This is a genomic window from Stenotrophomonas sp. YJH_SMC_105-26 (assembly GCF_059368915.1).
In genome coordinates this window covers 1-54,445 of sequence record NZ_JCAFSD010000002.1, presented here as the reverse complement: position 1 = coordinate 54,445, position 54,445 = coordinate 1, and the positions used below count along the sequence as shown (strand labels likewise).

Here is a 54,445-nt window from a genome sequence, read left to right as displayed (position 1 = left end):
TCACCTCCACCAGGTTGATGAACACATCCTCGCGGCGGATACCCACCGCCGCATGCAGGCCATCGGCAATGCCCAGGTACAACGCCTTCTTCTGCTCCAGCGTGCGCCCTTCGTTCCAGGTGATCTGGATGCAGATGAAGTCGTCGGTGCGATCCACGCCCAGGTAGCCGGGGTCGTGGATCAGCGTGCCGGGCGCGTGTTCCTGGAAGATCTGGAAGCGATCATTTTCCGGCACCCCCACCGCGCGCATGGCCTGGTAGATGGTTTCGCCGACGCGTTGCAGGTAGTCGGCGGATTTACCTTTGCGAAGATCGATGCGGGCGAGCGGCATGGTGGCACTCCAGAGTGGATGGGCACGGCAACGGGCTGAGACTACGCCTGCCCGGGGCGGCGGGACAGCGCAGGGATGGAACCCTCTGGCTCCATGCGTGGCATGGTCCCGCCTCGCCGCGCAGGGTGACGCGATTGCCGTGGCGGCGCCGCTCTGGAGTCGTCTCGTGCACGGTCGGCAGGGGCGGCGATGTGCGCCATCAGTGATGGGCCGCACTACTCGCAGGTGTCCGACGGCACACATCGGAAAACGTCTGGCCTGCCTAGGGCCAGTTGAGAACTTTCCTTACAGACTGATGTGATGGCCCGGCTTGAAGATCGCCGCGCCGAGGCAAGACGCCTTGGCCGGGATTGGCGTCTCGAATAAACGAACAGGCTTCAAGGACTGCGAGAGAAATCGCAGTTGAGAGAATGCACCGACTGCCCTCAATGGCGGGCGGTGCGTGGGGATCGCAAGATCCGCCAGGCGTTCTTCTCCCTTGAAGCTTGTTTGCCTTGGCACGCCAACCCGCACCGTCCGCCACCTTCACTCCAGAAGGTGGCCCTACGCCAGTGAGGGTTTCGCCATGACCAACCGAACCGCCATCCATCCCCGCCTGCACGCGCTTATCGGCGACGTCGCAGCCGACGTGCCCGAAGACCTTGCGCGTGAGATCGAATGCGCTCTAGCGGAGCGACTGCTGCCGCCTTCGCGCCCAACGTTCCTTTCCTGCCTCGATGCCATCCGCGCCGGTGATGACCAAGCCGGGCGCGCATGTACCCCGCAGACACTCAGCGCCACAGGCTTCGGCTCGCTCGACCGCTCGCTGGCCGCTTTGAATGCCGTACTGGATCTACTGCATGCCGCCGAACGTGCGCGCCTGGATGGCGATCCGCAGGATCAACTCGGTGACTTCCATCGGGACGGATTGATCGTTGCCGCACGCCAGATCGCGCGCGCTGCACAGGATGGGCTAGGCCATGCCATGGGATTCGCGGCAGGAAGACCTGGCTGATGCACGCGCAGCAAAGATGGCCCATTGCTGGAGGCCCTTTTTGTTCTGCAACATGGTAGGTGGCACAGGGATGGACGCGGCTCTTCTACCCAGCGAAGGCGGCCATTGCGGTATATGATCCACTCGGATCGGTGCACGAACGCCACGGTCATACTGCCTAGTCAAGTCATCTTGGACAGCGCTTTCGGGGAAAGAAAGGATGCATACATTCAAAAGGAACGCGGGCGATGAATCCGCCTGCGCATCAAGGGTTGGAGTTCGTCTCCGAACACTGGTTGCAGCAAGTACTTGGCTACACATTGCGCTGCCAATTGGGCTTGGCCTGCCTCCATCCGCGAACGCTGAAGGTCCGGAGACGGTTACCTACATTCATACCGACGCCCTTGGCTCCCTTGTTGCTGAGAGCGACGCCAACGGCAACGTGATAAAGCGTTATGACTACGAGCCCTATGGGACCCTGGTAGGAGGACAGGTCACCGACGGACCCGGATACACAGGGCATGTGAGCGACTCGACTACGGGCTTGAGCTACATGCAACAGCGATACATGGATCCGGAGCTGGGAGTCTTCCTCTCAGTGGACCCGGTCTCAGCGTATGACCAGCCTGTAGGCCAGTTCAATCGCTATCGGTATGCCAACGGGAATCCGTACAAATTCACTGATCCAGATGGGCGAAATCCAGCCCTGCCATTCATCTATGGCGCGATAGCGGGGGGCCTGTCCAATATTGCCATCCAGAAGCTGATGAATCCGGATAAACCAATCGATCAGACGCAGGCATTGATAGCAGCAGGGGTGGGTTCGGTCTCAGGCGGCGTGGGCGGTATCGCTGTCGCAGCCGTGGAGTCTGGAGTGATTTCTGTCGGCCGAGCCGTTGCCATTCAAGCAGCGGCGAATTTCGTCACTGGCGGCGCCGGTGCCGCCGCAGAGAGCGCCCTCAAGGGAGAGCCGATTTCCGCTGGTGGAGTGCTCACGGCAGCGACCGGAGGCGCTGTTGGTGGTCTGGCAGGTTCCGGTGTTGCAGCTGCAGCAGGCGACTTCGCGGGACCAGCCGCCAAAGGCGCTCTGAATAGGCTGAGCAGCTCCGCATCTCCCGGCGCCCCGAACATCGCCTCCACCACCGCATCAACAGGAGTCGCAATTCCTCGTCAGTCGATCACACAAGCGGGAGCATCACAGCTAGGGCAGAGCACCGCCGGAGCCGCCGTAGATGCGGCACAAAAGACGATGGAGAAGAAGAAGTGAATCCAGTACTACGTGGCTTTCTCGCATACCAAGCCGGGGGCATTCTCGTTCTTGGCGCCCTCTACTTCATTGCGATTCAATCAGGAAATCCGCATCCCTTTCGCGCATCATTCAGATTGTGGGCGGCGTATGCAGTTTTCTTTGCTGCCATATCTGCATTTGAGCTAGTAAAGCGACGACGGTATCGCAATCGGCGATGATCGGCCTCTGAAGTCGGGCTGCGCTCAACAATCGAATGAGAATCGAAAAGCGCTGAACCTAAAATCGGTCATCCAGACGTCCTCGAACTTCGACCATCGACTTGCAAGGACACGGATAGTGGAGTTCACGAAGGGTTTCGAGTACGAAAGCGTACAGGTGATAGTGGAGCGGGTAATCGAACGCAGAGACCTGCTTGACTATGTACGCACAAGCCTTTTCGCTAGGGAAAAAGTCAAAGCGGGCCAGGGTAAGCTAGTAGAGTCCCATATCCATCTGACGGCGAGTCACCGGTTACTTGGAGCCGACACGACCTCCATGCACTTACTCTGCGCATACGAAAAAGCCGGCTGAAAGCCGGCTTCTTCATAACACCTGAAAAGTCAGGTCTACTATTTGGTGGGCGGTACAGGGATCGAACCTGTGACCCTTGCCGTGTGAAGGATGGCATAGGCCCTTGCGGCACAAGGCGATCACCTAAAACCCCTTGATTTACCGTGTCATTGCGTCCCGATGGATTTGGCCGCACACTGCTTTTTGCAGGAGATTTGCAGGAGCAAGGTGATGCCGAAGGTGACGAGAGAGGCGCTGACACTGAAAACCGTAGACGCGGCGAAGGCCACAGGCAGGGCCTACCGCCTGCGTGACGCGACGGTTCCTGGCCTAGTGCTGCGCGTGTCCGCTGCGGGCGCCAAGTCGTGGGCGATGGTGTGGGGCCGTGGCCAGGAGAAGGCGTTCGCCAACTACCCCGCAACGACGCTGGAAGGAGCCCGCGAGGCCGCCCGCCGCCTCTCCGCCGAGATCGATAAGCATGGCGCCCCGCTGGCCGTGGTGACGCCCAAGAGCGAACTCACCGTGGCCGATGCCTGCCGCGACTACGTGACCGCTCTGGAGAAGGATGGGCGCAAGACCGCGTCGGATGACGCCAAGCGCCGGTTCGAGCGCTGCCTCTATGGCGACAAGCTGGGCAAGGTGCGCCTCAAGGATCTCCACCAGGATCACATCGAGGCCTGGCGCGATCGCGTGGAGAAAGGCGACCTCCCGCCGCTGCCAGTGAAGCGCGGCCGGCCACCGGTGGCGAAGCCCTTGGCGCGGTCCAGCATCAACCGCATCCGCACGACACTGGTGGCCGCCCTGAACCACGCCGTGGCCCGCCGCAAGGTATCCCCCGATCTTGCATTCGAGTGGAATGCGGTGAAGCCTCTCAAGGACGCCGGGCAGCGCCGGGGCCTGTACCTGGAGCGGGAGCAGCGCCGAGCGCTGCTGGAGGCCGCTGAGGGGCCGGTGCGCGACCTGATCGAGTGCGTGGCACTGACGGGCTGCAGGCCGGGAGACCCGTCGCTGTGCCTGCGCTCGGACTATGACGGCCGCACCGCCAGCGTGAGGTTCCGCAGCAAGGACCACGACCGCAAGATACCGCTTTCGTCCGCTGCCACTGCGCTGTTCGACCGCCTGGCCAAGGGCAAGCTACCCAAGGCGCACTTGTTCACCCAGGACGGGAAGAAGGTGTGGACGCCCACCGACTGGAGCGAGCTTGTTCGGGATGCCGCAGCGCGCGCTGGGCTACCTGCCGGCGTGACGCTCTACACGCTGCGCCACTGCTGGATCACCGACGCCATCGTGGGCGGCATGGACCTGCTGACGGTGGCGAAGCTTGCCGGCACGTCGCTGGCGATGATCGAGAAGCACTACGGCCACCTGGTGCAGGGCGCAGCGCGTGACAAGCTGGCGCAGGTGCAGTTTCTCTGAGTACCGCGATTTGAAATCGCAGATGGTCTAAATCACGCCAATCAGAGTGTTTTTACAGAGCGCAATTTTGCGCTTTGCTTGGAAATCAGCCACTTGCCTGCAAACCTCAATTTTGAGGTTTGCGGGTTACATGCGGATCGAACCTAGTCGCCCGCTGCCATAGCAGCGATTTGGTCGTAAACCGACCTCGCAGCTTCTTCCTCCGAGTCCCCCTTCTGCGCTCCTTCAGAAGCAGCTGCATAGAGTTGCTCGAGCAAATCGGGACGCGCCAGAGAACTCATGACCGCCATCATCGTTGCTGTCGCACGCTCGTCCTCGCCGCCGGCGGCTGACTCATTCGCAATGCGAAGTAGCTTCGCGTAGAACCTGAGGAAATAACGCTCGCTGGGTGTCTGGAGCGCATCTGGCATGAAGAACGCCCGCCCCGAGGGGCTGGCCAGCAGCATAGCGGCCACTTCCTCTGCGTCTTCTGGCTCCTTCTCCACCAGCGGATTCCCATTTGATAGGTGATCCCGCATCACGCCGACCACACCGTCCAACAGCTTTGTGGCAGGTGCTCCCTCTACTTGATAGCTGCGCAGTTGCTGCTCAATCAGGTACTCCGCTGCCTGGCTCAGTGACGTGCGGCGGTCTCGCGCCACCACTTCTAAGCCAAACAGCAGGCCCGGCCTAAGCGTCAGGTTGATGCGCTGCAGCTTTTCACCCGGCGCGCGCGGCGGACGCCCACCCTTGTTCTTGGTCGTTGACATGGCCTATCCCGGTGTGTCTAACTACATTCAGTGGGTTTGTGAGCATTAAACCCACTGAACCCATTCATCTAGAGCCCAACTATGTCACAGGATGCAACGAAACCCAAACTCGCCTACCCCATCGAAGAGGCGTTCGAGCAGATAGGGGTGTCGCGGACCAGGGGATATCAGCTCATCAACAGCGGGCATCTCCGCACGTACAAGGACGGCAAGCGGCGCCTGTGCAGCCACTCGGCGCTGGTGGAATGCCAGCAGGCCATGGAGAAGGCATCTCAAGGGGGAAAGCCGGATGCCCCTCGCCCCTGAAATGAAAACGGCCCACCCGGTTGCAGCCGGAGTGAGCCGTGAAAGCCACGTCCGAACCGACCAAGGAACGAACTGACCATGACGCCCATCGTACACCAACCACCCGTGCTCGCAATCGGGCAAACCCCTGACGCGCATTCAGACTTTTCCGACACCGCGCGCTGGGCCACCGTCGCACTGATCGACAGCCAGAACGCACCTAGCTACCTCCCCGGCGACGTGCTGGTGATCGACCTGACGGTAAAGCAGTACCGCGGTGATGCCCTGTATGCCGTTGAGATCGACGGCGAGGCGCTGATTCGCTACGTGCAGGCGCGCCCTGCCGGCCTGTACGTCTACGCGCTGTCGGGCATCTACGAGGGCCACACAATCCAGCGCGCTGCACTGCGGGTGCTGGGCCTTGTCACCTACGCCAGCAAGCTGCGGAGGGTCGGATGAGCCGCCGATTCGAAGTGATCCCTATTGCCTGCGACTGCTGCGGCAAGCCACTGCTGCCGGTGTTCGGCACGTTCCATAGGGTGGAGCGGGAGTTCGGCTGGGCCTCCCTCCCCTACGTGTTGTGCGGCGACTGCGCCCTGCAGCACCGGGGCAACCCGACCGAGGCGCGTGTGCATGAGTGGATCCAGCGCCGCGCAGATCGTGCTGGTGCTGATTGGGGCCGCAGTGTCGGTCAGCTGTTGCAGAGTGCCGCTCGCGTGGTGGCCGCACGGGAGCGCATGCGATGAGTCGTGACCTATTCCACTCGCTGAGGCGCGCCCGCTTCGACCTGCAGGACATGCCGGGTGCTGGTGAGGCGACAGATGCCGCGGTGCGCATCGTGCGCCAGTACCGCGACGCTGTGACCGTTGATGTGATCTACCGCTCGCAGGTGGGCCCCTGCATTCCGTTCACACCGCTGCCTAAGCAGTACCAGGGCAAGAAGGTGCGGATCGTTATCGAGGATGAAGGCAATGAATGAAGCCAAGTTCAACCACCGGCAAGGCGTTCGCTTTTACTCCTGGGAGACGGCGCACCCTGCATACCGCCTCCTCGATCCGACTGCCCGCGCGCTGCTGATCGAACTGCGCGCGCTGGAATCGCTCACCGGAAGCGCCCTGGTATCCCTCAGCGTCAGAGACGCTCGCAAGCGCCTGAACGTCACTCAGCGCCCCGTGGAGCGGGCATTCAGAGCGCTGCTGCTGCATGGATGGATCGAAGAGACGAAGACGGAGCCAGGGCAACGGCGCGTCGTGCTTCTCAAGAGTCCGGTGAACGCCTCTATAGAAACCGTAGGGGAGGCAGATGAGTGAGCGAGAAGCCCGCAAAGAGGCCAAGCGGCGCGCGCGGGCGACGGGGCGCAGCAGCAGCGTCTATGTCCCGGTGGCGCCTCACGTCCGCCTGTATTCCTGGGAAATGGCTTCGCCGGCTTACCAGACGATGGACATTTGCGCCCGGCAACTGCTCATCGAGCTACGCGCTCTGTATCGCCCCGTGTCTGGCAATGAGGTGTTCCTCAGCATCCGCGAGGCGCGGCGGCGCTTGGGCGGTATCGGCCAAGCCAAGGTGCAGTCGGCCTTCGCAGCCTTGGAGGAACGCGGCTGGATCGAGGAAGTGAAACCAGGCGGATTCAATCAGAAGACTGGGACCGGAAGGGCGCGCTCCTTCCGGCTCACCAACATAGGGCCAGATGGCAGCGATGCGGACGGGAAGAGGACCTACATGCGCTGGCGGCCCTGCGATGAAGAGGCACAGAAAAACACGGTACTCGTGGCGAGTACGCCAAGTGCCAAAAACGAGTACGGTCATGGGCAAGCGTAACGTTTATTTAACCAAACCATACTCAAGGCAAGTTCGGTCGAGCCTCATTTCCGGGGAAATCCGTACTCAAGGCGAGTGCACAGATAACTACTACCAGGCGGTGTGTTGTTTCGCGCACACCGCGCCCCTGCCGTTAACGCTCCGAGCGTTACCTGCACTGCACGGGGTGCACCACCTGCACCCCATGCGCCCGCTGCACCCGCTGCACCCGATGCACCCGATGCACCCGATGCACCCGATGCACCCGATGCGCCAGGTTCCAAAGGGTCGCATTTCAAATCACACCCTTTCTGCACCGATGCACCACGTTCACCAGTGCAGCAGGTTCACCACCACCGTACGCGACCAGCCGGGACCGCATGGAACGGAGGGGCGGTCGAAAGTCTGAGGCATCTCGGACGTAGACCGACCGTCCCCCTTTCTTCGCGCATCCACAGTTGGCCGGACGACCCCAAAGGAGGGACCATTGAAGCCGAATAGCCTACGGGCACAAGGCCTGAACGCACTCATTGCCACGATGGATGGGCGCGCAGATTCGACTGCAGCGCTGCTACGTCAGCAGGCAGAGAGTCACGGAATGTGGATCAGTGCTGATGGGCGCATTGGCGAGGCAGACTTGGCCGCGCTGATCGGCATCGCTCCTGGAACGCTGGCGAACAAGCGCAGGGAAGGCACGGCACCGGAGAGCTACGCACTCGGCGGCGGCAAGCACAAAATCACCTATCGCCTGATCGATGCCGCGCGCTGGCTTGAGGCGCACAGGAAGTAAATCGGGCAACGCAACTCCACGCAACCCCACGATAACTGATGGTTGCGGCTGAGCATGAAATGGACACTGGACTCCTACACAGGAGCCCAGCATGACCAAGCCAACCAAGATCGCACGCGGCATTCAGGCCGTACGCGCAGAGGGCGAGCCGACCGACGTGGCCGGCATCGTCGCCAAGCTCAATGAGGCCTTTGCCCAGTTCAAGGCCAAGCACACAGCCGACGTGGCCGCCGTGCGCCAGCAGGTGGACGAGAACACCACCGCACTGGCAGCGTGGCAGATGAACGGCGGCGGCCCGACTGACGCGCCCTCGGCGGACCTGGACGGCGGCGGCATCAAGGTGCTGCGCACTCCCGCAGAATTCCGGGCGTACTACGCCAGTCGCCGCGACGACGCTGACAAGCCGCGCGCTGCCGAAACCACGTTGACCGACTTCATGCGCGGCGTTGCCGGCATGAGCAGCACCGAGGCCGTGATGGCTTCGCTCGCCGTCGGCACCGACAGCGCAGGCGGCTACGCAGTCCCGGACGTGGTGATGCCGGGCATCCTGTCCGCGCTGGTCCCGGCGTCCTCGCTGCTGCAGGCGGGCGCGGGCATCGTGCCGATGGACTACGGCGCCAAGTCGGTTTCCACCGCAGCGATCGACACCCTGCCCACCGCCACCTGGCGCAATGAACTGGGCAACATCGGCGAGAGCGAGCCGACCCTGCGCTCTGTCCAGTCCACCCCGCGCAGCCTGGCGTGCATCGTGCGCGTGTCGCGTGAGCTGCTGGCCGATGGCTCTGACGTGGATCGCGCGCTGCGCCAGGTGATCGCACAGGCGTTTGCCAAGGAGCTGGACCGCGTTGGCCTGCTGGGTTCGGGCGCGGCGCCGGAGCCGCGTGGCCTGCGCAACACCACGGGCATCAACACCGTATCGCTGGGCGCCAATGGCGCAGCCCTGGACAGCTACCGCCCGTTGCTTAAGGCATACGGCTCGATCATCGACGTGAACGCACCGGCCCCGACTGCCGCGATCATGGCCACCCGCACGCTGATGGACTTCGAGGGCCTGACCGACACCACCGGCCAGCCTCTGCAGCGCCCGCGCCTGATCGATGACATGTCGTTCGTGCCGACCAGCCAGATCCCGGTTGATGGCGACCTGGGCACCGCCACCGACGCTAGCGAAATCTTCGTGGGCAACTTCAGCGGCCTGTACTTCCTGATGCGTGAGGCGCTGTCCATCCAGCTGCTGCGCGAGGCGTACGCCAAGACGGGCGAGATCGGCTTCCTGTGCCACGTCCGCGCTGATGTGGTCATCAACTACCCGCAGCAGTTCACCGTGATCACCGGCGTGCGGCCGGCTGCGGACTGAGCGCGGGATGGCCTGTTTGGTCACAGGCCTGGACCAGCCGGCGGTGTCCGCAACAACACCGGCAGGACGCGGTGGAACTCTTAGCCCACTGAGCGTCCCGAGCAGGCCCGGCAACGGGCCTTCTTCGTTCACGGCACTGCGTACGGAGGGGGAGTCGAAAGTATGGATCGGATCGGAACCTAGACCGGCTGTCCCCGCACGCGCGGAAAAAAATCCCTCCCAGAAACGCAATTCAGCAAATGGCGTAATCAGCAAATGGCCGGAATCCGTTGCAGCGCAAGGCTTTTGGCCGCAGCCTCGCCCCAACCATCGAGAAATGATCCATGACTGCCGTCGATCTGATACACCGGGCAGACACCCACCATCAGGCTAAGCCCATGTCCACATCGCCCATTTCCCCTGCACTCCTGGCTGCCGCCGCTTCCTTCGGGGAAGCAAGTCAGCCCCTGCGCAACTTGTTGGTCAACCACTTGGTGGAGACCAGTCCCGAGGCTGTCGAACGGATGGCCGAAGCCTCGCTCGCGGGCCACCGCCTGATGCTCGCGACCGACGCCGACACGCCGGATCCCCAAGTGCGCCTGCTCGTGGTCGATTCAGAGCAGCGCGTCACGCAGATCGCCGCAATCGGCCTATTTCCCCCATCCGACCTGAGGAACTGACGATGACCGAGCGTCTACGCACAATCCGCCTGTACGGCCGCCTCGGCGCCCGGTTCGGGCGCAAGTTCCAGCTGGCAGTGAACAGTCCCGCCGAGGCCATCTTCGCGCTCAGCATCCTGCTTCCCGGCTTTCGGCAGTTCCTGACCGGCTGCAAGGACCAGGGCATCGAGTTTGCGGTGTTCATTGGCAAGCAGAACCTGTCCAAGGAACAGCTGAAGGACCCACCAGGTGCGGACGATATCCGCATCGCGCCAGTGCTGGTCGGCTCCAAGCGCGGCGGCGTGCTGCAGACCATCGTCGGCGTGGCCCTGATCGTGGTGGCAGGGATCGCCGGCGGCCCGGGCGCAGCCGCTGGCGTTGCCAAGTTCTGGGGTGCCGTTGGCGCGGCCGGCTGGAGCCTGGCCATCGGCGGTGTGGCGCAAATGCTATCGCCCCAGCCGCGCGGGCTGGGAGCGAAGGAGAGCGCCGAGAACGCGCCGAATTACAGCATGAACGGGCCCGTGAACGTGCAGGCCCAGGGCAACCCCGTGCCCGTCGCCTACGGTGGCCACGACACGAAGGGGATGGTGGTGGGGTCGGTGGTGATCAGCGGCGGCATCTACGCAGAGGACCAGCAGTGATAACGGTCGCCTAGGCCGCCGAGCTAGGTTGGCCGCGGCTATGTGCGGCAGGTAACGCTCCCAGCAATGCTGAACGCGGCCCGTTTGCATTGGAGGCAGGACATGCCACACTCGCCCAGAGGCCCAGCCGATCGAATCCCTCGGAGATCCGAGTGCCACGGACGTGGATACGGGAAACCGTTAGATCGCTCGGCCTTTTTTTTATGTGCGACGCTCACCCATCCGAAGCGTCCAGATGCCCATATGCGGCGACCAATTGTTGGCGATCTGCAACGACTCCAAATTGGCCCGCCTGGCAACATGCTCTGCCACAGCGCGCTTGTGCGGAGATGCAGTTGGCACCAAATGCATACGGTTCTGATGGAAGCCAACAGCACCAGTCAGAAGGTCGGACAGCTGAAGTAGTCGGCAGGTGCGTGAGTCTCTGTAAATCACGGTGCGAACGTGAGGAGATCGATCAGCGAGGTCTCGCCTTAGCGCGTTGTTCAACACTGCCCGGAGATCTTCCAGGTCGTATCTGAGCGTCGTGCGCTGATCTAGAACGACGTGCACGTCTTCATCAGGCAACGCGTACTGAGCGATGCGCTTTACAAGAAGGGTATACAAACACTTATAGAAGCAAACGTCTCTATCACCGCCGTGATACCCCCGGACGTCCAGCTGATGCTGATCGATCACCATCGACTGAAACCAACGGCCGGCCGCAAGTTCCTGATCAGTGGTTCCATCAAAATACTGATCAGCGATGGCGAGCTCGCGCGCTCGCTTTGCCCTGGTGATACCGCTCCACTTCACTTCATCTGACAGGCCGCTAGCCGCGACCGTAGCTTCAATAGCCGCGCGCAGATCACCGATCTGCTGCCCGCAAAGAAACAGCGCTCCATGGATGAGGTAACGGTTCCTACCATCCGCGCAGCTTTCGTCTACGTACACAGCTAGCATTGCCAGACCCAAACTGAGGTTGGCCGGATGATAGTACTGCCGGAGTAACGTCGGCCATAGACAAGCCTGTGGATATCTTTCCCGCCACGAGGCGCCCATGGGAGCGAGCCCGAGACTACGTCAACGCGATCGCCAGGTGACGGGCCTGATCGACCGGATGAAGGTGGGCGACCTGGACAAGGGTGGCGTCGGCATGGGCGAGCTGGCCGACACCATCGAGGCGTTGTCGGATAACTTCGCGCGCGCTGTGTTCGACCTGGTGATGGACAACAAGGCGCAGGCCGCGACCACGGCGGCGATGCAGCAGAGCAATGCTCTGCTCGCGCAGGTGGTGGATCGGTTGGACCGAATGGAGGCCGTCACGACGCAGGGCGTACGTACCACCAGCAGCAGTGCTCTAAGGGCTGCGCTCGATGCTCGATGAAATCAGTTCGTAGCGTCCCCGCCGCGGCGTGCCGGGCGGGGACAATCGCCTTTTTACGATTCGGCGTGCACAAGAAGAGCCAATGCAAAGCTCCGAACCTGAGGCTCATACTTCGTATCGAACCACTCGCACCGTGCCTCACCGCTATTGATCCATGCAATGGTCATGGGGAGGCCGCCACTCTTCAGCTTTACAACGTCACCAGCTTTGAAATCCATGTCTAATCCCTGTTCTGGTTGATGCCCAAGCGGGCTGTAGGAACTTGGAGCCAGACAGATGCAAAAGCAAGATGGCGAGCGCAGTCCAGAGCGCAATCTTGCGCTTTGTAGGAGCGGTGCAGGAGAACAAAAAACCGGCTTTCGCCGGTTTTCTTGTAACACACTGATTTTAAATGGTGGGCGGTACAGGGATCGAACCTGTGACCCTTGCCGTGTGAAGGCAATGCTCTACCGCTGAGCTAACCGCCCGGTGTGTTGCTGAGCCGCTCATTATAGGGGCTTTTCAGAGGCCGTCAACAGTTTTTCACAGTCGTGTTCACGGCGCTTCGGGGCACGCAGCCGGGCATGGCCCGGCGCTACCGGAATCACATCGTATGGGTCGGTTTGTCCGAACCGGTCAGCCCGGCCAGCAGGGTCTCGATCTTGTGGCGCACGCCCTCCCCTTCGGCACCGTCGGCCAGCTGCACCCCGATGCCGGCGGTGCGGTTGCCCTGCGCGCCGGCCGGGGTCACCCAGATCACCTTGCCGGCCACCGGCAGGCGCTCGCTGGAATCGGGCAGCGTCAGCAGCAGGAACACCTCGTCGCCCAGGAAGTAGCGCTTGGGCGTGGGCACGAAGATGCCGCCATTCTTCACGAACGGCATGTACGCGCTGTACAGCGCGGCTTTGTCCTTCACAGCCAGGGACAGGATGCCCTGGCGGGCGTTGCTGGCACTCATCGATTTCCCCTTGCGGCAGGCCGCTCGTTCACCTTGTTCCAGGCCAGCAGCAACTCGACCACCGCAAGGTCTGCACGCACCGTGGTGCGCAGCAGGTCGCGGGTGCGGTTGGCCGCATCGAACCAGGCTGCAAGCTTGTGCAATCGCTCCGGCGTGGTCAAGGCATCGGTACTGGCCTGGGCCAGCGCCAGATCGGCAGCGAAGCGCAGGCGCAGCGCCGCGTTGTCATCACCGCACCACTTCTGCGCCAGCTCCACCGCGCCGGTCTTGCCGGCGGCCAGCTGTTCCAGATCTCGACCAACTTCGCGGCGCAGGCTCAGGCCGTCTTCGCGCAGCCAGTTGTCGGCCTGGCCGGGATGGCCGCGGGCGGCCTCCAGCGCTTCGCGCGCCGATGCTTCACTGTGGCCCAGCTGCTGCAGCCAGGCCAGTGCTTCGTGCTGCGGCGGCAGCTTGAATTCCAGTCGCTGGCAACGGCTGCGGATGGTCTGCGGCAGGCGTGCCGGGTCGCTGCTGATCAGCCAAAGGTAGCGGCCGGGCTGCGGCTCCTCCAGCGTCTTCAGCAGCGCGTTGGCGGCCGAACGGTTGATCGCATCGGCCGGATCGACGATCACCACCTGCGCCACGCCGTACTGCGGGGTCAGCGCCAGCTTGTCGGTGATCTCGCGCACCTGCTCGATGACGATCTCGGTACGCAGCTTGTCGCCGCTCTTGTTCGGAATGAAGCTGACCAGCTGCAGGTCCGGATGGGTGCCGGCGGCGATCAGCTGGCGCGTACGCGTGGCGTGCGTTGCATCACCCTGCGCCAGCACGTGGTCGGCCAGCGCCAGCGCCACCTCGCGCTTGCCCAGCCCGGCCGGGCCGCAGATCAGCAGGCCATGACCGAGGCGACCGGCGTCGAGCGCAGCCACGGTCTGGTCGAACGCGCGCTGCTGCCACGGCGAAAACGTGCTCATGCGCCCTCCCCGTCCTGCAGCCAACGCTCGACACGTGCGACCACATCGGCGGCCACGCGTTCCTGCACCTGGCCGGCGTCGATCAGCGCGAAGCGCTGCGGGTCCTGCTGTGCGCGGCTGCGGAACACGGCGCGCACGCGCTGGAAGAAATCGTCCTGCTCGCTCTCGATGCGGTCCGGCCACAGGTCACGGCCGTTGGCGCGTGCGCGGCCGACGGCCACGTCCACATCCAGCAGCAGGGTCAGCCCTGGCAGCAGGCCGACCGCGCGGCGCTCCAGGTCGGCAATCCACTGCGGGTCAAGCCCGCGGCCACCGCCTTGGTAGGCGTAGCTGGAATCGGTGAAGCGGTCGCTCAGCACGTAGGCACCGCGCTGCAGCGCCGGCCGGATCACCTGGCGCACATGCTGGGCGCGTGCGGCGAACACCAGCAGCAGCTCGGCTTCGGCGCTGAGCGGTTCGGCAGCGATCTCGGCATCGGGCTTCAGCACCAGGCCGCGGATGCGCTCGGCCAGCGGCGTACCGCCCGGCTCGCGGGTCAGTACCACCTCGTGGCCGTGGCGGCGCAGGCAGTCACGGATGGCATTGATGGCGGTGGTCTTGCCTGCGCCCTCGCCGCCTTCCAGGCTGACGAAACGCGGGTGGCGAAGCAGCGCGGGACTCATTGCGCCGGGGTCTCCTGGGTACGTTGCTGGCGCAGCTGCTGCAGGTAGCGGGCTACGGCGGCGTTGTGCTGGTCCAGGCTGGGCGAGAACACGTGCGCGCCGCTGCCGTCGCCCACGGCGACGAAGTACAGCGCATCACCGGCGGCCGGCTGCGCCGCGGCCATCAGCGCGTCGCGACTGGGCATGGCGATCGGGGTCGGGGTCAGGCCCGCACGGGTATAGGTGTTGTACGGCGTATCGGTGGTCAGGTCGCGGCGGCGGATGTTGCCGTCATACGCGGCACCGATGCCGTAGATCACGGTCGGGTCGGTCTGCAGGCGCATGCCGATCTTCAGGCGGCGCATGAACACGCCGGCGATCTGCGGGCGCTCGCTGGCCAGCGCGGTTTCCTTCTCGATGATCGACGCCAGCGTCAGCAGTTCGTAGGGCGTGTTGATCGGCAGGTCCGGCGCGCGGCTTTCCCAGGCTTCGTCCAGCGCCTTTTCCATTGCGGCGTGGGCGCGCTTGAGCACGTCCAGATCACTGTCGCCGCGCTGGTAAACGTAGGTCTCCGGCAGAAAGCGGCCTTCCGGGTGCTGGCCACCGAAGCCGAGGCGCTGCATCAACGCGGCGTCATCCAGGTTGTCGGTGGTGTGCAGCAGCGGCTCGGCGCGCTTGAGTGCGGCACGCAGCTGGCGGATGTTCCAGCCCTCGACAATCGTGACGCGGTGCTGCAGCACCTTGCCGGCGCGCATGCGAAGCAGCAGCTCGCGCGGGGTCAGCTCACCACTGAGCGCGTACTCGCCCACCTTCAGCTTGCCGGCCGCATCGAGCTGGCGCGCCAGCAGTTGCCACTGGGTGTCCTGGCCCTCGTCCACGCCGGCATCGCGCAGCTTGCGCAGCACGCTGTTCATGCCATCGCCGCTGGCGATGACCACGCTCTCGGCGGTCGGGGTGATCGGGGCGTCGGCGAACCGGGTCTGCTGGTAGAAGAACCACGCGCCCGCGCCGGCCACGACGGCAGCCAGCACCACCACCAGCGTTACCACGAACAGACACCCGCGCTTGGCTCCCGCCATGGACTACCTCTGAACTCGATTCCGTCGTGCAGGATACCGTGCCGGTGGATTGGGGTCATGACCGGGGTGGCGCCTGCATGCCGGCCAACGGTCGATCAGTAGATCCACGCCATGCGTGGATGAACGCCCGGCGGCATGACTGCGGGGGTCAGAGCCCTCGCGCGGTGCGCAAGGGATCCGACCCCGACCGGATCAGCCCTGCTGGCCGAGCGCGCGCAGCAGGCCGCGGGCCTTGGCGCGGGTCTCGTCCAGTTCCTTGTCCGGGTCCGAATCGACCACGATGCCGGCGCCGGTGCGGAAGCTGACCTGGTGGCCATCCACTTCGGCGGTGCGGATCAGGATGTTCAGGTCCAGGTCGCCATCGCGGTTCAGCCAGCCGAACGCGCCGGTGTAGGCGCCGCGCGGCACCTGCTCCAGCTCGCTGATGATCTGCATGCAGCGCACCTTGGGGCAGCCGGTGATGGTGCCACCGGGGAACGTGGCGGCGATCACCTCGCCGGGGGTGACCTCCGGGCGCAGGTGGCCGCTGACGTTGCTGACGATGTGGTGCACGTGCGCGTAGCTCTCCACGGTCATCAGCTCGTCGACCACCACGGTACCGGGCATGCAGATGCGGCCCAGGTCGTTGCGCTCCAGGTCGATCAGCATCACGTGCTCGGCGCGCTCCTTGGGGTGGCCGACCAGCTCCTGGATGCGTGCGGCATCATCGTCCCCCTCGAAGCGCGGACGCGTGCCGGCAATCGGACGGGTCTGCGCGTGGCCGGCATGCACCGACACCAGCCGCTCCGGCGAGGAACTGACCACATGGCGGCCGTGCGCGCTGAACAGGCCGGCGAACGGTGCCGGGTTGGCGCGGCGCAGCTGCGCGTACAGCGCCTGCGGGCTGACCGGCGCAGCGAACTGCGCGCTCCAGCGCCGCGACAGGTTCACCTGGAACACGTCGCCGGCACGCAGGTACTCGATCACCCGGCGCACGCCGTCGGTGAAGCGCTGCGGCGCATCCTCGCCCACCGCCTGCGGCGGCTGCCAGCCCTGCCCGGCCTCGGGCAGCGCGGCCGAGGCCAGTGCCACCAGCGCATCCAGCAACGCCTGCTCGCCGGCCTCGGCGATGACGAAGCTGGCGCCGTTGTGATGGTCATGCAGCACCGCGGCCGGGCAGCGCAGCGCCAGCGCGGTCGGGCGGCCGTCCTCGCGCGCACGCGCCGGCAGCACCGGTTCGATCTGGCTGGCCACTTCGTAGTCCAGCATCAGCGCCCAGCCGCCGCGGAACGGCAGGCTGTGGCTGCCGTCATGCAGCAGGCGTTCGCGCTGCCAGGCACGGTCCAGCACCTGCAGGAAGCTGCCGGCGTGCACCGCGTCGTGCTGGTCGCGCACCTGGCCATCGGCATCCAGCCGCAGGCAGTCGCCCTGCGTGGCCAGCAGCAGGCTCCAGCGGCCCTGCGCGGTGCCCGAGGCAGTGGATTCCATCAGCAGCGGGAAGCGCGCCGGGTCATGCTGCTGCAGGGCCAGCAGATCGATCGGGTGCGGCAGCGGGTGGATCAGCGGTGCGTGGGTCATGGCGGCCAGTTCGGGGGTTCAGATGCACGGAAGCCGCCTTGCGGCGGCTCCGTAGAACGCGGCGTCGAGCATGGCCCGACGCTACAACTCGGTCAGACGCGCTTGAAGACCAGCGTGCCGTTGGTGCCGCCGAAGCCGAAGCCATTGGACATCACCACGTCGACCTTGGCCTGGCGCGCTTCGTTGGGCACGTAGTCCAGGTCGCAGCCTTCGCCCGGCTGCTGCAGGTTGATGGTCGGCGGGATGACGTTGTCCTGCAGTGCCATCACCGAGAAGATCGCTTCCACGCCGCCGGCAGCACCCAGCAGGTGGCCGGTCATCGACTTGGTGGAGCTGACCATCATCTTGTAGGCGTGGTCGCCGAAGGCGGTCTTCATCGCCATGGTCTCGCCCAGGTCGCCCAGCGGCGTGGAGGTACCGTGCGCGTTGAGGTAGCCCACCTGTTCCGGGCTCACGCCCGCGTCCTTCATGGCCATGGCCATGCAGCGCGCGGCGCCTTCGCCGTTCTCGCTCGGTGCGGTCATGTGGTACGCGTCGGAGCTTGCGCCGAAGCCGGCCAGTTCACAGTAGATCTTCGCGCCACGCGCCTTGGCGTGCTCGTACTCTTCCAGGATCAGGATGCCGGCGCCGTCGCCCAGCACGAAGCCGTCACGGTCCTTGTCCCATGGGCGGGAGGCCTGTTCCGGGGCGTCGTTGCGGGTACTCATGGCCTTCATCGCGCAGAAGCCGCCCAGCGCGGTCGGCGACGAGCCACGCTCGGCACCGCCAACCACCATCACGTCGGCGTCGCCGTACTGGATCATGCGCATCGCGGTACCGATCGAATGGTTCGAGGTCGCGCAGGCCGACACCGCCGAGAACGACGGGCCCTTCAGGCCGGTGATGATGCTCAGCTGGCCCGGCAGCATGTTGATGATGGTCTTTGGCACGTAGAAGGGCGAGATCTTCTTGCCCTCGTGGAACTCGATGGTCTGCTCTTCGATGCCGAGCAGGCCGCCGATGCCGGCGCCGACGATGGCGCCGATGCGCTCGGCATTGGCGTCGGTGATCTCCAGGCCCGAGTCGTGCAGGGCCATGAACGAGGCACCGAGGCCGTAATGGATGAACGGGTCCATCTTCTTGGCATCCTTGCCGCTGACCCGGAACTTGCCGAACAATTCATTGTCGGCGGTGATGTCGAATCCCTTGACCTCACCTGCAATCTTGGTGGTGAACCGATCCAGATAGGCATCCGCAACGTTGGTCAGCGGACCGATGCCCGAACGACCGTGGGTGATGCCTTCCCAGCTGCTGGCCAGATCATTGCCCAACGGCGAGACGATACCCAGGCCGGTTACGACGACGCGACGCTTCATTGCTGATTCTCCTGACCCGGCTGATTTCAACGGGCAACTCGGTTTGCTTCGGTGTGATGCTCAAACACACGGGGCCGCAACTGCGGCCCCATGGGGTGCGGTGCGCGGCGAGCGTGGGCCCGCGCGCGCACTGCCGTCTGACATCAGGCCTTGACGTGGGCCTTGATGTAGTCGATGGCGGCCTGCACGGTGCTGATCTTCTCGGCTTCTTCGTCCGGGATCTCGCACTCGAATTCTTCTTCCAGGGCCATCACCAGCTCGACGGTGTCCAGCGAGTCAGCGCCCAGGTCATCGACGAACGATGCGCTGTTGGTGACTTCTTCTTCCTTGACGCCAAGCTGTTCGACGACGATTTTCTTGACGCGTTCTTCGATGGTGCTCATGGGATCTCGCTCCAGATGGAGTTGTGGTTCAAAAGTGGTCGCCATCAAAGGCGATGGCCGTGGGATAGTGTAGTGGAAACCGGCGCGGCCTTGCATTGCAGCAAAAACCTCCGCAGATCAACCACTTGCGGCGCAATCCCTGCGCCCCTTGCTTACGGCATGTACATGCCGCCGTTCACATGGAGGGTTTCGCCGGTGATGTAACCGGCAGCCGGGCTGGCCAGGAAGGCCACCGCATGGGCGATGTCTTCCGGCGACCCCAGGCGTTCGAGGGCGATGTCGTTGATCAGCGCGGTGCGCGCTTCTTCCGGCAACGCCTTGGTCATGTCGGTGTCGATGAAGCCAGGTGCGACAACATTGACGGTGACGCCGCGCGAACCGATTTCCTTGGCCAGCGACTTGCTGAAGCCGATGATGCCCGCCTTGGCCGCGGCGTAGTTGGCTTGGCCGGCATTGCCGGTCACGCCCACCACCGATGCGATGTTGATGATGCGGCCCTTGCGCGCCTTCATCATGCCGCGCATCACCGCCTTGCTGGTGCGGAACACGCTGGTCAGGTTGGTGTCGATGATCGACGCCCAGTCCTCGTCCTTCATGCGCATGAGCAGGTTGTCGCGGGTGATGCCGGCATTGTTGACCAGGATCGAGATCGGGCCGAATTCCTTGGCGATGCCATCGAGCACGCTGTCCAGCGCGGCGGCATCGGTGACGTTCAGCGCGCGGCCGTGACCACCGTGGGCGGCCAGGCGTTCGCCGATCGCGGCAGCGCCGGATTCAGTGGTGGCGGTACCGATGACGGTGGCGCCCTGGGCGACCAGCAGATCGGCGATGGCGGCACCGATGCCACGGCTGGCGCCGGTGACCAGTGCGATTTCACCCTGCAGGGGCTTGCTCATGATGTTTTCCTCAGGCTGGGGCGACCGCCGCACCCGTGCCGCTTGCCGCGGCCACCGGTACGGTCGGCAGGAACAGGGGGGATCAGGCCGACCATGCCTCGCGGGCGGCTTCGAAGTCGCCCGGCGTGGCCAGCGAACGGCCGTCGATGGCCTTGTCGATGCGCTTGACCAGGCCGGTCAGCACCTTGCCCGGGCCGCACTCGGCGATCCGGGTGACGCCACGGGCAGCCAGCGCCTGCACGCACCCGGTCCACTGTACCGGCTGGTACAGCTGCTGGACCAGCGCGGTGCGGATCGCGTCGATGCCGCTGTGCACCTGGGCGTCGACGTTCTGCACCACCGGCAGCTGCGGCGCGTGCCAGGACAGGCCGGCCATCACTTCGGCCAGACGGCTGGCGGCTTCGCGCATGAGCGGGGTGTGCGAGGGCACGCTGACGGCCAGCTTGACCGCCTTGCGCACGCCCTTCTCGGCCAGCAGCGCCAGCGCACGGTCGACCGCGTCGGCGTCGCCACCGATCACGATCTGGCCCGGCGAATTGAAGTTGGCCGGCACCACCACCTGGCTGCCTGCCGCTTCGGCGCAGACGTCCAGCACCAGCTGGTCTTCAGCGCCGAGCACGGCGGCCATGGCGCCGACACCGGCCGGTGCGGCTTCCTGCATCAGCTGGCCGCGCAGGCGCACCAGGTGCGCACCGTCATGCAGGCTCAGTGCGCCTGCGGCAACCAGGGCGGTGTACTCGCCCAGGCTGTGGCCGGCCAATACCGACGGGCGCGGACCGCCCACGGCGTTCCAGGCGCGCCACACGCCGATGCTCGCGGCCAGCAGGGCCGGCTGGGTGTATTCGGTACGGTTGAGCATTTCCTCCGGGCCGCCCTGGGACAGCGCCCACAGGTCGACGCCGGCACCATCGGATGCCTCGGTGAAGGCTTCACGCACCTGTGGGTGCAGTTCGGCCAGCTCGGCCACCATGCCCACAGACTGCGAGCCCTGGCCGGGGAAGACAAAAGCGAGGGTGGATACGGTCACGCGGTCATCCGCTTGTTGCAATCGAAGCGGGCCATGATAAGGGGGAACATGCCGTGTCGTCTGTACGTGCGCGTATGCACGCGTATGGTGAATGGCCGGGCAAGCGCAACGGGGTCAGATCCCTTTTCCTGCGGAAAAGGGATCTGACCCCTATCAGCCTCAGCAGAACAGCTGCAGGACGTCCAGGTCGCCGTCGGCGAGGAAATCCACGCACAGGCCCACCAGCATCAACACGCCGGCGGTGCTGGCGCCGTGGGCGATGAAGATGGAATGGGCCAGCGCGCGCGCCGAACGGCCCAGCTTCATGCAGACCCGTGCCAGGCTGCGCAGGCGGCCGCTGACCGCATGCACGTGCTCGCGCACCGGCGCCTGAACGTCACCCATCGCCTCGGCCATCATCGCCTGCAGGTGCCCGGGGCGGTCGGCGTAGTACTTGGCCACGCCGTAGCCGAACATCAGCCAGTCGCGGGCCTGCGCTTCGGACAGATCCATCACTTCCAGCGGATCTTCCTCGAAATCGATGAAGCCGACCTTCTCGCCATCCCATGTGAGGTTGCGCGGCAACGGCTGGCCGAAATAGGCGCCGCGGGCATGAGCTTCAGCAATGGCCAGCATCGCCGCCATCACCAGCCGATCGCGACCGGCTTCGTCGGCTTCGCGCAGGCAGGTATTGAACGAGCTGCCGTTGTCGCCGATCACCAGCGCGGCATGACCGGTGCCCAGTACGTCCGGCACGTTCACACCCTGCGCCTGCAGTTCCGCGAGGCGGCGGGCCTCGGTTTCGCGTGCGGCGTCGCCACCGCGGTGCGGCGGCGGGCGCAGCGCATCCAGATGGAAACGGCGCGCAACAAAATTGAGCAGGCCCAGGGCCATTGCCCGGCTTCCCTTGCCGTACTGCTTCAGCCAGGCACGTTGCCCTTCGATGACGATGGGCTCAACCATGACAGGTCCTCCTTAAACGCGTTACGGCCCCGGAGGGGCCGTAACGACAAGACTTCACATTGTCGCAACTTGCACTATCAATAGCGCAGCAGGGCCGAACCCCAGGTGAAGCCGCCGCCGAAGGCCTCCAGCAGCAGCAACTGGCCACGCTCGACCTTGCCCGAACGCACCGCGGCATCCAGCGCCAGCGGCACCGAGCCGGAGGAGGTGTTGCCGTGCTTGTCGACGGTCACCACGACCTGGTCCATCGACATCTCCAGCCGCTTGGCGGTGGCTTCGATGATGCGCAGGTTGGCCTGGTGCGGGATCAGCCAGTCCAGGTCGGACTTGTCCAGGCCGTTGGCGGCCAGGGTCTCGTCCACGACCGAGTCCAGCGCCTTGACGGCGTACTTGAACACGTCGTTGCCCTTCATGTTGATGGTGCCGCCACCGTTGGCGCCGTCCTTGAAGCCGGTCGAAACGCCGACCGGGTTCCACAGCAGTTCCTTCTTGCTGCCATCGGCATGCAGGTGGGTGCTGAGGATGCCGGTGTCTTCGTCGGCCTTGAGCACGACGGCGCCGGCGCCATCGCCGAACAGCACGCAGGTGGTGCGATCGTTCCAGTCGACCATGCGGGTCAGCGTTTCGGTGCCGATCACCAGCACGTGCTTGCAGTCGCCGGAGCGGATGAACTTGTCGGCCACGCCCAGCGCGAACACGAAGCCGGAACAGGCTGCGTTGACGTCGAAGGCGGGGCACCCGGCCACACCGAGCTTGGCCTGGATCAGGCACGCGGTGGACGGGAAAATGAGATCAGGGGTGGTCGTGCCGACCACGATCATGTCGAGCTGCGAGGCATCGATGCCTGCGGCTTCAAGCGCGCGCAGGGCGGCGTTGTAGCCAAGGTCGCTGGTGGTTTCGCCTTCGGCCGCGATGTGCCGTTCACGAATGCCGGTGCGCGACTGGATCCACTCATCCGAGGTTTCGACCATTTTTTCCAGGTCGGCGTTGGTCAGGACTTTTTCCGGCAAATAGCTACCGGTGCCCGCGATCCTCGAATAGATCCGCTTGCTCATCATGTTTCCTGTTGCGCGGGCCGCCGATCACCGGCACGCCCGGGAAAGAAGGCAAAGGCCGCTGCCCGGAGGCAGCGGCCTTCCGGCACATCAATCTTCTTCGACGGCCGAGGTCTTGGTCTGGATGACCTTCTTGCCGCGGTAGAAACCGTCGGCAGTGATGTGGTGACGCAGGTGCACTTCGCCGGTGGTCGGGTCGGTCGACAGCTGCTTGGCGCTCAGGGCGTCGTGGGCACGACGCATGCCGCGGCGGGACGGGGTGACACGGGATTTCTGCACAGCCATGGGATTGCTCCAAACTCGGTTCGATTTGCTTCGTCGTATCGTCGCGCAGGACGCCAGCGCCCAGCACACTTTCGCTTTCGCCGCAGCCGCCGACGACAATCCGGCTGCTATTGTTTCTTCAGTGCTGCCAACGCCGCAAACGGGTTGGCCTTCTTCGTTTCTTCTTCGCTCGGTGCCCAGTCCTTGTCGACTGCTTCACCGTCGGGCGACAGCGGCACCACGGGCACCGCCAGCACCAATTCGTCCTCGACCAGATCCAGCGGACGCAGCTGGCCGTCTTCCGGCACCAGCAACGCCTCGTATTCCTCCGGCAGGGACGATTCCTCGTCCTCGTCGCGGATCAGGCCAAGCCTCTGGGTCACCTTCACCGGCAACAGGAATCGCTGCATGCTGCGCTGACAGGTCAGCGGCAGCGCGGTGTCGATGGTCAGTTCCACATAGGATACCCGCAAGACGTCGTCGCGACCGAATTCAAGCGAGTAGACACACTCGCCGTCGGTATCTGCGACCAACCCCTGCAGGCGGGTCAATTCAGCCAGGGAGACCTGACCGTCGAAGCGCCTTCGCGCTACAACCATCCGCCAGGCATCCAGCGTTTCGGGCACGTTCGCGGACATAAGCCGCTGAATACTAAGGATCGCACCGCCCGCTGTCAAATGCCCGCCCTGCAGCACTTGCCGCTGGCGCCGTGGAGGGGCCAGACTGCCGCGCCCTGCCCCGGTATTGTCACATGTCACTGGTCCTGGCCTCCACCTCCCGCTACCGTCGCGAACTGCTGGAACGGCTGGGCCTGCCCTTCGACTGCGCACGCCCGGACGTGGATGAAACCCCTCTGGGCGCCGAGACCCCGCTGGCCCTGGCCACGCGCCTGGCCGCCGCCAAGGCCGCCGACGTGGCCGCCCGCCATCCGGGCGCCTGGGTGATCGGCTCGGACCAGGTGGCCGACCTGAACGGCCAGCCGCTGGGCAAGCCGGGCACGGTCGAGGCGGCCTGTGCGCAGCTGGCGGCAATGTCCGGACAGACGGTGCGTTTTCACACGGCAATCAGTCTCAGGCGGGATGGAGAATCCCTCGCCACCCTGGATCTGACCGAAGTACGCTTCCGCGTGCTGGACCCGCAGGAAATCATCCGCTACGTCGCCGCCGAGCAGCCGCTGGACTGCGCCGGCAGCTTCAAGTGCGAGGGCCTGGGCATCAGCCTGTTCGAGGCAATCGACAACCGCGACCCGACCGCGCTGGTCGGCCTGCCACTGATCGCGCTGTGCGGCCTGCTGCGCAGGGCTGGATTCGCGGTGCCGTGAACGGTGGAGCCGAGCCCTTGCTCGGCCGTCTTTTTTTTAGGCTGCCCGCCATCTGTAGCAGAAGCAGCCGAGCATCGGCTCGGCTCTACAGGACCAGGGGACCTCAACGAACTTCGAACGGCTGCTCCTGCCACGCCTCCACGCTGCCGTCGCGGCCGTGCAGGCGCAGGCCAAGCCAATGCCGCCCCGGCGCCAGCGTGGTGGTATCCAGCGATGCGTCGAAGCCCACCGCCGGATGTTGCGGATCGGTGCTGTCCGGCCAGGTGTGGCGGATGTCGAACATGCGCCCGTAGCGCGCATCGCCAATCGAATGGCCATCGACCAGCACTTCGATGCGCGCCAACCCCACGCCATCCTTGAATGCCCAGCCCTTGATGGCGAGCGTTCCGGAGACCTTCTCACCGTTGGACGGCGCATCCAGCCAGGCCATTGCCGGCGTCACGCAGGGCCCCTGTGCGCGCTGCACCGGCAGCTGGAACAGCAGGAAGCGCTGGAAACCATGATCGCTGCTGACCACGCGCGGCGCCGGCAACGGCCCCACCTGCTCGCAGATGGCGTGATAGCGCGCCAGCAGATCGCGGTAGCGCTGGTCGCTGGGTGACAGCACCAGCAGCATCGGCGCACTGCGCGGGCCTTCGTGCAGCAGGCCCCACTGTGCCAGCTGTGCGGTCCGCCCATGCTTGTCGTTGAGCGGGTGCGGCAACACCTCGATATCACCGTTGCCCAGCTGGAAGCCCAGTTCGGCACCGACCTTGAAGTTGCCCGCCAGCACACGCGTGCCCGGCGGCATCTGCCGCAGTTCGTCGCGCACCGCCACGGCCAGCGGCTGCCAGCCGGCAAAGTTGCGCGGGTAGTACTTGCTGCCGGCCATCTGCTCGCGCAGCGCCGGCGTGGACGCCATCAGGTAGTAGCCGAAAGCCAGTACGGTGCCTGCAGCTGCCAGCCACCAGCCGGTGCGGCGCAGCCAGCGTGGCCAGCCGTTGAGGACCACCGGCACGGCCACCAGCAGCGCCAGGTAGCCCGGCAACGGCCAATGGAAACTGATCCGCTCGACATCGGTGAAGAAGCCCAGCAGGAAGATGCCCAGCGTCGACACCCCGCCCACCAGGCCGAAATAGCGCCATTGCACCCGCACACCACCACCACTGCGGGTACCCGCCAGGGCGACCTTCCACATCGCGATGCACAGGATCGGCGTCACCAGCATCGGCTGGATCACCAGGAACCACAGCCCTTCCCACTCGAACGTCCACGGGTGGCGCTCGACCACCTGGAACTTCAGGCCGGCATCATGGTTGTCCGCATTCCACGCCAGCAACGGCAGCCAGGCCAGTACACCCACCGCCAGCGCCACCCATACGCGCGGGTCGGCCAGCATGCGGCGGCCCTGCGGCAGCGCCAGCAGCGCAATGAAGCCGACACCGATGACGCCAATGAAACGGTAGTGGCTGAGCGCACCGATCAGCAGGCCCAGCGCCAGCTTCATCGCCGACGACGCATCCACGTTGTGCAGCAGGCGCGCACCGGCGTGCAGGCAGATCACCGCCGCAAGCGCCATCGGCACATCCGGCACGGCCAGCAGGCCCAGCGTGGCCGACAGCGGCATCAGCAGGGTCAGGCTGCCCGCCTGCCACCCTGCGACGTTGCCAAACCAGCGCGTGGCGATGCGCACCACCAGCAACGGCAGCAACGCACCGATGGCCAGGAACGGCAGGCGCAATGCGAGCACGTGATGGCCACCGATTTCCACGCCCAGGCGTGCAAGCCATGCTGTCAACCCCGGCAGGTCGGAATAGGCGGCGGCCAGGTGCTGGCCTTCCTGCCAATAGAACGCCTCATCGACGAACAGCGGCAGGCGTGCAGCCACCACCAGCTTGGCCGCTGTGATCAGCGTCCATAACCAGAGAAATATTGCCCGCGCGCGCTGTTCGCCTTGCATTGCTCTATGGATAATCGAGTGGATTCCAGACCTGAGACGATCATGCCAGCCTCGTCCCCCAATCCCAGCATGCTAACCGATCAACTGCGCCAGGCCCTGCGGGAGGCACAGGATCAGGTGAACGCACTGGTACTGGGCAAGGTGCCGGAAGTCAGGCTGGCCTTTGTCGCCCTGCTTTCCGGCGGCCACCTGCTCATCGAAGATCTGCCCGGGCTGGGCAAGACCACGCTGGCGCATGCATTGGCCAGCAGCCTCGGCCTCAGCTTCCAGCGCGTGCAGTTCACTTCCGACCTGTTGCCGGCGGACGTACTGGGCGTATCGGTGTACGAGGCCGGCAGCCGCCAGTTCCAGTTCCACCCCGGCCCGGTGTTCACCCACGTGCTGCTGGCCGATGAGATCAACCGCGCACCGCCGCGCACGCAGAGTGCGTTGCTGGAGGCGATGGCCGAGCAGCAGGTCACCCTGGATGGACAGACGCATCCACTGCCCGATCCATTCTTCGTGATCGCCACGCAGAACCCGGTCGACCTGTCCGGCACCTTCCCGTTGCCGGATTCGCAGCTCGATCGTTTCCTGCTGCGGCTGGCGATGGGCTACCCGAGCGTGCAGGCCGAGCGCGAGCTGCTGCGTGGCAGCGATCGCCGCGACCTGATCGCCCGCGCGGTGCCGAAGCTGGATGACACCCAGGTGCGTGCGCTGCGTGAAGCCGTTGGCCAGGTACACGCCAGCGACGCGCTGATCGACTACGTGCAGGCACTGTTGACCCGCAGCCGCCAGCATGCCGGCGTACGCGTGGGCCTGTCACCGCGCGCCGGGCTGGCCCTGCTGCGTGCCGCCAGGGCGCATGCACTGCTGCTCGGCCGCGGGCATGTGGTGCCCGAAGACGTGCAGACCCTGTTCGTGGCAGTGGCCGGCCATCGCCTGGTGGCGGAGGCCGAATCCAGCTCCGGGCCGGCACTGGCGCGGGCGATCCTGCAGACCGTCGCGGTGGACTGAAGGTGGCCACACGCTGGGCACGCATGCAGCTGCTGGCACGCCCACGCAGGCCCGAAGCCCTGCCGCAGCGACTGGATCGCCATCGCATCTATGTACTGCCGACGCGCTTCGGCCTGTTCGTCGCCACCCTGCTGTCGGCGATGCTGCTGGGCGCATTGAACTACAACAACAACCCGGCCCTGCTGCTGGCACTGTTGCTGGCCGCAGCAGCGATCGCCAGCGCCATTGCCGCGCACCTGCAGCTGTCCGGCATACAGATCGATGCAATCTCCGCCGAGCCGGTTCCGGCCGGGCACCCCCTGCGCCTGCGCGTGGACCTGTCGTTGCGCGACCCGCGCGCGCGCCACGGGCTGCACCTGCAGCTGAGCGCAAGCGAGGCGTGGGTCGCACTGCCTGCACACGGTCGCGGCGAAGTGGAGCTGGATGTCCCCAGCGAGCGCCGCGGCTGGCTGGAACTGCCGCGCATCCGCCTGTCCAGCACGCAGCCGCTGGGGCTGGTGCGGGCATGGTCGTGGGTGTGGCCGGAGCAGCCGCTGCTGGTCTATCCACTGGCCGAGGCACTGGCACCCCCCCTTCCGGAAAGTGGCAGCGATCCACTGCACACCCGCGCCCATGCCAGTGGCGAAGAGCTGCACCAGCTGCGCCCCTATCGTGCCGGCGACGCCCCGCGCAGCATTGCCTGGAAACACTCGGCACGCCGCGACAGCCTGCTGGTACGCGAATACGAGAAGCCGATCGGCATCGAAGTGGTGCTGGACTGGCGCACGCTGGCGCCGCTGGGCCATGAAGCACGCATCGCGCGGTTGGCACGCTGGGTCGACATGGCCGAGCGCGAAGGCCGGCGCTACACGCTGCTGCTTCCAGCCCATCCCCCGTTCGGGCCCGGCCAGGGCGCCAGCCACCACCACCTGTGCCTGCGCGCACTGGCGCTGATGCCCCATGACTGAGCCTGCCGTCCTGCTCGATCGCAACGCCCGCAGCTGGACCCTGGCCAGCGCAGCGCTGGCGCTGCTGCCACTGCTGCTGCAGCTGCCGCCGGTGCTGGCCGTCGTGATCGCGATCACCGCCGTGCTGACCGCTGCGCTTTCCTGGCGGCGGGTGCTGCCGATGCCGGTGCGCCTGCTGCTGGTGCTGGCCATGCTCGCCACCATCGTCTGGCAGATGGGCATGGTGCGGCCGGGGCGTGATACCGGCTGTGCGCTGCTGGCGGCGATGCTGGCCATCAAATCCAGCGAACTGCGCAACCTGCGTGATGCGCGCAGCCTGCTCGGTTTCGCGCTGTTCTCGCCGTTCGCGGCCTTCCTGCTCGACCAGGGCCCGCTGACCACGGGACTGGCCGCGCTGGCCGCGGTTGCCGCACTGCTGGCCCTGCAACGCCTGGCCCAGGACGAGGGCCGCAGCCCACGCCTGCCACTGCACGGTCAACTGCGCGGCGTCGGCCGCCTGCTTGGCATCGGCCTGCCGCTGGCACTGGCCTGCTTCTGGCTGTTCCCGCGCTTGTCCACGCCGTTGTGGGGCGTACCCGAACGAGCGGTGGGTACACCCGGCCTGGCTGACAGCATGGCGCCGGACCAATGGCTGGACCTGATGGCCGACGACACCCCGGCGCTGCGCGTGCAGTTCTTCGGCGCGGTGCCCGAGCCCGCGCAGCGCTATTGGCGCGGCCCGGTGCTGACTTCCTTCGATGGCCACCGCTGGAGCCGCGATCGCGCGACGGCCCGGCGCCCCGCCCCCGTGGTCGAAGCCGCCGCACAGGGATGGGACTACCAGATCGACTACGAACCCACCGACCGTCGCCTGCTGGTGGCCCTGGACCTGCCCAGCCGCGCACCGGAAGGCAGCAGTTTCGATGCGGACATGAGCCTGCGCAGCGACCGCACGCTGTCCGCGCTCAGCCGCTGGCGATTGCATTCGGCGCCTCCGCAACGGTTCGACACCGATCTGTCGCCCTACCTGCGCCGTGCCGCGCTGCAGCTTCCCCCCGGCTTCAATCCGCGCACCGCCCAGCTGGCACGGCAATGGCGGCAGGAGGCCGGCAACGATGACGAAGCCATCGTCCGCCGAGCGCTGCAGTGGATCACCCGCGACTTCTCCTACACGCTCGATACCCCGGTGGCCGGGCGCGATCCGGTCGACGATTTCCTGTTCAACTACAAGGCCGGCTTCTGCCAGCACTTCAGCTCGGCCTTCGTGGTGCTGATGCGCAACGCCGGCATTCCGGCCCGGGTGGTGACCGGCTTCGCAGGTGGCACCCGCAACCGCATCGGGGACTACTGGGTAGTGCGGCGCATGGACGCCCACGCCTGGGCCGAAGTCTGGCTGCCCCAGCGCGGCTGGGTCCGGGTGGACCCGACTGCGGCCGTGGCACCGGAACGCATCCTGGACACGCTGGACGACCGCTTGCAGGCCGGCACGGACACCCCGCTGCAGCAGCGCTGGCTGCAGCTGGGGCAGATGGGTGACTGGCTGCGCCGTGGCTGGAACGACCTGGTGCTTTCCTTCGACGCACGCCGTCAGCAGCAGCTGCTCAGGCCGTTCGGGCTGGATGATCTCGGGCCGGCGCAGCTGGTGGCCGGCTTCGTGGTCGCCGCACTGCTGGCATTGGCATGGATGGCCTGGCTGCTGGCCCGCGGCGAGCGCGAGCGCGACCCACTGCTGCGCGCCTGGCACCGGCTGGGGCGGCGCTATGCGCGCCTTGGCCTGGCCCGCGCCCCCCACGAGACGGCATGCGACTGGTCACGACGGGTACACGCCGTGCGCCCCGACCCCGCCCTGCTGGCACTCAGCCAGCGTTTCGCCGACGCGCGTTACGCTGGAACTTGCACCGACCTCGCTTCATTATTGCGGGACCTGCGCAGGCATCGCCCGACTTCCGGAGCCTCCCCATGAACACCAAGTTCCTCCTCACCGCTGTGGCCACGCTGGCCCTGTCGGCCTGCGCCACGGCCCCCAAGCCGCTGCAGGGACAGTTCAGCCTGGTCTCCCCGCGCGACTCGGTCGCCACCCAGCAGGTCGGCACGCCGGTCCGATGGGGTGGTCGCATCATCGAGACCAAGCCCGGCCAGGGCGAGACCTGCTTCCAGATGATCTCGCGCCCCCTCAACGCCAGTGGCCGCCCGAACACCACCTCGTCCGACGCCAGCGACGGCCGCTTCATTGCCTGCCGCGCCGGCTTCTACGACCCGGCCGTGTTTGAAGCCGGCCGCGACGTGACCTTCATCGGCAAGATCGACGGCTACCAGAACACCCGCATCGGGGAGTACGACTATCGCCTGCCGAAGCTGTCGGCCGATGTGATCTACCTGTGGCCGGAACAGCGCCAGGTCGATGTGGTGCCCTACCCCTATGGCCCGTGGGGCCCGGGCCCGTATGGCCCGTACTGGGGTGGTTACGGCCGTTGGGGCTGGTGGTGATCGCCACCGGCCATGCGTGATCGAAAAAGGCCGCCTTCGGGCGGCCTTTTTTTCATCCACGCATCGCATGGATCCACTGCGGGCAATGGTGGATGCCGGGCGCTCAGCGCCCCGGCGTACCGAAATGCCCCAGCGGCGCACCGGCCAGCAGGTGCATGTGGATGTGGAACACGGTCTGCCCGGCATCCTCGCGGCAGTTCATCACGATGCGGTAGCCGTCCTGCGCGAACCCTTCGCGGCGCGCATATTCGGCGGCAGCCAGGGCAAGCTTCCCGATCAGGTGCGCCTGCGACGGCTGCAGGTCGTCCAGGGTCGGGATGATCTCGTTCTTCGGAATGAACAGTACGTGCACCGGCGCCTGCGGTGCGATGTCCTTGAAGCCCAGCACCTCGTCGTCCTCGTAGACGATGGTGGCCGGGATCTCGCGACGGATGATCTTGCTGAAGAGGGTTTCGTTGCTCATGGTCGGCCTCGGCGGGAGTGTCTTCCGCATTGTAGGCCGGCCGCGCCGGGCGATGCCCGGGTGGCGCTCAATCGCGGAATTCGCTGCGCGTTCCGAACGCGTGCGACAGCGTGCCGCGGTCAACGTATTCAAGCTCGCCACCGAGCGGCAGGCCCTGCGCCAGCCGGCTGGGCTGCACCTTGCGCGCGCGCGCCAGCTGCGCCAGGTAGTGCGCGGTGGCTTCGCCTTCGACGGTGGCACTGGTGGCGATGATCAGCTCCTGCACCTCACCGTCGGCCAGACGCTGCTCCAGCTGCTCCAGGCCCAGCTCGCGCGGGCCGATGCCATCGAGCGGCGACAGCCGGCCCTGCAGCACGAAGTAGACACCGCGGAAGCCGGTGGCGTTTTCGATGGCCAGGCGGTCGGCCGGCGATTCGACCACGCACAGCTGGCTGCGCTCGCGGCTGCTGTTGGCACAGGTCGGGCACAGCTCGGTTTCGCTGAAGTCGCGGCACTGCGCGCAGTGGCCGATGCGCTCCACCGCCAGCGCCAGGGCTTCGGCCAGTCGCTGGCCACCTTCGCGCTCGCGCTCGAGCAGGTGGTAGGCCATGCGCTGTGCGGTCTTCTGGCCCACGCCAGGCAGCACCCGCAGTGCGTCGATCAATTGTTCAAGCAGGGGTGCGGACACGGCGGCATGCTTTCATGGCGTCGAGCAGGCTCGACAGCTACAGATTCTGTGGCACCCGCTTGCACGGGTGCCACGCTGGCAATCAGAACGGCAGCTTCATGCCCGGCGGCAGCTGCATGCCGGCGGTGGCCGAACCCATCTTCGACTTCGACTCGGCGTCGATCTTGTTCGAAGCGTCGTTGAAGGCGGCGGCGATCAGGTCTTCCAGCATCTCCGGGTCGCTGGTCAGCGACGGGTCGATGCGCACCTTGCGGCATTCCTTGGCACCGGTCAGGGTCACGCTGACCATGCCGCCGCCGGCACTGCCGGTCACTTCGATCTTGGCGATTTCTTCTTGGGCCTTCTGCAGGTTTTCCTGCATCTTCTGGGCCTGCTGCATCAGTTGGGCGATGTTTCCGCGCATGGTGTCTTACTCGTCAAAAGAACGGATGGAATCGGAAACAACCCGGGCACCGTGCTGCTGGATCAGCACCTGCACTTCCGGGTCGTCCATGAAAACGGCCTCTGCCACCTGCTGCCGCTCGCCACGCTGGCGGTCGGCCCGCTGATGCAGGGTCTCGGCCGGAACGTGTTCGGTTTCCACGGTCTCGACCACGATCTTCGGCGCCTGGCCAAGGGCCTTCTGCAGCATCTCGCCCAGGGCAGCCAGCGCGCGCTCCGAGCGCAGGTATTCAAATCCGGGCGAAAGGCCCAGTTTCAAGGTCCCGTGCTGGCAGCTGATGAACGCGGCGTTGGCAGCCAGCTGCCGCGAGGGGCCGCTCAGGCCGCTGTTGGCGACCAGGTCCAGCCAGTCTTCGGCCGTGGCCAGCTCGCTGACACCTTCCTGCGGCGCGGCGGCATGCGCCGGGGCCGGCTTGGCATGTTCGGCCGGCGCAATGGCAATGCCTTCGGCGCGGAACGGGCGCTCGGGCGGCGCAGGCTCGCTGGGAGCCGCGACGGGAGCCGGCGGTTCGTGCCAGGGCGCAGCCATGGCGGCGTCCGGGCCGGACATCTCGGCCGCCAATGCCTCGTCACGCGCCTCGGCTTCGTCAGTGGCCCACGGCGGCAGGTCGTCGCCTGCCTCTGCAGTGACGGCAGGCGCCGGCGCCTGTGGCTCAGCCTTCACCGGCGGCGGCGACACGGGCTCTTCCACCGGAACCGGCTCGGGCTCCGGCGTCGGATCTGGTTCCGGTTGCGGGGCCGGTTCGGGTTCGGGTTCAGGTTCGCGCAGCGCGGCCTGCACCGGCGCGGCGGCCTGCGCCGCTACCGCCGGGCTGCCCGAAGCGGCAGCAGCGGCCGGCGTCGCATCGCGGCTACCGGTACCGGCGCCACCACCAGCAGCGTTGCCACCCGGCGTGCCGCCCAACACACCGTCGACGGCCTTCGGCACCGGCGGTACCGCTGCGGCCGGACGGAACGCCAGCATGCGCAGCACGGCCATTTCAAAGCCCGCGCGCGGGCTGGGTGCCAGCGGCAGGTCGCGGCGGCCATTCAAGGCCATCTGGTACCAGAGCTGCACCACTTCCGGGCGCAGGCGCTCGGCGAATGCGGCGACATCCAGGCCTTCCGCCGCGGCAGCGCCCGGCACCAGCTGCTGCACCTGGATGCGGTGCAGCCCTTCGGCCAGCGCTTCCAGCACACCACTCCAGTCCGGCGAGAACTCTGCCAGCGCGGCTACCACCTGCAGCAGGCGCGGGCCATCGCCGTCGGCCAGCGCATCGAGCATCGCCGCCACCTGGGTGCGGTCCACGGTACCCAGCATGGTGCGCACCACGTCCTCACGCAGCGCGCCGCCGGCATAGGCGATCGCCTGGTCCAGCAGTGACAGGCCATCGCGCAGGCTGCCGTCAGCGGCCTTGGCCAGCTGCACGATGGCGCTGCCATCGGCCTCGATCGCTTCCGCCGCCAGGATGCGGGTCATCTGGCCCTGGATCTGGTCTTCATCCAGGCGCTTGAGGTTGAACTGCAGGCAGCGGCTGAGCACGGTGACCGGCAGCTTCTGCGGATCGGTGGTGGCCAGCAGGAACTTCACGTGCTCCGGCGGTTCTTCCAGCGTCTTCAGCAGCGCGTTGAACGCCGCCTTGGACAGCATGTGCACTTCGTCGATCAGGTAGACCTTGTACTTGCCGCGCGAGGGCATGTACTGCGCGTTCTCGATCACCTCGCGCACGTCATCCACACCGGTGTTGGACGCGGCGTCGATTTCCAGCAGGTCGATGTAGCGGCCGGCGTCGATGTCCAGGCAGGCCGCGCACTGGCCGCAGGGGTCGGCGCTGGTGCCCTGCTCGCAGTTCAGCGACTTGGCGAAGATGCGCGCGATGGTGGTCTTGCCCACGCCGCGGGTGCCGGTGAACAGGAACGCGTGGTGGACCCGGCCGCTGTCCAGCGCGTTGCTGAGCGCACGGACCACGTGTTCCTGGCCCACCAGCTCGGCGAAACGCTTCGGACGCCACTTGCGGGCAAGGACGAGATAGGACATCAGGCCACCGTTTTCCATCGGATGTTCCATTGTGCCATGCCTGTCCAGCCCCCTCGCCAACAATGCCGCTGGATGCGCCCCTGATCAGGGTGCTTGTGTCCGGCCGCGCCGCCCGCTAGAATCTGCGCCCCTGCTGAGGCGTTTGCCGATGGCAGGGATCCGGAGAGGTGTCCGAGTGGTTGAAGGAGCACGCCTGGAAAGTGTGTAAGCGTCTAAACCGCGCTTCGGGGGTTCGAATCCCCCTCTCTCCGCCAGACTCTGCAAACCCCTGAGAAATCAGGGGTTTTGCTTTTCTGGACCTAGCAAGGGGCAGGACACAAATCGGGACACATCCCGATGAGAGTTCCCCATCACTTGATCAAGACGCCAGCGGGCTTTTCGTTCCGCCAGCGCGTGCCCGTCGACCTCCAGCCCCTTCTGGGCTGCCGAATTCTCAAGCGAAGCCTTCGAACACGCGAAATGCGCAGCGCCCAGGCTTGCGCCTTGGTCCTAGCCGCCCGCTATGCTGAAGTCTTCAGCGCCATCAGGAAGAACGGCATGGGCGAGAAGACGGCAGAGCAATGGCTCCAGGAGCTTCGGGGACAACGGCTCCAGGACTACACCCTGGAGCGAGACGCCAACGGCTCCCTGCGTATCCAAGCGGAGCCAGGCGAAGACACCGAGGCGCTGACTCGCGCCATCGAGAGCATCGGACGGGTCAACCCTGCGTTCTTCGGCGCGGTAGCCGCAGCCCCAGCAGCCCCCTCCAAGCCGCAGCCCAGCAAGATCCTGTCGCTGATGGAAGCGCGTGATCTTTGGCTCAAGGCCATCGCCCCAGACACCATCCCCAAGACCTACAGCATCAAGAAGTCGGCGATTGACGGGTTCGTGCGCACCACCGGCCCTGACTATCCCCTGCCGAGCATCAACCGGATCGACCTGTCGAACTTCTATCAGTCGCTCGCCGATGCTGGCATCTCAACCCCGACCCGAGTGAACAAACAGTCCTACCTGGGCGGGTTCTTCGACTGGTTGATTGCCGCTGGCTATTACACAGACAGCAATCCGGCCCGAAGCCATGTCTCATACGGCAATAGCGCGAAGCGAAAGCGGCGGAAACTGGGCTTCAAGGCCTTCGACCTGAAGCAGATCAACCTCCTCTTTGCTCCCTCGGCCTTTGCCACCTTGTCACCTGCCGCGCGCTGGGCAGCCTTGTTGGGCCTGTATACGGGTGCCCGGGCCTCCGAAGTTGGGCAGCTGCTGGTGAGCGATGTGCAAACGGAAGGAGGCGTGGCCTACATCCATATTAATGACGACGGCGAGCACCAGCGCCTCAAGAGCGAGGCCAGCATCCGGACTGTCCCGATTCACGCTGACCTGATGGCCCTGGGCTTCGGCGACTATGTTGCCAGCCTCCCCACCTCAAGCCGCCTCTTCTCCCAAGCGAAGGCCAATGCCGTCAATGGCGCGGGGAACTGGATCTCCAAGGCCTTTACTCGCCACCTTGCTGAGCATGGGAAGGCCTGGCCCAAGGCCAAGCGCGGTTTCCATTCCCTCCGTAAGACGGTCATCCAGCAGATGCAGGGCTTCGGTGTCGCCTCAGAAATGCGCGCCCAGATCGTCGGCCACGAGCTTGATGATGAGCACCATCCCGTCTACAGCAGGGAATTCACCCCTGCCGAAAAGCTCAATGGGCTGATCACTCCTGAATTCAAAACAGCGGGCCTGTCATCCTTGAGCTTCAATCTTGAGCTCGCTGCACTGAAGAAGTTGCTGGGGTAGCGGATCTCCGCGCCAGGAAAATTACATGGAACGTCTAGGAGTATCTCTAACGGGCCAACATTGGCACTGACAAACGCCGCAACTATTGCGATCAACGCAAATAGTGGTTTTATGAAAGCTCCCCCACGTTAGGAGCTTCATATGCCGTTAGAAAGAAAGCTGGCTATCGCTAGTCGAGTGCTATGCCCTTTGATTGCCCAAGACCGGACACGAGACACGCAGGAGCGGATCGAAGACATCATCCATGCCCTCGAAATCGCCGACGAACTGATTAATCGATGCATGGCTCCAAAACCCCCGGCTGACGACCACACTCTGAAACCTGCCGTTAGGGTCAGAGAAGCCGTGGTAGAACGCGATCAGGTGCAGCTGAGCGACATGATCACAGAACGCCGTGGCGCAGTGTCCAAGCCCACTCGCGGGCCTACCTACCACTGAGTTTTCGAAACGAGGTTGGCTAAAGCCCCGGTTCGCCGGGGCCTTCGCTTGTCTATCAGTGCAACCGGGCTCCAGGCTCTCTGACAGGATTGATTAGGAGCAAGGGGTCCGCTGGAATAGGGGCTTCAGGAGTGTCAATGGGCGCATCCTCCACCGGATATCTACGCAGCAGCACTTCACTCCAATTCTCCAGCTGCGACAACGACTCGCCTGTTCGACGGTTGTAGTCTTCCTGGGCCTTAGGTCCGGTGGCTTCGTGAGCGCGTTGGTACTCCAGGCGCCCAAGTTCGAAAGCCCGAACCCGGCGCGCCCGACGCCGTGACCAGTCTGAGCGATTCAAGAGGCCCGGCCTTGGGTTTTGGCTTTCGAAGTTCTCCAAGGCAAATTCTGCCTGGGCCAATACGTGCTGGGCACGGTCTTCAGCTTTCAGCCTACGCTTGAAGCGTAGAGCGTCCCGCTTCAACTTCTTCAGTCGCACGAGCAGTTCTTCCAAGTCGCCACGGAGCTTGGGCGCCGACACATGAGCGGATATCAAAGCGGCACTGTTGCGCAGCAACCTGCGCGTGAATTTGAGCCTATCTCGAAGCGCCTCAATCCACGCTTCGGCCCAGATTTCCAAGACTGCTTTCAAGGCAGGCTGGGACGCCGTAGCCCTCTGCCGCATCCGATTGTCGACCGTGATCCCACGCGGCGAGTCTTCGCCCATCGCCACACCCAGAGGGCCAACCACATGAAAATGCGTCGGGGTCTGGATGACGGGAGTAGGTTCAACTACGCGCGGCGCGACCGGCCCAATCTGATCGGATGCGGGGTCCATCAACCTGCCCTCTCCTGCGATCTGGGCGATGGCGCGATCCCAAGCAGCATTGTTAGCCTGTTCAATCCGGTCATTGCCCTGCTTAAGGACTGTATCGGCGCCTCGGCGATGCAGCGCTGTCGCATCTTTGCCCAAATGAAGGCCTGGAGCACGGGAAAGCTCCGCCGCTGTCAGCTCATCTCCCTGCTCTGCGGCCTCAGCCGCTTGGTCCTTAAGGCTACGGTGATCGACACGGGCCGAGACACCGGCTGCGGCCAGGTGAGCATTGATGGCTTCACCTACCATCTGGCGAATCCACTCCACTTCGCCTCGACCCGAAGGGCCGCCGTCTAATTCTCTGGTCTTGTCCTTCAGCCCCTCTGCGTCCACCCGCCTGGTCGTAGCCAAGATGTGGACGTGGTAGTTGAGCCCGTCAGCGGTCTGCGGCTCATGGATGCTGGATTGGACAGCGAATCGGTAGCGCTGAACCAGACAGCGCGAAATCTCAGCCGCCAGATCTGAACGCTGCTCGTTGCTCAGTTCGTGTGGCAGCGCGACCTCGAACTCGCGGGCAACGGTAGCGTCTTTTCGGCGCTCCGAAGCCTCGGCGGCAGGCCAGAGCTGCCGAGGATCGAAAGCCCAGTCAGGCGCCTCATCCGGCGCCAGGCATCGGGTTTCGACAACGCCCCCTCGCCTTCGGTAGTCGTGCCGTAGACCGGTGCGGTCATCGATGATGAGCAGCCCCGCCCTGTAAGCGGCGGCGGCGGTAGATGCGTGCCCCTGGGCACGGCTGAAAGTCTTTACTCTGGTGTGATAAATGGCCATTGATGCTCCCTATTCTTGGCCCCCGCACTTGCCTTTATGCCTACGTTTTAGGCTTTGGCAAGCGCTTTTCTAGGGGGTCAAGGGGCACAGCCTCTTGCGCACGCATTGCCCGAAGGGCAATGCCTAAGTGCGCTCTTGCTATCGCCTCGCTGTCTGCTTTGCCACCCGTCCCGACGCGTCTTGCTAAGTCTGGCCCTACCGAAAGGCACGCGGCGTCCCGCCAAAAATGTGACAGACATCCAACTATTGAATAGATGGGTTGCCTGAGGCAGGATCTCATGACTGAAGGGCACATCAGCCAGGGAATTTCAGGGGGGGTAGTAAACGTTCGCAGGAGGCGTCAAGAAGCCGGGCAGATGTATCTGCCAGGATGATAATTGTAGCGCAGGATGAAAACGGCCAATAAATGTGCCGATATCTATGTGCGCGCGAGCAATTAACATCTCACGTCAGCCGCTGCTGACAAATACGGCGCAGGGAGAATGCGCCGCCCAACTTCGCATGAGCAGAATACGTATCCAGGAGAATAAGCGTGTCTAGCCCGTTCCAAGATGTCGCACCCCGCATTACTGGAAATCCGAAGGTCAGAGAACCGCAACAAGGAGCCTATGAGGCGCTAGCACAGCATGTAGCTGACGGCGTGGACATAAGAGAAGTTAGCGTAGTACTTCCAGTGGGTTGCGGAAAGTCAGGAACTATAACGCTGACTCCATTTGCGTATAAATCAAAACGAGCATTGATCATCGCTCCCGGCGTTGCGATTGCAACGCAGCTGGCAGCTGATTTCGACTTTAGTAGCGAGAAGCTATTCTATGCACGCTGCGATGTGATGGATGGCCCTAATTATCCCGAGCCGGTGGAAATAAGAGGCACCGATGCAAATCGAAGTGACCTTGACGCCGCACACGTTGCTATTACAAACATCCAGCAGATTTCCGGCGATGGCAACAAGTGGTTGCGAACGCTTCCCGCCGACTTCTTTGACCTGATCATTTTCGACGAGGGCCATCATAGCGTTGCAGCAACCTATGAGGCCCTGAAAGCAAAATTCCCTGCAGCCTCGGTCGTGAACTTCAGCGCCACGCCTCTTAGAGCGGATGGCCAGATGATGAGTGGTCCCGTCGTTTACTCATACCCAATCTTCAAGGCGATCAGAGCGGGCTATGTTAAACAGCTTAAAGCAATCCAACTCAATCCGAAGACCTTGCGCTATGTCAGGCGACCAGGCGATTCGGAGGTAGAAGTCTCCCTAGATGAGGTCCGTCGCCTAGGTGAGGAGGACGCGGATTTCCGCAGAAGCATCGTAACGTCCGAAGAAACACTGAATACCATTGTTGATGCGTCTCTCCGGGAGCTCGACCGGCTCCGCAACTTGACAGGGGAGCCACGTCTAAAGGTAATCGCCTCGGCATTGAATTATGAGCATTGCATTCAGATTGTGGAGGGTTATCGCGCACGGGGAAGGAAGGCCGACTTTGTGCATTCCCGTGAGAGTAAAAAGAATGACCAAGTCATGCAAAGGCTGGCGAATCATCAACTGGACGTGATCGTACAGGTCAGAAAACTTGGCGAAGGTTTTGACCATCCGTTCCTGTCGGTAGCGGCGGTCCTTAGCGTGTTCTCCAACCTGTCTCCATTCGTCCAATTCGTTGGGCGAATCATGCGCGTAATCAAGCAAGATGCGCCGGGGGATGTTGTAAACCAGGGCAGTGTGATCTTTCATGCGGGCGGCAACATTGCCGCCAGGTGGGGAGACTTCCAGCAGTTCAGCGAAGATGACCAATCCTTCTTTGACCAGCTTCTTCCTCTTGAAGGCTTGGATCCAGCAGATCCCACGGAGTTCCGTGAGTATGCACATCGCGACACTACCAATGGGAAGCCCGAGGTCAAAGAGCAATCCGAGGTGGAACTGCAGGAAATTCACCTCCTAAAGCAGGAAGAGGAAGACGCCATTCGCCTGTTGAAGCAGAGCGGAATTATCCCTGCAGACTTTGATCCTACCACCCAAGCCCTCAAGCCCATCGCTGTCCCTAAGGCAGCAAAACGACAGGCCGCCAGAGACGCTCTTAACGAGCTTATTCAACTCCACGCAGGACGAATTCTCAATGAGCGCGGAATTAAGCATGGCGGGCGAGAGTTGGATCACAGACGGCTTGGTCGCGACAACTACGTAGTGGTAGTCACTTCTCTCAACGAGGCGGCGAATACCTTGGTCGGCCGGAAGCCAAGGGAAAGAAGTGAGATGTCACAGGTGGAACTGGACACCATTCGGGGGCAGTTTGATGCCCTTACAGCAAGCGTTTGCAGGAAGCTGTTCGATGGCGACTAAGTCCTTGATAGTCTCAACAATGGTAGACAGGGCGAAGAAGGCCCACAACTGCCAAGCTAACAGTAAACATAGGATCGAACGCGGAGACATTCGACTAGGGGTGCGAAAAGACCGGGGCTGGGATCGATACTGTGTTGCTTGTGCGCAGAGCATGATCGAGCGCGGTTTATTGCGACTGGGAGAACTGAGCAAGTTGGAGCCTGAGGAAAGCGAAGACTAAGAGGCGACATAGGCCCATCCTTCCGCGCATGGAGGATGGGCCACTCTGCTTTCCTGCCTAGCTGCATTCGCTGAAATGGGGCTGCTTAGATGGCGCGCGTTTCAGTAAGCCAAGCTCTCATCCTAGCGAACCATTCATCCCTCTCAGTCTCATTGAATGCAGTGCTTTTGAGCCAACGATCAGAGTGGCGCACGAAAGGAACCAGCCAGAGCGGGTGAACAACGTCTCGCACCTGGACTTCCAGGCGATGGGTGACCACACCTTTGTAGTTGTATTCCCCAGTGCGGATAGCGAGCACTTCAGACCGCCGCAGATAGCGCTCGCCTTTCCCGGGGTCTCGCACCCAGATTGCGTCCCTGCCGAGGTCTAAGGCAATGTGGTCATGGGATACCGTGGGCTCAAACTCTTCAGACCTATGCTTCTTCAGTTTCGGCGTTCGGCGACGGAACAGCCAAGGCAAGCCCCACAGCAGCGCAAGAGGCCAGAAGACCAGCTGCCCGAACAGCATCAGCCCGAACAAGGCCCCATCGGCCGTCGTGCCCTCTTCGAACACTACACCGCACAGCCACCAGAGCGCGAGACCGGTGATGATCCAGCGGATTACCTTGAACAAGGTCCACATACGAGCTTCCTAGCTAGGGTTGGCGGCGAGCTTGAATTCAGCGACGGTCTACGACGGTCCAAGTGCCATCGACCTTGTCGATGACGAAAGTGCCGACAAGCTGCTGTTGCTCAGTGCGAGTGCCCAGCTGATACCGCGCAGTTCCAGTGACACTGCACGCGTAACCCGGACCATCCCCTCGCGCGCACTCGCCTACCTTCAACCGCTCAAACGTCATGGTCGTTCCCGTTGCTTCTTTGAAATACGCCGTCAGCGCCTTCTCAACATCGCTGCTCCCAGGACCACCCGAGCAAGCAACCAGCAGCGCAGTAGCGGAAAGCGTCCAAAGCTTCTTCATGTGTGTTCCTTCAGTCGATGAGTAGGCAGTGACTGCCCGGATTAGTTGCAGTGCCAAGCAGGACTTCGCTATCGATCACTGACCCGGCCTTGTTGATGACGATCACGATCTGGCTTGGCCGGGCGGATGAGTCTTCATCGCGCTCTCCCAGATAGGCCAAGGCCACAGCACTCCCGAAGTCGTAGACCTTGCCGAAGCCCACCACGCTATGCGCTTCGGCAGGCAGCAGCACCGGCTTGCCATCCAGCTTGATAGCGCGCTTGTTGCCCCGGCCTTCCACAGGGTCGATGCGGCCGATTCTGGTTCGGATGGGGCCGGTGGGAGTCGCGGAGCCATGACCCGTGGCCCAGATGAACTCGGAGACCTTGGGACGCCCTCCCCCATCCACCCGGAACTGGCCGCTCTTCAGTTGACACGACAGGCTGGACGCAGCCTCAGCAGAAGCGGCGAACGCCAAGAGGCCGAGCAATCCAAAGCACCTCATATCCATACGACTGCCTCCCGATTCAGTTTTGCGTTCAACGCAAATGACCGGCTAAGCTTATGCGGTCAAACTCTGGAGAGTCAATGTGTTTGTTTCTGCCGGATGCCTGCTCCTCAGCCCACGCCCACAGCCCTCGGTCATCGCCTACGCGCAGCACGCGTCGCCAAAGGCTGGACCCAAGCTCAGCTAGGCGAAATGCTCATGGGCGTGGATGACTCAAATACGACGGCCCCTCGGATCAGCCGATATGAACGCGGGATGCACAAGCCGGACTTGGAGACCATCGAGAAGCTCGCAGAGCTTCTAGACCTTCCTGCGGCCTACTTCGTGGCGACATCGGATGTTGTGGCTGAGGCCATCCTGGTGCTATCGCAGCTTGATGCTAGGAAGCAGAAGGAGGCACTGGCACTGCTAAAGGAGCTTGCTGGACCTTAGCCTTTCATCGCATGTATTGGACTGGAATGTAGCCGGAGAGCACCTTGCAGAAGAAGCCAGCGTCCGCGATTTTTCAAATGAATGCCAGTGGTACTCTCTTCAAAGACCAGACGCCAATCGGATTCATTAGTACTTGCAGCCGGAACACCCATTAGAACAAGCCTAAGTCTGGCGCGATTGGCGAAGCAGGAATTAATCTAGAAGCATCGGGAATGAGTCACAGGGGACTTAAAGGATGCAAGAAGCTCTGGATCGAAGAACCAATCACGAATACACCGCCTTAGAGATTTCATTGCTCACGGACGCCCAGCGTGAGCCCTTGAAGGGCCACTTAAAGTGTTTGGGCTGTGAATCTACCGCGCACTTTCGCCGAAAGACTGATCCAAGTCCTGGAAGAAGGGGAAGAATTGCGCACTTCTATTGTCTACCGCACGCAGCCAACTGCAGTCTCATCCAACGCAATGCAGACCCATGGGAGACAAATGAGAGTGATGCGACCGTCGCAAAATGGGTGGAACGCAATCAGACACTGATTGTTAGGATTCAGACGCCAGTCGAATCCTCGGAGGTTAATTCTGAAGAAGACGAAGACGTTGACGAAGGCAGCAGAGCTGGTGGAGGCTCGGCCTCCCGGACACGCCGGTCGACGACTATATCTCGCGGGCCGCAGCGATTGCTTGAACAATTGGTCCACTGGCCGAGCTTCAAGACGAGTCCAGTTCGCATACGGCTTCCAGATCCAGCCCAGACGGAGGTTCCAGTCCACGACGCCTTTGTACGGTTCGAGGACGCCCGAGTTGAGCTACATACCGAGCGCTGGCTTGGATTCTGGGGGATAGTGCGCCCCTTTAGCTTCTGGGCACAAGGTGGAAGTTACTACTCCAATTTCGGCACTGAAAATAGCAGCTTCCGAATCTCAATCCATCGAACCCACGCCGACGCCATCGTGCAAAGGTATCGGCTAGGAAGCATTCACGACTTGGTTGGCCACTACCTCTTGCTCTTCGACCGTGCTCGCGAATCTGCCTCGGGGCGCTTCACCGCAGATGTGAACTCGGTTCATCATGTTGGATTTCTCCGCAATACAGACCAATAAGAAGCGGTCGCCAGGCCGTGACCGCGAGCAGGTGTTGCGACGCATCCTCACCAAGCTTCGCTAGCACTAGAAGATTGTGACGTCGTTCGCAATGCCTAAATCCCATTGATGTAAGAAAACACGCTCATTAGCACGCGCACAGGCGAAGGGCCCTACTGTGCTGTGGAGGGACTCAGCTTGCCTCCTGTCCGGGCATCGCCGGTGAGAAGAAGCCAATCCAAGGCCATACGATGCGCCGCATGCTTATCTAGCAGCGACTGCAGCTGGTAATGCCAGCAGGAGCTCCGTCAATCCACTCGCATCTAGAGCAGGCGGAGGCGACTTAAGGCCTAGGTCCGAACCGAGAGAAAGAGAGGACTGACCGCCACCTACCCCCCCTTGGAGAACCCCGGGAGCACGGTGAGCACGGTGAGCACGGAAGGACGGGATGACGGGGAGCACACGACTATCGACCCAAACACCTGATATCAATGGATATTTTTTAAAAAAATGCGCGGAAACGCGCAACTCGACCATTTACGAATCGCTGGTTGTTGCATCCACGGTGGTTCTGGCGTAGTTTTCAGCTATCTAAAACGCTCAGTTGCGCGCGTCTAGTTCCCTTGCTCTTCGGAGCCTGAAGACGCAAATTGTCGACCAGTTGATAGGGAATTGCTCGATGTCCACGATGAAGCAAGCAGTGGCACGGCGCGTAAATATGTCGGAGCGCGCCGAGCATCAACGGCAAATCCACTTCGCCGGAGTGGATGACGCCTGGATTTGGAATCGCAAGAAGAACAATGGCTTTTCAACTGTGCCGAGGACGCTGCCGATTGCCATGCAGGCCGCAGACGAACAGTCTAAAGGCCAGCCGCCTGGGCATGTTCTTTTTTGCCTTTGGGCGCGAGCGCCGGATCACCCGGTTCTTGTAATCGACAATCCGATTACGTTCGCCGCAGAGGCGGGCTTCACCGGACCGAGGGCAGTAGACACCTGGCGACGGCGCATGAAGCGGCTGCAGGAGTTGCAGCTCATCGTGGCTAAAGCCGGACCGGCAGGTGATTTCCACTACGTTCTGCTGACGAATCCAAATTCGGCCGTTGAATGGATGAGATCAAATGGAAAGATCCAAGACGTGCTCTACAGCCGCTTCTGGGATCGACTGTCCGAGGTGGGCGGACTCAGTGAGATGGATGCACTTCGCGCTTACTGGGCTAAGACGACGGCAAAAGAGGATCCGCCGAGCCTCCCTCCGCCACCACCTACCGATGCCCCAACTGAATCGGCACCTACGAAGGTGAAGTCACGGAAGAGCAAACCTAAAAGCGTAGGGAAATGATGCTCAAGCAGACGCCAAGGAGGAACCATGCTTAAGACAACAGTGATCGGCATTCGTCGCCAGCTCGCCCGGCGGATGTCGTGAAAAAGAAGACCCCCGATCAGCCTCGTTTCTCAGGCCAGACTGATCGGAGGTCGTGGCGGGCACCCTCAAGTGCCCTGAGCAGGGTTTCCCCTGCCCAGGGCTTAATTGTAACGCGGCCGCACCCCTCACACATGACTGGGGCAGCAGCCAACTAGCCGACATCGGCTGAGGAAAACGCAATGACCAAGAAGCCTTCCAACTGCGGTCAGCCCTGGACCCCTACGCAGGTCAAGCAACTCAAAGAGCTTGCGTCAGGGAACACTCCCACCCGGGTCATTGGCCTGAAAATGGGACGCTCCCCTGAAGCGATCTACGGTCAGGCGAGCAAGGCGGGTATCTCGCTGAAGCCCACCAACCAAGCTCCCTACGGCACCAAGAAGCCAACGTAAGTTAGCGCTTCATTAGCACCAACTTCAGAAGCCCCGCACAGCGGGGCTTCTGTCTTCTCACCCCGGGAAGGCCGGGAACTTCTCACTCGGGTGAGCCGCCTTCCAAGTCGTGTAAGCGGAAGTCCCTTCCCAAGCAGCGAACGCACGAGGAGTTCTGCCTCGGCCGCTCCAGGTTTCGCCCGTGTGTGGGAGCCAATACTTGGGCGCGACTTCCTTCTTCACACCTCCCGCCTTCTTGGGCACATCCGCCGCCAGCATGCTGACGATCTCGGCGCGCTGCTTCGCAGAGAAGCTCTTACCGTATTGTGAAACGAGGTTGGCAACCTCCGCGAAGGCATCAGCGGCTTGCTCTTGCAGAAGCTGAACTTCCTGCTCCTCAAGCTTGCGCAGCTCTTCAGCAAGCTTGGCTTTAGCGGAGGCAATGGAATCGAGTGACGGCTTGGTCATTCTTTAAAAACCCGAGATAAGTGCGATGAGATGAAAAAATGGCCTATAGCGATATATGGGAACGCTAATAGCACCATGCCCTATACGCTATCGCCTCCCGCAGCCGGGCACAAGCCAGTTGCCATCCCCTTTTCACAGCGCAGAAGCGAAGAGAGGCAACATCTCCGTTTGACAAGCTAGCGCCCGCCTTTAGCCTTTGCGGCGGAGCGTATGAAATGAAAACATTGAACGAGCTAAGCACAGCGGTACAAACAGGCGACATCTCACTGGTGCTTTCACTAATTGAGATGTCCAACATGCCATCAGAGTTCGCCTGGGAAGCAGTTTCCTATGCCATCTCATCGGAACGCGAACACATTATAGACTCGCTCCTTCCCAAGCTAGTTCCCAGGAAGACACCCTACCCTTTGGCTTTCGCTGCCAAGAGAGGCATGGCTTCGGTCGTGCAAAAGCTGATACCCCTATCCGATCCCGCTCCCGCAGGCGAGCAATCTCTAGTGCTGGCCAATGCCGCGAGAGGTGGCAGCGTTGAAACTGTGTTAGCTCTGTTACCGGTGACCGATCCACTGGCCGACGACTCAAAGGCGCTAGGGGAGGCAGCAAAGGCAGGGCATGCTGAGGTTGTCCGCCTTCTTATTCCTGTCAGCGATCCTAAGGCACGCGAAAGCAGCGCACTGAGCGCAGCAGCGCGGGGCGGCCATGCGCGCATAGTCAAGCTGCTACTACCGGCATCCTCATCCATCATCTGTGCAACTCAAGTCTTCCCGGCCGTGGCGGCACTTGGGCATATACCCGTTCTAAAGGTCCTCCTAAAAGCGAGGCTGCCAGATGCAGGCGACACCTACACCCTTGGCTTGGATCTGGCCGCCAGGAACGGGCATGCATCAGTAGTTGACCTGCTTATCCCAGCAATCGAACGCGCGGGACGGCCCAGGGGATGTGGTTCGAACGCGATATGTGAAGCAGCCAAAGCGGGACACCCTGACGTGGTCAAGCGGCTGATCTCGTTCGTCTCGCGGGCTGATTGCGCTGCTGCAATGGCGGTCGCATTCACCGAAGGAAAGGACGCCGTTGTTGTCGCGCTTCTTCCACATGCTGACGCAATGGAGGCGGAGTCCCACATCTACGGCATGGAAAGCAAAGCAGCCTTTAGGCGAGAGCTAGATCGGATAGCAGCTGAAGCGCAGTGCAGTGCGCTTGATATGACCACCCCCAGGGCAATCAGTAAAGAAATTAAAAGAAGCCAGAGACTCTGATCCCCAATCCCAGAGAGGAGGGGGCGATTAGCATTTCCTCGAAGAGGATCCAAGCCTGGCGACAGGAATGATCTGGAAGATATTTTTGAGAGCACAATCACAATTTCGAAATGCCTATTCTGTAAGAAAGCACGCTTAGGCGTAAGCACACTCAAAATCGTACAGTACAAAAATGACTGCAAGATAGAGCCGGTCACCCAAGGCAAACCCTTGCGCCACAGCGCCTCGCAACGCACACCCCACTAATTTTCTATAAAAGTTTTCGCGCTAATTCCAACGTTTCGGCGAATGCCTAAGCAACGCGGCAACACTCTAGATCTCGTTTGACGAATCAAAGCCGGGCCTTAGCACTGCTCCCATCATCCACGGAGACAGTGCAGTGCCAAAAACAGTAAAGAATTTCCTTAAAGACTTCCCGTTCAATCCAGACGCCGATGACACGCTCCACCTTAAGGGCATCAAGATTGGACGGTTCCGGATTGATGAGCTGGTCATCACCGGACGCGAAGCGGCCATCCACGCGCAAGAGATCCTCAACGCTGCGATGGAGCGCTCTCGACGCTCTCGCATCAATGCCGCAGGCACGCGCTACCTTGAGCCACTCTCTGCAGGTCACCCTGCCCGCCTTCTGTCCGTAGAGATCAAGGACTACTTGGGGGACCGGGAACGCCGCTGCCTCGCACAAGAGACCATCGACTCGACAGCACGCACGCTGCGGCTTCTCCAGATGACCTGCGGCGACATCCCCGTCTCGCGCATTGACCACCCGCACATCTACCGACTCTGGGACCTCATGCGCTGGTCACCACCAGGACTCTTCTCTGACCCTGCCTATCGAGGGATCAGCTATGACGAAGCCATTGCCTGCGGCAAGGAGCTAGATGTTCCTCAGCTTGCCCCTGCCACTCTCGAACGTCATCGACGCTTCTTGGTCTCCTTCTTCAATCAGCTGGTCAAGACGAAAGCCATTGATGCGTCCCCCATGGCTGCGTTTGCCGAGATCAAGAAGGACCTGGTCACCGATCCCAACAAGCCTGAGCGCCTCTTTGATGAGGAAGACCTAAGGCGCATCTTCGACCCAAAGACTTTCATTCCCTGGGCGAGCAAGTATCCGCATCGCTGGTGGCTTCCCATGATCGGCCTGTATACGGGCGCCCGCATCAACGAGGTCGCTCAGCTGAAGTTGGCCGACATCGTCCAGGAGGGCGATGTCTGGTGTATCCGCATCCAGAAAACTGTGGATCCTGACCTAGCGCACCGGAACCGGCTACGGAGTCGACAAAGCCTAAAAGGCAAGGCATCTATCCGCACCATCCCTATCCCGAAGCCGCTACTAGATGCAGGCTTCTTGGACTTCATGGATGACATCAGGGACTGTGGTCACCCTCGCCTGTTCCCACACCTATCCGCTGGTGTGAACCGTAAGACGGGTGAGACGAATGCTCGCTATAGCCTGGCAGCGCTTAGCCAGTTCAGCCGCTACATGAAGGACCTTGGCTTCCCGAGAGGTGTTGGTTTCCATGCCTTCCGCCACACCATCGCCACAGAGCTCCACCACCAGAACGTGGCGGACGAAGACATTGCTCTGATCACGGGCCACTCTGTCAGCAAGCGCGTGCCGGTGCTTCACGAGGCCTACTTCCACAAGAAGCCTGCCGTGATGCGCAGGAAGCAGATAGATACCTTGAAGAAATACAGACCTGCGGTAGTGCTTCCGGTCTATGCCAAGGGGCAGTTCAAGCGCTGCTTGAAGGACAAGAGGAGGTTCTATCCATAGGTCTACCAAATGCTATAGATTCGATCAAACAGTTCTCGGTTGCCGATGTTGAACTTGGACGGCCGAGCTGGAGGTCAGCACTGGCAAGGATAGGGACGTTATGACGAAGTTGATCGAAGATCAAAGTGAGTTGGTCAAATGGGTGAACGATCAGGACGGCGACCTGGACCTCGCAGTGGCATTCTGGGGCCATGATGCAAGCGCCTTCCTCGGCCTCAAAAAAGCGCGAAGGCGAGTGCGCATTGTGCTGGAGATCAGCCAAGGCGCCACGAACATCAAGGAGGTGCGTAAGCTTCTGAAGATGCCGCAAGTTGAAGTGAAATCCTATGAACGACTGCATGCCAAGGCCTACATTAGCGCCAGCGAGGTGATCGTTGGCAGCGCCAATGCATCAGCCGGTGGATTGGGAATTGTCGGCTTCGAGAACAAGCACTGGAAGGAGCTAGGGATCCAGACACGATCAACGGAGGTGATCCAGCGAGCGAAGAGCTGGTTTGAGGATCTGTGGCTTAGCGCCGAGCAAATCAACTCCTCCGAGTTAGATCGAGTAGAGCGAATTCAGAAGGCTCGTGCGAAGCTCACCCTTCCGATGGATGGTAAGGCCAAGGACATCTTCGACTCTTTCAAGCATCATCCGGAAGAGTGGAAAGACCACAATATCTGGATCACCGTGGTCACCTCCGGGCTTTCTGAAGAGCAAAAAGCATTGCTAAAAGAGCGGCAGAACGAGCAATCCGAAGGTGCGGTCTATGCATACGCAGAATGGCCAGCTATCCCGAAAGACGCAACGATCATTAGCTTCACTTGGTATACCGGTGAAGGCTTCGAGGCAGATGCTCCGCTGATCTATCGAACGCCAAGCGTCGCCCAAAAGGGGATGATGCAATACGTCTTTCCCACTGAGCTTCCGGGCTATGGAATTGGAGGGCTTTCCAAGTGGGAAGCCGCTACCCAGAAGGCCCGAGATGCGAACCCGTCTAGGTGGAAGAAACAGCATGGACTAAGGATGCCGCTACGAGAGTTCATTGAGAAACACTCCTAGCAAAGCACTATCCGAATTCGAGACAAAGGAAGTCAACATGGCTCAACCGCAAGAATCGGCCGTCGCAGTAATGATTGACTGCGACAACGTTGCCCCCGAAATCGTGGACTTCGCGCTCCTCATGGCTGCGCAGGCCGGGCGCGTAACGCTTCGGCGCGGCTACGGCAATCGCACTACCTTGGGCAACTCTTGGCAAGAGGCCCTGGTTCGCCAGGCCTTCACTCCGTGCCTTCAGTTCCAATACGCAGCGAAGAAGAACACCTCCGATATCGCCCTGGCCTTGGATGCCCTGGAAGCGCTCTTCGATCAGCGTGCCGACATCTTCTGCCTGGTGACCAGCGACTCCGACTTCGCCTACCTCTGCAGGAAGCTCCGAGAGCGCGGCGCCACGGTTTTGATCGTCGGCGAAGCCAAGACCCCCGATGCTTTGCGCAATGCCTGTGATCAGTTCTTCGAGTGGTCCGCCCAAGAAGCCTCATCGCCAGAGCCGCCAGATCTTCAGGACCCGCCGCACCCTGCTGACCACACTAATGAAGCCAAGACCACAGGAAGCGCCCCGCTCCCGAAGCGTCGCCCTCGGTTCGTCATCGAGGCTGTTTCACTGCTTGCCGGTAGCACCCCGGAGGGCAAGGTTAGCCTCAACTCCTTAGGCTCCTATCTGAAGCGAGCAGATTCCGGCTTCTCGCCTGGCATCTATGGGCATTCCGGTCTTCTCAACATGGTGAAGACCTACGATCTCCTGTCACTCAAGCAGGAAGAGAATGGGCAGTGGTCGGTGAGCCTGGCGCCTAAGCCAGAGACGGCCTGACGCGAGCCACCATTGCCGTTTAGCGCGTCGCCCCAAAAAAGCCCCGCATCTGCGGGGCCCTAGAATTCAGTAGCCGTAACCGGATCGACGCTGCTGCGTCTTCGGCTGGTTGTAGGGGCTACCGTATGGATTGCTCTGCGTCGGCTTGTAAGGATCTACAGTCCCGGACTTCCCGTTGTAGGGGTTGTAATTTCCTTGGGTGCTGTAGTTGTCCAGCTTGGTGGAATTCGCATTGCTACGGTGGTGAGGCTGGACGTAGGTACCGTCCGAGCGATAGTGCCCCTTCACCGGATGGCTCTGTGCCGAAACGGCAAAAGAGGCCGCCAGAGCGACACCAGTGGTTAGGGTGAGCAACAGCTTCTTCATTTCCTTCTCCTTGGATGGGGCATCAGTCCCCACAGCCTCGTGCCCCCTGCATAGGCTGCAGTCCCCTGCTCCTTCTCTTGGCTGAACACAGGCAAGACTCGGAACGGCAAGGGTCTGTGTCAATTATTTCACCTTTCCCACTGGGACAGAGGCAAAGGAGCAATCTATCTAATGGCGCGCGAGCCGAACTGCACATGGTAGCGACACCATCCAAACATTCCCCGCCCCTTTACTTTTTCCATAAATCAATTAAAAGCTTTCAAACAACCAACGAGACAGAAAATGAACGAAGCCGAGAGAAAATCCGAAAAAAAAGAATCGAATTTAGCCATAAATATTATGTTTACATTCATACTCACGGTCGGAATAATGCTTGGAATGGTCATTACTGCCGTCGCACTCTCGCCAGGAACGGATGCTCATCCTTGCCAAGGAGGGGCGACTAGCTCACCCACACGGACGATGCCCACAGCATCAGGCTCGCCAACGTCCCAATGATTGTCCACAACCTGGAATTGAATCGCTTACGCAACCCGACGGAGAAAAAGAATGCAATCAAAAATATTGAAAACAAATTTGTCGGCGCAAGGACACCTTTTCCAGTAAGTTCATCCCAGTTAGCCAAAATATAAATCTCAGCACCCAAGGTCACAACCGAGACCAGAGAAAGCCAGCGCAGACTAATAGTATCAAGCCCACCGTCAATAGCCTCCTCCACCCTGTTTGCGGCAAGATGGAATTTCCGCCATGCCTCAGCGGCCTTTTTCCGTGTATTTGAGATAAGCAGACCGATTTCAAACTTCACTTCACAACCTCCATGCCATGCAGTTCGTCAAAAATTTTTTACTGCCACTCATCTTATTTTACGGGGGTGCCATCAGGAACGTCATACATGATGTCAGTGATCTCACTTACAAGACGGTGATCAAGCAAGAGAGTAATGATGACCTTTGCATTCGCTGCAGTCGGGATTATTTTCCCAGCCTTATCGAAGGTTACGCCCCACTTCCGCTTCGTCGCAACGGTCTTGAGCGCCTTGAGATATTTGGGGTCAGAGTAAAGGGACTTTTCCTGGATGACCGCCATCCTCTTCAAGTGCGTACCGTTCTCACCGACATATTCCAACAATGGCGCCATATCTGTAAAGAGAGCGGAGAAAGACGGCTCGGCTTTGAGCTCGCCAAATGCCTGAACGTAACCAGCGCGATACTGCATCATTGACTCAAAGCCCCTCTTGTTCGACACCAGAAGAACATCGTCCAAGGCGAAGATGTCAAATCGCGGCTCAAGGGTGAACTCATCACCTGCTACAGCGGACAACTGTCCATTTTTAAAAATGGCATTAATCACATTTTTCTTTTTGTAGACAGGCTTCCAAGTCATCGGCGTGCGCCGCGTGGCGTAGAGGGTCTCCCCGTCCTTCACAAACTTCACCAGGTAGCCGACAGCGCCTTTGAGCTTCTTAAGATCATTAGTCGCATGGTCAGCCTCAGGCTCATCAACTAGGTCCTTTAGAACCTGAAAGTCGGTATCACCAACAGCAATAGTGAGGCATCCATCGTCGGTGGGCTGAGAGAGATGCCCATATGGAATCCATTCGTTAATTCGAGCCCTCTCATTTTCCGCAAACCCTTTGAGAGAATCCTCCAGGACTGGATCCGTCTTGATGTAGTAAGCCTTGAATTTCTTCGCACCAACGCTCTTCTTAAAAACCCAAAGGAACACTTTTGACCCAGCCAGGTCAAATCCTTTGAGGCTATTCAATGCCAAATCGCTCATGGATCCCTCATCAAATATACTTCCTGAACATCCTCAATAAGCTGCTCGCCAGGCAGCAGCTTTCCCTGCTTCAGCGCGCGCACGGTCTTACGGACCCTGTTTCCCCCGACAACGATATCAACCTCATACAGTCGCCAGCCGAATGCAATTAATACGGGGTTCATCAGAATCTGCCCCGATCTATACGTAATCAAGAACAAGAGGACAAGAAATACGAAGAATCCCGCCAACTTCTGTGGATCTCCGTAACTCAACCCCATGAATGATACAACGTAGGGGAAAACATAATTAATCAGGTCATTCGGAACGGGCTTCGCGGACAGAACTTCAGCTTCGACCTTCAGTCGGACAGCCTTCATGGAATACATCGTCAGCCAAAGTGCGGCTGATGTAACCACTATTGCTGCCAAGGATGCCCAAGGGTGCTCAAAGATCTGAAGTTCGCAATCAAACTGTCCTCTCCAACCACATACGGGTTCTCCCCACAGCGCTTTTTTGATGTCTTGCGCCGCCAGTACAAAGGCCAGCGGGGCATACGACCCTAGAAAAAGCACTCCTGCTGACCACATCCGAAATTGCATTCCGGTATTTCCTTCTAGTCCACCCCTCTGTTGCCAAGCATAGACCGGCCTCGTCTCATCGACCGAGAACTCCGCCGGGTCAAGGACGCCAGCTAAAGACACCCATTGATTAGAGGCCCTCATAGATAGCGGCTCGCCTGCGGGGATCTTTAGGACGGCCCAATCCGACGAACTCCAGGCCGTACCCCTGCTCGCATCATGGTGCGAACTTGGGTAGCATCCGGGACACACCACAGGACACAAATCCGGTTTGTGGACGCCTCCGGAGCTAGGCGGGACGGTCAAGGTACTGTTTCCCCCTCTCTCCGCCAGACAAATGAAGAAGCCGCCCTCTGGGCGGCTTTTTTATTTGGCTGGCGGAGAGCATCGGGCGAGAGAAGCCCTGCCGGGGTTCGACGGTTCTGCAGGAGCAGAACCGGACCGCCGAAGGCGGGTCCCGGGGCGCAGCGCGCACCGGGATCGGGTGCATGGATGCACCCGACAATCCCCCTCTCTCCGCCAGATAACTGAAAAAGGCTGCCTTCGGGCAGCCTTTTTCAGTTATCTGGCGGGGGATGCCTGATCGGTTGTACCTCGCAGAAGCCGCTGGCGGGAGATGCGAAGTGCGCTGCGCGCGCTTCACCCCAGACGTTGCTGCGCAACGTTCGGGCCCCTCCCCTTGCCGGCCTCTCCCCGCCCCTGTCGGGGCAGCCCCTCAACAGAGGGGCTTGTTGCTCCAGATCCATCAATGGGTTTCCGCCGTGCGGGGATGCCTGATCGGCTGTACCT

The 54,445-nt window shown here is 62.3% G+C and carries 59 protein-coding genes and 2 tRNA genes (1 of these 61 cut by a window edge); 29 read left to right on the top strand and 32 right to left on the bottom strand.

Annotated features, from left to right (window positions below):
* A protein-coding gene (locus tag AC5P7F_RS07145; RefSeq protein WP_014646195.1) for a tautomerase family protein crosses the window boundary here: on the bottom strand, positions 1–331 show its 5' portion. 50 nt of this gene lie to the left of the window's left edge; 331 of the gene's 381 nt are visible here — the first part of the coding sequence; its start codon is at positions 329–331; its stop codon lies beyond the left edge, outside the window.
* Positions 332–896: 565 nt separating this feature from the next.
* Between AC5P7F_RS07145 and AC5P7F_RS07140 the strand changes: the two genes are divergently transcribed.
* The 3 genes from AC5P7F_RS07140 to AC5P7F_RS07130 all read left to right on the top strand — a co-directional run bounded on the left by AC5P7F_RS07140 (position 897) and on the right by AC5P7F_RS07130 (position 4,518).
* A complete protein-coding gene (locus AC5P7F_RS07140) occupies positions 897–1,325 on the top strand; it encodes a hypothetical protein (protein WP_014646194.1) in 429 nt (142 codons plus the stop codon).
* Between the two features lie 199 nt (positions 1,326–1,524).
* On the top strand, positions 1,525–2,571 hold the full coding sequence (locus AC5P7F_RS07135) for an RHS repeat-associated core domain-containing protein (protein ID WP_080052965.1): 1,047 nt from the start codon (positions 1,525–1,527) through the stop codon (positions 2,569–2,571).
* Positions 2,572–3,333: 762 nt separating this feature from the next.
* The gene (locus tag AC5P7F_RS07130) at positions 3,334–4,518 is read left to right on the top strand and encodes a site-specific integrase (RefSeq protein ID WP_197641261.1); all 1,185 of its coding nucleotides are present in this window, start codon (positions 3,334–3,336) and stop codon (positions 4,516–4,518) included.
* A gap of 143 nt (positions 4,519–4,661) precedes the next feature.
* On the opposite strand, the gene AC5P7F_RS07125 is transcribed toward AC5P7F_RS07130, so the two are convergent.
* Positions 4,662–5,267, bottom strand: a complete 606-nt coding sequence (locus AC5P7F_RS07125; RefSeq protein ID WP_197641262.1) for a hypothetical protein — start codon at positions 5,265–5,267, stop codon at positions 4,662–4,664.
* 81 nt (positions 5,268–5,348) lie between these two features.
* On the opposite strand from AC5P7F_RS07125, the gene AC5P7F_RS07120 reads away from it, so the two are divergent.
* The 10 genes from AC5P7F_RS07120 to AC5P7F_RS07075 all read left to right on the top strand — a co-directional run bounded on the left by AC5P7F_RS07120 (position 5,349) and on the right by AC5P7F_RS07075 (position 10,775).
* Complete coding sequence (locus AC5P7F_RS07120) at positions 5,349–5,573, top strand: MerR family transcriptional regulator (RefSeq protein ID WP_197641263.1); 225 nt, start codon at positions 5,349–5,351, stop codon at positions 5,571–5,573.
* 78 nt (positions 5,574–5,651) lie between these two features.
* Positions 5,652–6,011, top strand: a complete 360-nt coding sequence (locus AC5P7F_RS07115; protein WP_197641264.1) for a S24 family peptidase — start codon at positions 5,652–5,654, stop codon at positions 6,009–6,011.
* Positions 6,008–6,298: a hypothetical protein gene (locus AC5P7F_RS07110; protein ID WP_197641265.1), complete on the top strand. Its 291-nt coding sequence runs from the start codon at positions 6,008–6,010 to the stop codon at positions 6,296–6,298. The genes AC5P7F_RS07115 and AC5P7F_RS07110 overlap by 4 nt, the downstream gene beginning before the upstream one ends.
* Complete coding sequence (locus AC5P7F_RS07105; protein ID WP_197641266.1) at positions 6,295–6,531, top strand: hypothetical protein; 237 nt, start codon at positions 6,295–6,297, stop codon at positions 6,529–6,531. Before AC5P7F_RS07110 ends, AC5P7F_RS07105 begins: the two co-directional genes overlap by 4 nt.
* Positions 6,524–6,862 carry a hypothetical protein gene (locus AC5P7F_RS07100; protein ID WP_197641267.1) on the top strand — a complete coding sequence of 113 codons (339 nt, stop codon included), beginning with the start codon at positions 6,524–6,526 and terminating at the stop codon, positions 6,860–6,862. The genes AC5P7F_RS07105 and AC5P7F_RS07100 overlap by 8 nt, the downstream gene beginning before the upstream one ends.
* Positions 6,855–7,370 carry a hypothetical protein gene (locus AC5P7F_RS07095; RefSeq protein WP_197641268.1) on the top strand — a complete coding sequence of 172 codons (516 nt, stop codon included), beginning with the start codon at positions 6,855–6,857 and terminating at the stop codon, positions 7,368–7,370. Before AC5P7F_RS07100 ends, AC5P7F_RS07095 begins: the two co-directional genes overlap by 8 nt.
* Positions 7,371–7,836: 466 nt before the next feature.
* Complete coding sequence (locus tag AC5P7F_RS07090) at positions 7,837–8,139, top strand: hypothetical protein (RefSeq protein WP_197641269.1); 303 nt, start codon at positions 7,837–7,839, stop codon at positions 8,137–8,139.
* A 91-nt stretch (positions 8,140–8,230) separates the two neighbouring features.
* Positions 8,231–9,496 carry a phage major capsid protein gene (locus AC5P7F_RS07085; protein WP_197641270.1) on the top strand — a complete coding sequence of 422 codons (1,266 nt, stop codon included), beginning with the start codon at positions 8,231–8,233 and terminating at the stop codon, positions 9,494–9,496.
* 323 nt (positions 9,497–9,819) lie between these two features.
* Positions 9,820–10,155: a hypothetical protein gene (locus tag AC5P7F_RS07080; RefSeq protein ID WP_197641271.1), complete on the top strand. Its 336-nt coding sequence runs from the start codon at positions 9,820–9,822 to the stop codon at positions 10,153–10,155.
* 2 nt (positions 10,156–10,157) lie between these two features.
* Positions 10,158–10,775 (top strand): tail assembly protein, encoded by a 618-nt coding sequence (locus tag AC5P7F_RS07075; protein WP_197641272.1) that lies wholly within the window; start codon positions 10,158–10,160, stop codon positions 10,773–10,775.
* Positions 10,776–10,976: 201 nt separating this feature from the next.
* Here the strand turns inward: AC5P7F_RS07075 and AC5P7F_RS07070 are convergent, their stop codons facing one another.
* Positions 10,977–11,717 (bottom strand): DUF3800 domain-containing protein, encoded by a 741-nt coding sequence (locus AC5P7F_RS07070; protein ID WP_478425133.1) that lies wholly within the window; start codon positions 11,715–11,717, stop codon positions 10,977–10,979.
* A gap of 97 nt (positions 11,718–11,814) precedes the next feature.
* Here AC5P7F_RS07070 and AC5P7F_RS07065 point away from each other — a divergent pair, with 97 nt between their 5' ends.
* Positions 11,815–12,141: a hypothetical protein gene (locus AC5P7F_RS07065; RefSeq protein WP_262243379.1), complete on the top strand. Its 327-nt coding sequence runs from the start codon at positions 11,815–11,817 to the stop codon at positions 12,139–12,141.
* Between the two features lie 53 nt (positions 12,142–12,194).
* Here the strand turns inward: AC5P7F_RS07065 and AC5P7F_RS07060 are convergent, their stop codons facing one another.
* From AC5P7F_RS07060 to AC5P7F_RS06990, 15 genes are all read right to left on the bottom strand, one after another.
* Positions 12,195–12,359 (bottom strand): YodC family protein, encoded by a 165-nt coding sequence (locus AC5P7F_RS07060; protein ID WP_197641275.1) that lies wholly within the window; start codon positions 12,357–12,359, stop codon positions 12,195–12,197.
* A gap of 174 nt (positions 12,360–12,533) precedes the next feature.
* Positions 12,534–12,608 (bottom strand) — tRNA-Val (locus AC5P7F_RS07055).
* Between the two features lie 116 nt (positions 12,609–12,724).
* Positions 12,725–13,078 carry a PilZ domain-containing protein gene (locus tag AC5P7F_RS07050; protein WP_005412452.1) on the bottom strand — a complete coding sequence of 118 codons (354 nt, stop codon included), beginning with the start codon at positions 13,076–13,078 and terminating at the stop codon, positions 12,725–12,727.
* A complete protein-coding gene (locus AC5P7F_RS07045; protein ID WP_046429215.1) occupies positions 13,075–14,031 on the bottom strand; it encodes a DNA polymerase III subunit delta' in 957 nt (318 codons plus the stop codon). The genes AC5P7F_RS07050 and AC5P7F_RS07045 overlap by 4 nt, the downstream gene beginning before the upstream one ends.
* Entirely contained in the window at positions 14,028–14,693 is a 666-nt protein-coding gene (gene tmk, locus AC5P7F_RS07040) for a dTMP kinase (protein ID WP_049441019.1), read from the bottom strand. The genes AC5P7F_RS07045 and tmk overlap by 4 nt, the downstream gene beginning before the upstream one ends.
* The gene (gene mltG, locus AC5P7F_RS07035; RefSeq protein WP_046429210.1) at positions 14,690–15,751 is read right to left on the bottom strand and encodes an endolytic transglycosylase MltG; all 1,062 of its coding nucleotides are present in this window, start codon (positions 15,749–15,751) and stop codon (positions 14,690–14,692) included. The genes tmk and mltG overlap by 4 nt, the downstream gene beginning before the upstream one ends.
* Positions 15,752–15,943: 192 nt before the next feature.
* Positions 15,944–17,308 carry an aminodeoxychorismate synthase component I gene (locus tag AC5P7F_RS07030; RefSeq protein WP_164077249.1) on the bottom strand — a complete coding sequence of 455 codons (1,365 nt, stop codon included), beginning with the start codon at positions 17,306–17,308 and terminating at the stop codon, positions 15,944–15,946.
* A gap of 92 nt (positions 17,309–17,400) precedes the next feature.
* Positions 17,401–18,663: a beta-ketoacyl-ACP synthase II gene (gene fabF, locus AC5P7F_RS07025; RefSeq protein WP_134808562.1), complete on the bottom strand. Its 1,263-nt coding sequence runs from the start codon at positions 18,661–18,663 to the stop codon at positions 17,401–17,403.
* 143 nt (positions 18,664–18,806) lie between these two features.
* A complete protein-coding gene (acpP, locus tag AC5P7F_RS07020; protein ID WP_005415509.1) occupies positions 18,807–19,046 on the bottom strand; it encodes an acyl carrier protein in 240 nt (79 codons plus the stop codon).
* Positions 19,047–19,198: 152 nt separating this feature from the next.
* The gene (fabG, locus tag AC5P7F_RS07015) at positions 19,199–19,942 is read right to left on the bottom strand and encodes a 3-oxoacyl-ACP reductase FabG (RefSeq protein WP_164077250.1); all 744 of its coding nucleotides are present in this window, start codon (positions 19,940–19,942) and stop codon (positions 19,199–19,201) included.
* A gap of 82 nt (positions 19,943–20,024) precedes the next feature.
* On the bottom strand, positions 20,025–20,969 hold the full coding sequence (gene fabD, locus AC5P7F_RS07010) for an ACP S-malonyltransferase (RefSeq protein ID WP_495204144.1): 945 nt from the start codon (positions 20,967–20,969) through the stop codon (positions 20,025–20,027).
* A 159-nt stretch (positions 20,970–21,128) separates the two neighbouring features.
* Entirely contained in the window at positions 21,129–21,911 is a 783-nt protein-coding gene (locus tag AC5P7F_RS07005; protein ID WP_014646187.1) for a BUD32 family EKC/KEOPS complex subunit, read from the bottom strand.
* 77 nt (positions 21,912–21,988) lie between these two features.
* Positions 21,989–22,966 carry a beta-ketoacyl-ACP synthase III gene (locus AC5P7F_RS07000; RefSeq protein ID WP_014646186.1) on the bottom strand — a complete coding sequence of 326 codons (978 nt, stop codon included), beginning with the start codon at positions 22,964–22,966 and terminating at the stop codon, positions 21,989–21,991.
* A 90-nt stretch (positions 22,967–23,056) separates the two neighbouring features.
* Entirely contained in the window at positions 23,057–23,251 is a 195-nt protein-coding gene (rpmF, locus tag AC5P7F_RS06995) for a 50S ribosomal protein L32 (RefSeq protein ID WP_004154640.1), read from the bottom strand.
* A 107-nt stretch (positions 23,252–23,358) separates the two neighbouring features.
* Positions 23,359–23,868, bottom strand: a complete 510-nt coding sequence (locus AC5P7F_RS06990; protein WP_049404889.1) for a YceD family protein — start codon at positions 23,866–23,868, stop codon at positions 23,359–23,361.
* Between the two features lie 113 nt (positions 23,869–23,981).
* On the opposite strand from AC5P7F_RS06990, the gene AC5P7F_RS06985 reads away from it, so the two are divergent.
* Positions 23,982–24,551 (top strand): Maf family protein, encoded by a 570-nt coding sequence (locus AC5P7F_RS06985; RefSeq protein ID WP_046429198.1) that lies wholly within the window; start codon positions 23,982–23,984, stop codon positions 24,549–24,551.
* A 103-nt stretch (positions 24,552–24,654) separates the two neighbouring features.
* Here AC5P7F_RS06985 and AC5P7F_RS06980 read toward each other — a convergent pair whose 3' ends face one another.
* On the bottom strand, positions 24,655–26,490 hold the full coding sequence (locus AC5P7F_RS06980; protein ID WP_046429196.1) for a glycosyltransferase family 39 protein: 1,836 nt from the start codon (positions 26,488–26,490) through the stop codon (positions 24,655–24,657).
* 42 nt (positions 26,491–26,532) lie between these two features.
* Between AC5P7F_RS06980 and AC5P7F_RS06975 the strand changes: the two genes are divergently transcribed.
* Genes AC5P7F_RS06975 through AC5P7F_RS06960 form a run of 4 tightly spaced genes read left to right on the top strand, consistent with a single transcriptional unit; the run spans position 26,533 to position 30,899 of the window.
* Positions 26,533–27,486 carry an AAA family ATPase gene (locus AC5P7F_RS06975; RefSeq protein WP_032958559.1) on the top strand — a complete coding sequence of 318 codons (954 nt, stop codon included), beginning with the start codon at positions 26,533–26,535 and terminating at the stop codon, positions 27,484–27,486.
* Positions 27,487–27,509: 23 nt separating this feature from the next.
* Positions 27,510–28,433 (top strand): DUF58 domain-containing protein, encoded by a 924-nt coding sequence (locus AC5P7F_RS06970; RefSeq protein WP_164077256.1) that lies wholly within the window; start codon positions 27,510–27,512, stop codon positions 28,431–28,433.
* Complete coding sequence (locus AC5P7F_RS06965) at positions 28,426–30,375, top strand: transglutaminase TgpA family protein (protein ID WP_046429192.1); 1,950 nt, start codon at positions 28,426–28,428, stop codon at positions 30,373–30,375. The genes AC5P7F_RS06970 and AC5P7F_RS06965 overlap by 8 nt, the downstream gene beginning before the upstream one ends.
* Positions 30,372–30,899, top strand: coding sequence for a Slp family lipoprotein (locus AC5P7F_RS06960; RefSeq protein ID WP_014036182.1), 528 nt, complete (start codon positions 30,372–30,374; stop codon positions 30,897–30,899). The genes AC5P7F_RS06965 and AC5P7F_RS06960 overlap by 4 nt, the downstream gene beginning before the upstream one ends.
* A 103-nt stretch (positions 30,900–31,002) precedes the next feature.
* Here the strand turns inward: AC5P7F_RS06960 and AC5P7F_RS06955 are convergent, their stop codons facing one another.
* The 4 genes from AC5P7F_RS06955 to dnaX form a co-directional block, all read right to left on the bottom strand.
* Complete coding sequence (locus AC5P7F_RS06955; RefSeq protein ID WP_014646179.1) at positions 31,003–31,362, bottom strand: histidine triad nucleotide-binding protein; 360 nt, start codon at positions 31,360–31,362, stop codon at positions 31,003–31,005.
* A 67-nt stretch (positions 31,363–31,429) separates the two neighbouring features.
* A complete protein-coding gene (gene recR / locus AC5P7F_RS06950; protein WP_014646178.1) occupies positions 31,430–32,029 on the bottom strand; it encodes a recombination mediator RecR in 600 nt (199 codons plus the stop codon).
* A gap of 82 nt (positions 32,030–32,111) precedes the next feature.
* Positions 32,112–32,432, bottom strand: a complete 321-nt coding sequence (locus AC5P7F_RS06945) for a YbaB/EbfC family nucleoid-associated protein (RefSeq protein WP_005408298.1) — start codon at positions 32,430–32,432, stop codon at positions 32,112–32,114.
* Between the two features lie 6 nt (positions 32,433–32,438).
* A complete protein-coding gene (gene dnaX / locus AC5P7F_RS06940; RefSeq protein WP_164077251.1) occupies positions 32,439–34,505 on the bottom strand; it encodes a DNA polymerase III subunit gamma/tau in 2,067 nt (688 codons plus the stop codon).
* 143 nt (positions 34,506–34,648) lie between these two features.
* On the opposite strand from dnaX, the gene AC5P7F_RS06935 reads away from it, so the two are divergent.
* A tRNA-Ser gene (locus AC5P7F_RS06935) sits at positions 34,649–34,741 on the top strand.
* A gap of 82 nt (positions 34,742–34,823) precedes the next feature.
* Entirely contained in the window at positions 34,824–36,248 is a 1,425-nt protein-coding gene (locus AC5P7F_RS06930; RefSeq protein ID WP_049404886.1) for a DUF6538 domain-containing protein, read from the top strand.
* A gap of 493 nt (positions 36,249–36,741) precedes the next feature.
* On the opposite strand, the gene AC5P7F_RS06925 is transcribed toward AC5P7F_RS06930, so the two are convergent.
* A complete protein-coding gene (locus tag AC5P7F_RS06925; protein WP_049404885.1) occupies positions 36,742–38,307 on the bottom strand; it encodes a MobA/MobL family protein in 1,566 nt (521 codons plus the stop codon).
* Positions 38,308–38,839: 532 nt separating this feature from the next.
* On the opposite strand from AC5P7F_RS06925, the gene AC5P7F_RS06920 reads away from it, so the two are divergent.
* Positions 38,840–40,636, top strand: coding sequence for a DEAD/DEAH box helicase (locus AC5P7F_RS06920; protein ID WP_495204143.1), 1,797 nt, complete (start codon positions 38,840–38,842; stop codon positions 40,634–40,636).
* A 305-nt stretch (positions 40,637–40,941) separates the two neighbouring features.
* Here AC5P7F_RS06920 and AC5P7F_RS06915 read toward each other — a convergent pair whose 3' ends face one another.
* The 3 genes from AC5P7F_RS06915 to AC5P7F_RS06905 are packed head-to-tail and all read right to left on the bottom strand — an operon-like array spanning position 40,942 to position 42,272.
* A complete protein-coding gene (locus AC5P7F_RS06915) occupies positions 40,942–41,478 on the bottom strand; it encodes a hypothetical protein (protein WP_049404883.1) in 537 nt (178 codons plus the stop codon).
* Positions 41,479–41,515: 37 nt separating this feature from the next.
* Positions 41,516–41,815 carry a hypothetical protein gene (locus AC5P7F_RS06910; protein WP_049404882.1) on the bottom strand — a complete coding sequence of 100 codons (300 nt, stop codon included), beginning with the start codon at positions 41,813–41,815 and terminating at the stop codon, positions 41,516–41,518.
* A gap of 10 nt (positions 41,816–41,825) precedes the next feature.
* Positions 41,826–42,272, bottom strand: a complete 447-nt coding sequence (locus AC5P7F_RS06905) for a hypothetical protein (protein ID WP_234413130.1) — start codon at positions 42,270–42,272, stop codon at positions 41,826–41,828.
* Between the two features lie 129 nt (positions 42,273–42,401).
* Here AC5P7F_RS06905 and AC5P7F_RS06900 point away from each other — a divergent pair, with 129 nt between their 5' ends.
* From AC5P7F_RS06900 to AC5P7F_RS06890, 3 genes are all read left to right on the top strand, one after another.
* Positions 42,402–42,734 (top strand): helix-turn-helix domain-containing protein, encoded by a 333-nt coding sequence (locus AC5P7F_RS06900; protein ID WP_049404880.1) that lies wholly within the window; start codon positions 42,402–42,404, stop codon positions 42,732–42,734.
* A 1,754-nt stretch (positions 42,735–44,488) separates the two neighbouring features.
* Positions 44,489–45,148 carry a hypothetical protein gene (locus AC5P7F_RS06895; protein ID WP_197622527.1) on the top strand — a complete coding sequence of 220 codons (660 nt, stop codon included), beginning with the start codon at positions 44,489–44,491 and terminating at the stop codon, positions 45,146–45,148.
* 263 nt (positions 45,149–45,411) lie between these two features.
* The gene (locus tag AC5P7F_RS06890; protein WP_049419173.1) at positions 45,412–45,621 is read left to right on the top strand and encodes a hypothetical protein; all 210 of its coding nucleotides are present in this window, start codon (positions 45,412–45,414) and stop codon (positions 45,619–45,621) included.
* Positions 45,622–45,678: 57 nt separating this feature from the next.
* On the opposite strand, the gene AC5P7F_RS06885 is transcribed toward AC5P7F_RS06890, so the two are convergent.
* A complete protein-coding gene (locus AC5P7F_RS06885; protein ID WP_049404879.1) occupies positions 45,679–46,068 on the bottom strand; it encodes an H-NS histone family protein in 390 nt (129 codons plus the stop codon).
* A gap of 215 nt (positions 46,069–46,283) precedes the next feature.
* On the opposite strand from AC5P7F_RS06885, the gene AC5P7F_RS06880 reads away from it, so the two are divergent.
* The 4 genes from AC5P7F_RS06880 to AC5P7F_RS06865 all read left to right on the top strand — a co-directional run bounded on the left by AC5P7F_RS06880 (position 46,284) and on the right by AC5P7F_RS06865 (position 50,951).
* Positions 46,284–47,324 (top strand): ankyrin repeat domain-containing protein, encoded by a 1,041-nt coding sequence (locus tag AC5P7F_RS06880; protein WP_080354493.1) that lies wholly within the window; start codon positions 46,284–46,286, stop codon positions 47,322–47,324.
* A 379-nt stretch (positions 47,325–47,703) separates the two neighbouring features.
* Positions 47,704–49,101: a site-specific integrase gene (locus AC5P7F_RS06875; RefSeq protein WP_049404878.1), complete on the top strand. Its 1,398-nt coding sequence runs from the start codon at positions 47,704–47,706 to the stop codon at positions 49,099–49,101.
* Positions 49,102–49,201: 100 nt separating this feature from the next.
* Entirely contained in the window at positions 49,202–50,143 is a 942-nt protein-coding gene (locus AC5P7F_RS06870) for a phospholipase D family protein (protein WP_049404877.1), read from the top strand.
* A 37-nt stretch (positions 50,144–50,180) separates the two neighbouring features.
* On the top strand, positions 50,181–50,951 hold the full coding sequence (locus AC5P7F_RS06865) for an NYN domain-containing protein (RefSeq protein ID WP_049404876.1): 771 nt from the start codon (positions 50,181–50,183) through the stop codon (positions 50,949–50,951).
* A gap of 66 nt (positions 50,952–51,017) precedes the next feature.
* Here AC5P7F_RS06865 and AC5P7F_RS06860 read toward each other — a convergent pair whose 3' ends face one another.
* The 4 genes from AC5P7F_RS06860 to AC5P7F_RS06845 all read right to left on the bottom strand — a co-directional run bounded on the left by AC5P7F_RS06860 (position 51,018) and on the right by AC5P7F_RS06845 (position 53,677).
* Positions 51,018–51,317 carry a hypothetical protein gene (locus AC5P7F_RS06860; protein ID WP_187143984.1) on the bottom strand — a complete coding sequence of 100 codons (300 nt, stop codon included), beginning with the start codon at positions 51,315–51,317 and terminating at the stop codon, positions 51,018–51,020.
* 442 nt (positions 51,318–51,759) lie between these two features.
* Complete coding sequence (locus AC5P7F_RS06855) at positions 51,760–52,122, bottom strand: hypothetical protein (protein ID WP_087786412.1); 363 nt, start codon at positions 52,120–52,122, stop codon at positions 51,760–51,762.
* 53 nt (positions 52,123–52,175) lie between these two features.
* The gene (locus AC5P7F_RS06850) at positions 52,176–53,096 is read right to left on the bottom strand and encodes a Kiwa anti-phage protein KwaB-like domain-containing protein (RefSeq protein ID WP_049404875.1); all 921 of its coding nucleotides are present in this window, start codon (positions 53,094–53,096) and stop codon (positions 52,176–52,178) included.
* Positions 53,093–53,677 carry a KwaA family protein gene (locus AC5P7F_RS06845; RefSeq protein ID WP_049404874.1) on the bottom strand — a complete coding sequence of 195 codons (585 nt, stop codon included), beginning with the start codon at positions 53,675–53,677 and terminating at the stop codon, positions 53,093–53,095. The genes AC5P7F_RS06850 and AC5P7F_RS06845 overlap by 4 nt, the downstream gene beginning before the upstream one ends.
* Between the last annotated feature and the right edge of the window lie 768 nt (positions 53,678–54,445).

Coding starts and splice junctions, on each gene's coding strand:
- AC5P7F_RS07140 (WP_014646194.1), top strand. CDS start 897: ATGACCAACCGAACCGCCATCCATCCCCGCCTGCACGCGCTTATCGGC.
- AC5P7F_RS07135 (WP_080052965.1), top strand. CDS start 1,525: ATGCATACATTCAAAAGGAACGCGGGCGATGAATCCGCCTGCGCATCA.
- AC5P7F_RS07130 (WP_197641261.1), top strand. CDS start 3,334: ATGCCGAAGGTGACGAGAGAGGCGCTGACACTGAAAACCGTAGACGCG.
- AC5P7F_RS07125 (WP_197641262.1), bottom strand. CDS start 5,267: ATGTCAACGACCAAGAACAAGGGTGGGCGTCCGCCGCGCGCGCCGGGT.
- AC5P7F_RS07120 (WP_197641263.1), top strand. CDS start 5,349: ATGTCACAGGATGCAACGAAACCCAAACTCGCCTACCCCATCGAAGAG.
- AC5P7F_RS07115 (WP_197641264.1), top strand. CDS start 5,652: ATGACGCCCATCGTACACCAACCACCCGTGCTCGCAATCGGGCAAACC.
- AC5P7F_RS07110 (WP_197641265.1), top strand. CDS start 6,008: ATGAGCCGCCGATTCGAAGTGATCCCTATTGCCTGCGACTGCTGCGGC.
- AC5P7F_RS07105 (WP_197641266.1), top strand. CDS start 6,295: ATGAGTCGTGACCTATTCCACTCGCTGAGGCGCGCCCGCTTCGACCTG.
- AC5P7F_RS07100 (WP_197641267.1), top strand. CDS start 6,524: ATGAATGAAGCCAAGTTCAACCACCGGCAAGGCGTTCGCTTTTACTCC.
- AC5P7F_RS07095 (WP_197641268.1), top strand. CDS start 6,855: ATGAGTGAGCGAGAAGCCCGCAAAGAGGCCAAGCGGCGCGCGCGGGCG.
- AC5P7F_RS07085 (WP_197641270.1), top strand. CDS start 8,231: ATGACCAAGCCAACCAAGATCGCACGCGGCATTCAGGCCGTACGCGCA.
- AC5P7F_RS07080 (WP_197641271.1), top strand. CDS start 9,820: ATGACTGCCGTCGATCTGATACACCGGGCAGACACCCACCATCAGGCT.
- AC5P7F_RS07075 (WP_197641272.1), top strand. CDS start 10,158: ATGACCGAGCGTCTACGCACAATCCGCCTGTACGGCCGCCTCGGCGCC.
- AC5P7F_RS07070 (WP_478425133.1), bottom strand. CDS start 11,717: ATGCTAGCTGTGTACGTAGACGAAAGCTGCGCGGATGGTAGGAACCGT.
- AC5P7F_RS07065 (WP_262243379.1), top strand. CDS start 11,815: ATGGGAGCGAGCCCGAGACTACGTCAACGCGATCGCCAGGTGACGGGC.
- AC5P7F_RS07060 (WP_197641275.1), bottom strand. CDS start 12,359: ATGGATTTCAAAGCTGGTGACGTTGTAAAGCTGAAGAGTGGCGGCCTC.
- AC5P7F_RS07050 (WP_005412452.1), bottom strand. CDS start 13,078: ATGAGTGCCAGCAACGCCCGCCAGGGCATCCTGTCCCTGGCTGTGAAG.
- AC5P7F_RS07045 (WP_046429215.1), bottom strand. CDS start 14,031: ATGAGCACGTTTTCGCCGTGGCAGCAGCGCGCGTTCGACCAGACCGTG.
- tmk (WP_049441019.1), bottom strand. CDS start 14,693: ATGAGTCCCGCGCTGCTTCGCCACCCGCGTTTCGTCAGCCTGGAAGGC.
- mltG (WP_046429210.1), bottom strand. CDS start 15,751: ATGGCGGGAGCCAAGCGCGGGTGTCTGTTCGTGGTAACGCTGGTGGTG.
- AC5P7F_RS07030 (WP_164077249.1), bottom strand. CDS start 17,308: ATGACCCACGCACCGCTGATCCACCCGCTGCCGCACCCGATCGATCTG.
- fabF (WP_134808562.1), bottom strand. CDS start 18,663: ATGAAGCGTCGCGTCGTCGTAACCGGCCTGGGTATCGTCTCGCCGTTG.
- acpP (WP_005415509.1), bottom strand. CDS start 19,046: ATGAGCACCATCGAAGAACGCGTCAAGAAAATCGTCGTCGAACAGCTT.
- fabG (WP_164077250.1), bottom strand. CDS start 19,942: ATGAGCAAGCCCCTGCAGGGTGAAATCGCACTGGTCACCGGCGCCAGC.
- AC5P7F_RS07005 (WP_014646187.1), bottom strand. CDS start 21,911: ATGGTTGAGCCCATCGTCATCGAAGGGCAACGTGCCTGGCTGAAGCAG.
- AC5P7F_RS07000 (WP_014646186.1), bottom strand. CDS start 22,966: ATGAGCAAGCGGATCTATTCGAGGATCGCGGGCACCGGTAGCTATTTG.
- rpmF (WP_004154640.1), bottom strand. CDS start 23,251: ATGGCTGTGCAGAAATCCCGTGTCACCCCGTCCCGCCGCGGCATGCGT.
- AC5P7F_RS06990 (WP_049404889.1), bottom strand. CDS start 23,868: ATGTCCGCGAACGTGCCCGAAACGCTGGATGCCTGGCGGATGGTTGTA.
- AC5P7F_RS06985 (WP_046429198.1), top strand. CDS start 23,982: ATGTCACTGGTCCTGGCCTCCACCTCCCGCTACCGTCGCGAACTGCTG.
- AC5P7F_RS06980 (WP_046429196.1), bottom strand. CDS start 26,490: ATGCAAGGCGAACAGCGCGCGCGGGCAATATTTCTCTGGTTATGGACG.
- AC5P7F_RS06975 (WP_032958559.1), top strand. CDS start 26,533: ATGCCAGCCTCGTCCCCCAATCCCAGCATGCTAACCGATCAACTGCGC.
- AC5P7F_RS06970 (WP_164077256.1), top strand. CDS start 27,510: ATGCAGCTGCTGGCACGCCCACGCAGGCCCGAAGCCCTGCCGCAGCGA.
- AC5P7F_RS06965 (WP_046429192.1), top strand. CDS start 28,426: ATGACTGAGCCTGCCGTCCTGCTCGATCGCAACGCCCGCAGCTGGACC.
- AC5P7F_RS06960 (WP_014036182.1), top strand. CDS start 30,372: ATGAACACCAAGTTCCTCCTCACCGCTGTGGCCACGCTGGCCCTGTCG.
- AC5P7F_RS06955 (WP_014646179.1), bottom strand. CDS start 31,362: ATGAGCAACGAAACCCTCTTCAGCAAGATCATCCGTCGCGAGATCCCG.
- AC5P7F_RS06945 (WP_005408298.1), bottom strand. CDS start 32,432: ATGCGCGGAAACATCGCCCAACTGATGCAGCAGGCCCAGAAGATGCAG.
- dnaX (WP_164077251.1), bottom strand. CDS start 34,505: ATGGAAAACGGTGGCCTGATGTCCTATCTCGTCCTTGCCCGCAAGTGG.
- AC5P7F_RS06930 (WP_049404886.1), top strand. CDS start 34,824: ATGAGAGTTCCCCATCACTTGATCAAGACGCCAGCGGGCTTTTCGTTC.
- AC5P7F_RS06925 (WP_049404885.1), bottom strand. CDS start 38,307: ATGGCCATTTATCACACCAGAGTAAAGACTTTCAGCCGTGCCCAGGGG.
- AC5P7F_RS06915 (WP_049404883.1), bottom strand. CDS start 41,478: ATGTGGACCTTGTTCAAGGTAATCCGCTGGATCATCACCGGTCTCGCG.
- AC5P7F_RS06910 (WP_049404882.1), bottom strand. CDS start 41,815: ATGAAGAAGCTTTGGACGCTTTCCGCTACTGCGCTGCTGGTTGCTTGC.
- AC5P7F_RS06900 (WP_049404880.1), top strand. CDS start 42,402: ATGCCTGCTCCTCAGCCCACGCCCACAGCCCTCGGTCATCGCCTACGC.
- AC5P7F_RS06895 (WP_197622527.1), top strand. CDS start 44,489: ATGTCCACGATGAAGCAAGCAGTGGCACGGCGCGTAAATATGTCGGAG.
- AC5P7F_RS06890 (WP_049419173.1), top strand. CDS start 45,412: ATGACCAAGAAGCCTTCCAACTGCGGTCAGCCCTGGACCCCTACGCAG.
- AC5P7F_RS06885 (WP_049404879.1), bottom strand. CDS start 46,068: ATGACCAAGCCGTCACTCGATTCCATTGCCTCCGCTAAAGCCAAGCTT.
- AC5P7F_RS06880 (WP_080354493.1), top strand. CDS start 46,284: ATGAAAACATTGAACGAGCTAAGCACAGCGGTACAAACAGGCGACATC.
- AC5P7F_RS06870 (WP_049404877.1), top strand. CDS start 49,202: ATGACGAAGTTGATCGAAGATCAAAGTGAGTTGGTCAAATGGGTGAAC.
- AC5P7F_RS06865 (WP_049404876.1), top strand. CDS start 50,181: ATGGCTCAACCGCAAGAATCGGCCGTCGCAGTAATGATTGACTGCGAC.
- AC5P7F_RS06860 (WP_187143984.1), bottom strand. CDS start 51,317: ATGAAGAAGCTGTTGCTCACCCTAACCACTGGTGTCGCTCTGGCGGCC.
- AC5P7F_RS06850 (WP_049404875.1), bottom strand. CDS start 53,096: ATGAGCGATTTGGCATTGAATAGCCTCAAAGGATTTGACCTGGCTGGG.
- AC5P7F_RS06845 (WP_049404874.1), bottom strand. CDS start 53,677: ATGCAATTTCGGATGTGGTCAGCAGGAGTGCTTTTTCTAGGGTCGTAT.